General features: G+C 71.2%; 54 protein-coding genes and 1 tRNA gene (2 of these 55 only partly in view). 28 read left to right on the forward strand and 27 right to left on the reverse strand.

Annotation, left to right across the window (positions count from 1 at the left end; translation table 11 throughout):
• Window positions 1-312: the 5' portion of a TlpA family protein disulfide reductase gene (locus ACLJPY_RS37900; RefSeq protein WP_410595814.1), read on the reverse strand. It extends 114 nt beyond the left edge of the window; only the first 312 of its 426 coding nucleotides appear in the window; it begins with the start codon at window positions 310-312; its stop codon lies beyond the left edge, outside the window.
• Between the two features lie 11 nt (window positions 313-323).
• Window positions 324-1,223 carry a DUF2993 domain-containing protein gene (locus ACLJPY_RS37905; protein WP_410595815.1) on the reverse strand — a complete coding sequence of 300 codons (900 nt, stop codon included), beginning with the start codon at window positions 1,221-1,223 and terminating at the stop codon, window positions 324-326.
• Window positions 1,224-1,375: 152 nt separating this feature from the next.
• Between ACLJPY_RS37905 and ACLJPY_RS37910 the strand changes: the two genes are divergently transcribed.
• From ACLJPY_RS37910 to pstB, 6 genes are all read left to right on the forward strand, one after another.
• Window positions 1,376-2,125, forward strand: coding sequence for a winged-helix domain-containing protein (locus tag ACLJPY_RS37910; RefSeq protein ID WP_410595816.1), 750 nt, complete (start codon window positions 1,376-1,378; stop codon window positions 2,123-2,125).
• Between the two features lie 68 nt (window positions 2,126-2,193).
• Window positions 2,194-3,093, forward strand: coding sequence for a mycothiol synthase (gene mshD, locus ACLJPY_RS37915; RefSeq protein ID WP_410595817.1), 900 nt, complete (start codon window positions 2,194-2,196; stop codon window positions 3,091-3,093).
• Window positions 3,094-3,319: 226 nt separating this feature from the next.
• Entirely contained in the window at window positions 3,320-4,450 is a 1,131-nt protein-coding gene (gene pstS / locus ACLJPY_RS37920; RefSeq protein ID WP_410595818.1) for a phosphate ABC transporter substrate-binding protein PstS, read from the forward strand.
• A 197-nt stretch (window positions 4,451-4,647) separates the two neighbouring features.
• Complete coding sequence (gene pstC, locus ACLJPY_RS37925; RefSeq protein WP_410595904.1) at window positions 4,648-5,568, forward strand: phosphate ABC transporter permease subunit PstC; 921 nt, start codon at window positions 4,648-4,650, stop codon at window positions 5,566-5,568.
• 2 nt (window positions 5,569-5,570) lie between these two features.
• A complete protein-coding gene (pstA, locus tag ACLJPY_RS37930; protein WP_410595819.1) occupies window positions 5,571-6,488 on the forward strand; it encodes a phosphate ABC transporter permease PstA in 918 nt (305 codons plus the stop codon).
• A 10-nt stretch (window positions 6,489-6,498) separates the two neighbouring features.
• Entirely contained in the window at window positions 6,499-7,275 is a 777-nt protein-coding gene (pstB, locus tag ACLJPY_RS37935; RefSeq protein WP_003057001.1) for a phosphate ABC transporter ATP-binding protein PstB, read from the forward strand.
• 126 nt (window positions 7,276-7,401) lie between these two features.
• On the opposite strand, the gene phoU is transcribed toward pstB, so the two are convergent.
• From phoU to ACLJPY_RS38000, 13 genes are all read right to left on the reverse strand, one after another.
• Window positions 7,402-8,067, reverse strand: coding sequence for a phosphate signaling complex protein PhoU (gene phoU / locus ACLJPY_RS37940; RefSeq protein ID WP_410595820.1), 666 nt, complete (start codon window positions 8,065-8,067; stop codon window positions 7,402-7,404).
• An 83-nt stretch (window positions 8,068-8,150) separates the two neighbouring features.
• Window positions 8,151-9,548 (reverse strand): LCP family protein, encoded by a 1,398-nt coding sequence (locus ACLJPY_RS37945; RefSeq protein WP_410595821.1) that lies wholly within the window; start codon window positions 9,546-9,548, stop codon window positions 8,151-8,153.
• A gap of 1,529 nt (window positions 9,549-11,077) precedes the next feature.
• A complete protein-coding gene (locus ACLJPY_RS37950) occupies window positions 11,078-11,752 on the reverse strand; it encodes a GGDEF domain-containing protein (protein ID WP_410595905.1) in 675 nt (224 codons plus the stop codon).
• A gap of 120 nt (window positions 11,753-11,872) precedes the next feature.
• Window positions 11,873-12,436: an isopentenyl-diphosphate Delta-isomerase gene (gene idi, locus ACLJPY_RS37955; protein ID WP_410595822.1), complete on the reverse strand. Its 564-nt coding sequence runs from the start codon at window positions 12,434-12,436 to the stop codon at window positions 11,873-11,875.
• A gap of 86 nt (window positions 12,437-12,522) precedes the next feature.
• Window positions 12,523-13,356: an alpha/beta fold hydrolase gene (locus tag ACLJPY_RS37960; RefSeq protein WP_410595823.1), complete on the reverse strand. Its 834-nt coding sequence runs from the start codon at window positions 13,354-13,356 to the stop codon at window positions 12,523-12,525.
• 10 nt (window positions 13,357-13,366) lie between these two features.
• Window positions 13,367-13,897, reverse strand: a complete 531-nt coding sequence (locus tag ACLJPY_RS37965; RefSeq protein ID WP_410595824.1) for a cysteine hydrolase family protein — start codon at window positions 13,895-13,897, stop codon at window positions 13,367-13,369.
• A complete protein-coding gene (locus ACLJPY_RS37970) occupies window positions 13,894-15,327 on the reverse strand; it encodes a purine-cytosine permease family protein (RefSeq protein WP_410595825.1) in 1,434 nt (477 codons plus the stop codon). Before ACLJPY_RS37970 ends, ACLJPY_RS37965 begins: the two co-directional genes overlap by 4 nt.
• Complete coding sequence (locus ACLJPY_RS37975) at window positions 15,324-16,211, reverse strand: PfkB family carbohydrate kinase (protein WP_410595826.1); 888 nt, start codon at window positions 16,209-16,211, stop codon at window positions 15,324-15,326. Before ACLJPY_RS37975 ends, ACLJPY_RS37970 begins: the two co-directional genes overlap by 4 nt.
• Window positions 16,208-17,203, reverse strand: coding sequence for an ADP-ribosylglycohydrolase family protein (locus tag ACLJPY_RS37980; protein ID WP_410595827.1), 996 nt, complete (start codon window positions 17,201-17,203; stop codon window positions 16,208-16,210). The genes ACLJPY_RS37975 and ACLJPY_RS37980 overlap by 4 nt, the downstream gene beginning before the upstream one ends.
• Window positions 17,200-17,892, reverse strand: coding sequence for a GntR family transcriptional regulator (locus ACLJPY_RS37985; protein ID WP_410595828.1), 693 nt, complete (start codon window positions 17,890-17,892; stop codon window positions 17,200-17,202). The genes ACLJPY_RS37980 and ACLJPY_RS37985 overlap by 4 nt, the downstream gene beginning before the upstream one ends.
• A 32-nt stretch (window positions 17,893-17,924) precedes the next feature.
• Window positions 17,925-18,572, reverse strand: coding sequence for a VC0807 family protein (locus ACLJPY_RS37990; RefSeq protein WP_410595829.1), 648 nt, complete (start codon window positions 18,570-18,572; stop codon window positions 17,925-17,927).
• Window positions 18,573-18,663: 91 nt separating this feature from the next.
• Window positions 18,664-19,803 (reverse strand): tRNA dihydrouridine synthase DusB, encoded by a 1,140-nt coding sequence (gene dusB, locus ACLJPY_RS37995; protein ID WP_410595830.1) that lies wholly within the window; start codon window positions 19,801-19,803, stop codon window positions 18,664-18,666.
• A 34-nt stretch (window positions 19,804-19,837) separates the two neighbouring features.
• Complete coding sequence (locus ACLJPY_RS38000) at window positions 19,838-20,395, reverse strand: hypothetical protein (RefSeq protein WP_410595831.1); 558 nt, start codon at window positions 20,393-20,395, stop codon at window positions 19,838-19,840.
• A 63-nt stretch (window positions 20,396-20,458) separates the two neighbouring features.
• Here ACLJPY_RS38000 and ACLJPY_RS38005 point away from each other — a divergent pair, with 63 nt between their 5' ends.
• Entirely contained in the window at window positions 20,459-21,424 is a 966-nt protein-coding gene (locus ACLJPY_RS38005; RefSeq protein WP_410595832.1) for a Gfo/Idh/MocA family protein, read from the forward strand.
• A 60-nt stretch (window positions 21,425-21,484) separates the two neighbouring features.
• Window positions 21,485-23,308: a DUF2339 domain-containing protein gene (locus ACLJPY_RS38010; protein WP_410595833.1), complete on the forward strand. Its 1,824-nt coding sequence runs from the start codon at window positions 21,485-21,487 to the stop codon at window positions 23,306-23,308.
• Window positions 23,309-23,453: 145 nt separating this feature from the next.
• On the opposite strand, the gene ACLJPY_RS38015 is transcribed toward ACLJPY_RS38010, so the two are convergent.
• Window positions 23,454-24,286, reverse strand: a protein-coding gene (locus ACLJPY_RS38015; RefSeq protein ID WP_410595834.1) for an IS5 family transposase whose coding sequence is annotated in 2 segments (ribosomal slippage) — window positions 23,454-23,950 and window positions 23,950-24,286 — 834 coding nt in all. Because the reading frame shifts where the segments join, the coding sequence is not laid out codon by codon here.
• Between the two features lie 43 nt (window positions 24,287-24,329).
• On the opposite strand from ACLJPY_RS38015, the gene ACLJPY_RS38020 reads away from it, so the two are divergent.
• Together ACLJPY_RS38020 and ACLJPY_RS38025 are read left to right on the forward strand one after the other, a co-directional pair.
• Window positions 24,330-24,662 (forward strand): pyridoxamine 5'-phosphate oxidase family protein, encoded by a 333-nt coding sequence (locus ACLJPY_RS38020; RefSeq protein WP_410595835.1) that lies wholly within the window; start codon window positions 24,330-24,332, stop codon window positions 24,660-24,662.
• A gap of 88 nt (window positions 24,663-24,750) precedes the next feature.
• Window positions 24,751-25,239: a DUF6328 family protein gene (locus ACLJPY_RS38025; RefSeq protein ID WP_410595836.1), complete on the forward strand. Its 489-nt coding sequence runs from the start codon at window positions 24,751-24,753 to the stop codon at window positions 25,237-25,239.
• On the opposite strand, the gene ACLJPY_RS38030 is transcribed toward ACLJPY_RS38025, so the two are convergent.
• Window positions 25,215-25,607 carry a VOC family protein gene (locus ACLJPY_RS38030; RefSeq protein ID WP_410595837.1) on the reverse strand — a complete coding sequence of 131 codons (393 nt, stop codon included), beginning with the start codon at window positions 25,605-25,607 and terminating at the stop codon, window positions 25,215-25,217. The genes ACLJPY_RS38025 and ACLJPY_RS38030 overlap by 25 nt on opposite strands.
• Before the next feature lie 79 nt (window positions 25,608-25,686).
• Here ACLJPY_RS38030 and ACLJPY_RS38035 point away from each other — a divergent pair, with 79 nt between their 5' ends.
• Together ACLJPY_RS38035 and helR are read left to right on the forward strand one after the other, a co-directional pair.
• Entirely contained in the window at window positions 25,687-27,504 is a 1,818-nt protein-coding gene (locus ACLJPY_RS38035) for a LamG-like jellyroll fold domain-containing protein (RefSeq protein ID WP_410595838.1), read from the forward strand.
• A 112-nt stretch (window positions 27,505-27,616) separates the two neighbouring features.
• The gene (helR, locus tag ACLJPY_RS38040) at window positions 27,617-29,866 is read left to right on the forward strand and encodes an RNA polymerase recycling motor ATPase HelR (RefSeq protein WP_410595839.1); all 2,250 of its coding nucleotides are present in this window, start codon (window positions 27,617-27,619) and stop codon (window positions 29,864-29,866) included.
• Between the two features lie 45 nt (window positions 29,867-29,911).
• On the opposite strand, the gene ACLJPY_RS38045 is transcribed toward helR, so the two are convergent.
• On the reverse strand, window positions 29,912-30,388 hold the full coding sequence (locus ACLJPY_RS38045) for an Lrp/AsnC family transcriptional regulator (protein WP_410563482.1): 477 nt from the start codon (window positions 30,386-30,388) through the stop codon (window positions 29,912-29,914).
• Between the two features lie 263 nt (window positions 30,389-30,651).
• On the opposite strand from ACLJPY_RS38045, the gene ACLJPY_RS38050 reads away from it, so the two are divergent.
• Entirely contained in the window at window positions 30,652-32,199 is a 1,548-nt protein-coding gene (locus ACLJPY_RS38050) for an APC family permease (RefSeq protein ID WP_410595840.1), read from the forward strand.
• On the opposite strand, the gene lysA is transcribed toward ACLJPY_RS38050, so the two are convergent.
• The 3 genes from lysA to ACLJPY_RS38065 form a co-directional block, all read right to left on the reverse strand.
• The gene (lysA, locus tag ACLJPY_RS38055) at window positions 32,177-33,520 is read right to left on the reverse strand and encodes a diaminopimelate decarboxylase (RefSeq protein ID WP_410595841.1); all 1,344 of its coding nucleotides are present in this window, start codon (window positions 33,518-33,520) and stop codon (window positions 32,177-32,179) included. The genes ACLJPY_RS38050 and lysA overlap by 23 nt on opposite strands.
• A gap of 106 nt (window positions 33,521-33,626) precedes the next feature.
• Entirely contained in the window at window positions 33,627-34,562 is a 936-nt protein-coding gene (locus tag ACLJPY_RS38060; RefSeq protein WP_410595842.1) for a dihydrodipicolinate synthase family protein, read from the reverse strand.
• A complete protein-coding gene (locus tag ACLJPY_RS38065; protein ID WP_410595843.1) occupies window positions 34,559-35,101 on the reverse strand; it encodes a GntR family transcriptional regulator in 543 nt (180 codons plus the stop codon). Before ACLJPY_RS38065 ends, ACLJPY_RS38060 begins: the two co-directional genes overlap by 4 nt.
• A gap of 133 nt (window positions 35,102-35,234) precedes the next feature.
• On the opposite strand from ACLJPY_RS38065, the gene ACLJPY_RS38070 reads away from it, so the two are divergent.
• The 5 genes from ACLJPY_RS38070 to ACLJPY_RS38090 all read left to right on the forward strand — a co-directional run bounded on the left by ACLJPY_RS38070 (window position 35,235) and on the right by ACLJPY_RS38090 (window position 40,171).
• Window positions 35,235-36,461, forward strand: a complete 1,227-nt coding sequence (locus tag ACLJPY_RS38070) for an extracellular solute-binding protein (RefSeq protein ID WP_410595844.1) — start codon at window positions 35,235-35,237, stop codon at window positions 36,459-36,461.
• Window positions 36,458-37,501 (forward strand): ABC transporter ATP-binding protein, encoded by a 1,044-nt coding sequence (locus ACLJPY_RS38075; protein ID WP_410595845.1) that lies wholly within the window; start codon window positions 36,458-36,460, stop codon window positions 37,499-37,501. Before ACLJPY_RS38070 ends, ACLJPY_RS38075 begins: the two co-directional genes overlap by 4 nt.
• Window positions 37,498-38,391 carry an ABC transporter permease gene (locus tag ACLJPY_RS38080; protein WP_410595846.1) on the forward strand — a complete coding sequence of 298 codons (894 nt, stop codon included), beginning with the start codon at window positions 37,498-37,500 and terminating at the stop codon, window positions 38,389-38,391. Before ACLJPY_RS38075 ends, ACLJPY_RS38080 begins: the two co-directional genes overlap by 4 nt.
• Complete coding sequence (locus ACLJPY_RS38085) at window positions 38,388-39,215, forward strand: ABC transporter permease (protein WP_410595847.1); 828 nt, start codon at window positions 38,388-38,390, stop codon at window positions 39,213-39,215. Before ACLJPY_RS38080 ends, ACLJPY_RS38085 begins: the two co-directional genes overlap by 4 nt.
• Window positions 39,216-39,328: 113 nt before the next feature.
• On the forward strand, window positions 39,329-40,171 hold the full coding sequence (locus ACLJPY_RS38090) for a MerR family transcriptional regulator (RefSeq protein ID WP_410595848.1): 843 nt from the start codon (window positions 39,329-39,331) through the stop codon (window positions 40,169-40,171).
• On the opposite strand, the gene thrS is transcribed toward ACLJPY_RS38090, so the two are convergent.
• Window positions 40,158-41,366, reverse strand: coding sequence for a threonine--tRNA ligase (thrS, locus tag ACLJPY_RS38095; RefSeq protein ID WP_410595849.1), 1,209 nt, complete (start codon window positions 41,364-41,366; stop codon window positions 40,158-40,160). The two genes, ACLJPY_RS38090 and thrS, sit on opposite strands and share 14 nt — an antisense overlap.
• Before the next feature lie 126 nt (window positions 41,367-41,492).
• Window positions 41,493-41,960 (reverse strand): heme-degrading domain-containing protein, encoded by a 468-nt coding sequence (locus ACLJPY_RS38100; RefSeq protein WP_410595850.1) that lies wholly within the window; start codon window positions 41,958-41,960, stop codon window positions 41,493-41,495.
• 86 nt (window positions 41,961-42,046) lie between these two features.
• On the opposite strand from ACLJPY_RS38100, the gene ACLJPY_RS38105 reads away from it, so the two are divergent.
• Window positions 42,047-43,996, forward strand: coding sequence for a phosphocholine-specific phospholipase C (locus ACLJPY_RS38105; protein ID WP_410595851.1), 1,950 nt, complete (start codon window positions 42,047-42,049; stop codon window positions 43,994-43,996).
• Here ACLJPY_RS38105 and ACLJPY_RS38110 read toward each other — a convergent pair.
• A complete protein-coding gene (locus tag ACLJPY_RS38110) occupies window positions 43,957-45,222 on the reverse strand; it encodes a M20 metallopeptidase family protein (RefSeq protein ID WP_410595852.1) in 1,266 nt (421 codons plus the stop codon). The two genes, ACLJPY_RS38105 and ACLJPY_RS38110, sit on opposite strands and share 40 nt — an antisense overlap.
• A 77-nt stretch (window positions 45,223-45,299) precedes the next feature.
• On the opposite strand from ACLJPY_RS38110, the gene ACLJPY_RS38115 reads away from it, so the two are divergent.
• From ACLJPY_RS38115 to ACLJPY_RS38130, 4 genes are all read left to right on the forward strand, one after another.
• On the forward strand, window positions 45,300-45,782 hold the full coding sequence (locus ACLJPY_RS38115; protein WP_410563516.1) for a tRNA adenosine deaminase-associated protein: 483 nt from the start codon (window positions 45,300-45,302) through the stop codon (window positions 45,780-45,782).
• 23 nt (window positions 45,783-45,805) lie between these two features.
• The gene (locus ACLJPY_RS38120; protein ID WP_410595853.1) at window positions 45,806-46,234 is read left to right on the forward strand and encodes a nucleoside deaminase; all 429 of its coding nucleotides are present in this window, start codon (window positions 45,806-45,808) and stop codon (window positions 46,232-46,234) included.
• A 66-nt stretch (window positions 46,235-46,300) separates the two neighbouring features.
• Window positions 46,301-46,388: transfer RNA gene (locus ACLJPY_RS38125), tRNA-Ser, on the forward strand.
• A gap of 289 nt (window positions 46,389-46,677) precedes the next feature.
• Window positions 46,678-47,460, forward strand: coding sequence for an NAD(P)H-binding protein (locus tag ACLJPY_RS38130; protein WP_410595854.1), 783 nt, complete (start codon window positions 46,678-46,680; stop codon window positions 47,458-47,460).
• On the opposite strand, the gene ACLJPY_RS38135 is transcribed toward ACLJPY_RS38130, so the two are convergent.
• On the reverse strand, window positions 47,453-48,025 hold the full coding sequence (locus tag ACLJPY_RS38135) for a hypothetical protein (protein WP_410595855.1): 573 nt from the start codon (window positions 48,023-48,025) through the stop codon (window positions 47,453-47,455). The two genes, ACLJPY_RS38130 and ACLJPY_RS38135, sit on opposite strands and share 8 nt — an antisense overlap.
• Window positions 48,022-48,396, reverse strand: a complete 375-nt coding sequence (locus tag ACLJPY_RS38140) for a hypothetical protein (protein WP_410595856.1) — start codon at window positions 48,394-48,396, stop codon at window positions 48,022-48,024. The genes ACLJPY_RS38135 and ACLJPY_RS38140 overlap by 4 nt, the downstream gene beginning before the upstream one ends.
• 309 nt (window positions 48,397-48,705) lie before the next feature.
• Between ACLJPY_RS38140 and ACLJPY_RS38145 the strand changes: the two genes are divergently transcribed.
• The gene (locus tag ACLJPY_RS38145; RefSeq protein WP_410595857.1) at window positions 48,706-49,626 is read left to right on the forward strand and encodes a TauD/TfdA dioxygenase family protein; all 921 of its coding nucleotides are present in this window, start codon (window positions 48,706-48,708) and stop codon (window positions 49,624-49,626) included.
• A 16-nt stretch (window positions 49,627-49,642) separates the two neighbouring features.
• Window positions 49,643-50,089: a limonene-1,2-epoxide hydrolase family protein gene (locus tag ACLJPY_RS38150; RefSeq protein WP_410595858.1), complete on the forward strand. Its 447-nt coding sequence runs from the start codon at window positions 49,643-49,645 to the stop codon at window positions 50,087-50,089.
• A 291-nt stretch (window positions 50,090-50,380) separates the two neighbouring features.
• Here the strand turns inward: ACLJPY_RS38150 and ACLJPY_RS38155 are convergent, their stop codons facing one another.
• Window positions 50,381-51,319, reverse strand: a complete 939-nt coding sequence (locus ACLJPY_RS38155; RefSeq protein WP_410595859.1) for a CapA family protein — start codon at window positions 51,317-51,319, stop codon at window positions 50,381-50,383.
• A gap of 126 nt (window positions 51,320-51,445) precedes the next feature.
• Between ACLJPY_RS38155 and ACLJPY_RS38160 the strand changes: the two genes are divergently transcribed.
• The 3 genes from ACLJPY_RS38160 to ACLJPY_RS38170 all read left to right on the forward strand — a co-directional run.
• Window positions 51,446-53,905 carry an endonuclease/exonuclease/phosphatase family protein gene (locus tag ACLJPY_RS38160; RefSeq protein WP_410595860.1) on the forward strand — a complete coding sequence of 820 codons (2,460 nt, stop codon included), beginning with the start codon at window positions 51,446-51,448 and terminating at the stop codon, window positions 53,903-53,905.
• A gap of 137 nt (window positions 53,906-54,042) precedes the next feature.
• Window positions 54,043-54,696, forward strand: a complete 654-nt coding sequence (locus tag ACLJPY_RS38165; RefSeq protein ID WP_410595861.1) for a hypothetical protein — start codon at window positions 54,043-54,045, stop codon at window positions 54,694-54,696.
• Window positions 54,693-55,853, forward strand: partial view of a hypothetical protein gene (locus ACLJPY_RS38170; protein ID WP_410595862.1) — the 5' portion only. Its footprint extends 42 nt past the window's final position; the window shows 1,161 of its 1,203 coding nt (coding positions 1-1,161); the start codon lies at window positions 54,693-54,695; its stop codon lies beyond the right edge, outside the window. The genes ACLJPY_RS38165 and ACLJPY_RS38170 overlap by 4 nt, the downstream gene beginning before the upstream one ends.

The following is a 55,853-nucleotide window of genomic DNA, read 5'->3' on the forward strand; positions in this document are numbered from 1 at the left end:
CGGTGTCCGCAGCACGGACAGCGACTGCGCGACCTCCGGCTGGTCCGTGACGTCGAGTTCGACGTGGTGCAGGCCGTCGGTGCGCTCGGCCAGCGGCGCGAGCACGGCCTTCGCGTGCCGGCAGGGCGCGCAGAAGGTGGTGGAGATCTGGACCAGCGTCACCGCGGACGCCGGGTCGAGCACGGCGGTGACGGGCGCGGGCAGCTCGCGCGCCGGCTTGGCGTCGCGCACCCGGCCGTTGCGGGCCTTGAGCAGCGCGCCGACGGCGCCGGCGACCACCAGCGTCGCCACGAGCACCCACACTCCCGTCACCGCACCGCTCCCTACTTGCTCAGGTCCGCGAAGGACACGTTCGCGGCCTTGCCCTTGATCGTGATCGATCCGCTCTGCACCCGCACGCCGGTCGGGGTGACCGACAGCGGCAGGTCCTTCGTGCTGATCGAGGCGTTGAAGTTCGGCATCAGCACCTTCTGCACCGCCTGCGGGACGACCGTCGTCTCCTTGTCGTTGCCGAACTGCAGCCGCTTGGGCAGGAAGTTGATCGTGCCCTTGGCCGCGTCGGCCTCGATCATCGCGAAGCAGAAGATTTCCAGATCCTTGCCCGCGAACTGAAGGTGTCCCGAAATGCGGACACCGGTGCTCGACTCGTCCTGGTCGGGCTGGCCCTCGGTGGTCTTCGTCGTGGTCGGCGCCGGCTCGCTCTGCCCGCTGTCGCCGTTCTGGACGTACTCGGTGGTCGACGGCTCGATCCGCAGTTCCTTGATCTTGTCCAGCGGCGAGAGGCGGGCGAGGTCGGCGGCCTTGATGGTGACCGAGCCGGTCAGCTGCCCGATGGTGATCGCCTTCGTGTTGCCGTTCGTGATGTCGGACAGCGGCGCCTTGACGTCCTCGAGCTCGGCGTTCACGGCGACGTCCTGGAGCTTGTCCGCGACCGGGACACCGGCGGCGGCGACGCTGATGTGACTGTAGTCACCGCCCAGCGCCTGCGTGAGGAACGGGAAACCGTGGATCGTCACCGACGGGTCGTCGTTCAGCTGCAGCTGCGTGCGGGCCTTCTGCGAAATCAGGTGCTCGGCGTACGCGGCGGCTCCGAAATCGGCGCCGACCAGCAGCAGCACCAGGACGATCAGCGCGATCACCCAGCGCCGGGCCCGGCGGCCGCGGCGTCGCGCGTCGGGCCTCGGTGCGGGTCGGTCGTCCCGGGTCACGGGCCTGCTCACCATCGCGTCCGTACTCCTGTTCGTCGGGGACACCCGGATTCCTCCAGGTGTGATCGATCCAGCAAGGGTTAGGTGCCCGGCCGTTCAGCCGCTATTCTCACTTAGCACCGACCAACGCCGCTGTGCGGCGACGACTCGAGAGGGCGGTGCGGCTGATGAGCCTGGACCTTCTGGTACTCACTGCGGAGGCCGACGCCACCGCGGTGCTTCCCGCGCTGGACCTGCTGCCGCACACCGTACGCGTCCGCGCTCCCGAGGTGACGGCCCTGCTCGACGCGGGCCACCGTGACGTGATCCTCCTCGACGCCCGCAGCGACCTGGCCTCGGCGAAGAGCCTCTGCCGCCTGCTCAAGGGCACGGGCGAGGACGAGGCGGCCACCCCGATCATCGCCGTCGTCGGCGAAGGCGGGCTCGTCGCCGTGAGCGCCGAATGGCGTACCGACGACATCCTGCTGCCCACCGCCGGCCCGGCCGAGGTCGACGCCCGGCTGCGGCTGGTGACGACCCGCGACGGCGGTTCCGCGCAGGTCGACGCCGAGCTGCGGGTCGGCGAGCTGGTCATCGACGAGGCGACCTACACCGCGCGCCTGCGCAAGCGCACCCTCGAGCTCACCTACAAGGAGTTCGAGCTGCTCAAGTACCTCGCGCAGCACGCGGGCCGGGTGTTCACCCGCGCCCAGCTGCTGCAGGAGGTCTGGGGCTACGACTTCTTCGGTGGCACCCGCACGGTCGACGTGCACGTCCGGCGGCTGCGCGCCAAGCTCGGCCCCGAGCACGAGCAGATGATCGGCACCGTGCGCAACGTCGGCTACAAGTTCGAGCGGCCGGCCAAGAGCGGCGGCCCGCGGCCGGGCGTGCCCGCCCAGGCCGAGGCGCCGGCCGAGACTCCCGAACTCGCCCACTGACGTCCCCACGTTCACCTGGACGCGGTGACATCCATCGCGTTGCCTCCCCGCGCGGGTACGGTCGCAGGGTGACCGGAGAGTGGCGCCAGGAACTGGACGAGAAGCAGCTGGAGCACGTGCGGCGGCTGCTGCTGGCCGTGCGCGAAGCGGACGGGCGGCCCGAGGTCGAGCCCGAAGGCGCGCTGCCCGGCGAGTTCGACGGCGGTGAGCACCTCGTCGCGTGCATCGAGGGCGAAGTCGTCGGCTACGCCCACCTCGACACCACCGGCGACTCCTTCGGCCACCAGGTCGCCGAGCTGTTCGTGCACCCCGCCCACCGCGACCGCGGTTACGGCGCGAAGCTGCTCCAGGCGCTCGACGAGCGGGCCGCCGTCGGGTTCCGCGTCTGGGCCCACGGCGACCACCCGGCCGCGCGGAAACTGGCGGTGAAGACCGGCCTGGAGCGCAAGCGCGAGCTGCTGATCCTGCAGGTCGACGTCGAAGGCGCGGACTGGCCGGAGCCGGTCCTGCGCGAGGGCGTCTCGCTGCGGACGTTCGTGCCGGGACAGGACGAGGACGCCGTCGTGCGGGTCAACGCGCGGGCCTTCGACTGGCACCCCGAACAAGGCGCCATGACCGCCGACGACGTCCGCGCCGACGAGGCCCGGCCGTGGTTCGACGCCGACGGCTTCTTCCTCGCCGAAGAACGCGGCGAGGTCATCGGCTTCCACTGGACGAAGGTGCACGAGCCGACCCCCGGCCGGTTCGGCGGCGAGCGCGTCGGCGAGGTCTACGTCGTCGGCGTCGACCCGGCCGCGCAGGGTGGCGGGCTCGGGCGGGCGCTCACGCTCGCCGGCCTGCGGTACCTCGCGAGCCGGGGGCTGCGGCAGATCATCCTGTACGTCGAGGGCGACAACGCACCGGCGCTGGCGGTCTACACCAAGCTCGGGTTCACCCGTCACGAAACCGACGTCCAGTACGGTCGGTGACCACGGTCGACACCCTGCGAGCACGTCGTCACGGACGGCAAACGCGCAGGTCACGGCCCGGACACGGCGGCCTCTCAGGCTAGTAGCACTGCTCACACCGGCGGCCTTGTTCACTTTGCGTTCACCTGGACAGGGGCGACCGTCCACCAGGGCTGCCTAATGTCCGGATCCGGCGCGGCAGCACAGCCGCGACGACCCGGTCAAGCTCCTGATGGAGGAAACAGCAGTGAAGATCATGCGGCCCCTGAGCGCGGTGGGCATCGTCGCGAGCGCCGCCCTCGTGCTCGCCGCCTGTGGTTCCGACCCCGCGGCGACCAACAGCAGCAGCTCGAACTCGGCTTCGGCGCCCGCTGCGACCGGCACCGCCGACGTGGAGTGCGGTGGCAAGAGCCCGCTCTCCGCCGAAGGTTCGTCGGCCCAGAAGAACGCCATCGACATCTTCACGCAGCAGTACGGCAAGAAGTGCTCCGGCCAGCAGGTCAACTACAACCCGAGCGGTTCGGGCGCGGGCGTCAAGCAGTTCAACGCCAACCAGATCGACTTCGGCGGCTCGGACTCCCCGATCAAGGACGCCGACGCCGCGGCCGCCAAGGCCCGCTGCGCCAGCGACGCCTGGAACATCCCGCTGGTCGTCGGCCCGATCGCGGTCGCCTACAAGCTGTCCGGCGTGGACAAGCTGGTGCTGACCCCGTCGGTGACCGCCAAGATCTTCAGCGGCGCCGTCACCAAGTGGAACGACCCGGCCATCAAGGGCATCAAGGGCAACGAGAGCCTGAACCTGCCGGACAAGGCCATCCAGGTCGTCTCCCGCTCCGACGAGTCGGGCACCACCGACAACTTCCAGAAGTACCTGGGCGCGGCGGCGAAGACCGACTGGACCAAGGGCGCCGGCAAGAAGTTCAACGGTGGCGTCGGCAACGGTGCGCAGGGCTCCAACGGCGTCGCGACCGCGGTGAAGGCCTCCGACGGCGGCATCACCTACGTCGAGGGCGCGTTCGCCAAGGACGGCCTGACCCCGGCCCTGATCGACAGCGGCTCCGGCGGTGTCGAGCTCAACTCGGCGAACGTGGCCAAGTCCCTGGACGCGGCGAAGTTCCTCCACGAGGGCTCGAACGACCTCGCGCTCGACCTCAACGGCATCTACGCCAGCAACACCCCGGGTGCCTACCCGCTGCTGCTGACGACCTACGAGATCGTCTGCTCGAAGTACGCGAACCCGGACGTCGCGAAGGCCGTCAAGGCGTTCCTGACGGTGGCCGCGACCGACGGCCAGCAGCCGCTGTCCGCCAAGGGTTACGTGCCGATCCCGCAGTCGCTGCAGACCAAGGTCCTGACCGCGGTCAAGGCGATCTCCTGACCGGCGTTGCGACTGACTAACGAGTGATAGAGGCTGGTCAGAAGTAGCTGATGAGCGAGTCATCCTCGACGCGAACGCCCACCGGCGACCCCGGTGGGCGTTCGTCGTCCGCCACGACGCCCCCGGAGGTCCCGATTTCGGAGCAAGCAGCCCCGCCGGCGGCGCCGCAGCCGCCCGCGGGCGAGAAAGCGAAGAAGGTGCGGCCCGGTGACCGCATCTTCCAGAACCTGACCACCGGGGCCGGGATCTTCGTCGTCGCCCTGATCGGCCTGATCGGGCTCTTCCTGCTCATCCAGGCGATCCCGGCGTTGAAGGCCAACAAGGTCAACTTCCTGACCAACCACGGCTGGACGACCAGCGACCCGGCGAACATGTCGTTCGGCATCCTCGACCTGCTCGAGGTGACCGTGGCGACGTCGCTCGTGGCGCTGGTCATCGCGATGCCGGTCTCGCTGGGCATCGCGCTGTTCCTGACGCAGTACGCGCCGCCGCGGCTCGCCCGGCCGTTCGCCTACATCATCGACCTGCTCGCCGCGGTGCCGTCGATCATCTTCGGCCTCTGGGGCATCCTGGTCTTCGCGCCGGCGATCGAGCCGTTCTCCCAGTGGGTCAACGACACCTTCTCGTGGTTCCCGCTGCTGGCGCCGGGCAACGTCGCGCCGAGCGTGCGCGGCACGATCTTCACCGCCGGCATCGTGCTGGCCGTGATGATCCTGCCGATCATCACCTCGCTCTCGCGCGAGGTGTTCGAGCGGACGCCGACCCCGCACATCGAGGGCGCGCTGGCCCTGGGCGCCACCCGGTGGGAGGTCATCCGCACCACGGTGCTGCCGTTCGGCAAGGCCGGGTACGTCGGCGCGTCCATGCTCGGCCTCGGCCGCGCGCTGGGCGAGACGATCGCGCTGGCCGTCATCCTGCTGATCCCGCAGGGCAAGAACTTCGACTGGAGCCTCTTCGACGGTGGCGCGACCTTCGCGTCGAAGATCGCCGCCAACTACAGCGAGTTCAACAACGAGGTCTCGGCCGGCGCGTACATCGCGGCCGGCCTGGTGCTGTTCGTGCTCACCTTCGTCGTGAACCTCGCCGCGCGGTCCGTCATCGGCAAGAAGGGGGACTGAGCATGTCCGTCACCTCGCTCGAAGCGCCCGCGTCGACCCCGGCGTTCCAGCAGGTCAGCCTGGGGCGCAAGGTCAAGAACGGCCTCGCCACCACGCTGGTCTGGCTCTCGTTCCTGGTCGCCGTCGTCCCGCTGGTGTGGGTGCTCTACACGGTGGTCGCGAACGGCATCAAGCGCATCCCGTACAGCAACTGGTGGACCGAGGACTTCGGGGACGTGCTGTCCGACGAGGTCGGCGGCGGCGTGCTGCACGCCATCATCGGCAGCCTGCTGCAGGGCCTCGTCTGCGCGATCATCGCGGTGCCGATCGGCATGCTCGTCGCGATCTACCTCGTCGAGTACGGCCGCGGCAAGCTCGCGCGGGCGACCACGTTCATGGTGGACATCCTCTCCGGTGTCCCGTCGATCGTGGCCGCGCTGTTCATCTACGCGCTGTGGATCACGACGCTCGGCCTGCCGCGCAGCGGGTTCGCCGTCTCGCTGTCGCTGGTGCTGCTGATGATCCCGGTCGTCGTCCGCTCGTCGGAGGAGATGCTGCGGATCGTCCCGGACGACCTGCGCGAGGCGTCGTACGCGCTGGGCGTGCCGAAGTGGAAGACGATCATGAAGATCGTGCTCCCGACGGCGTTGTCCGGCATCGTCGGCGGCGTCATGATGGCGCTCGCCCGCGTGATGGGCGAAACCGCGCCGCTGCTGGTCCTCGTCGGCTACTCGGCCTACACGAACTGGGACATCTTCCACGGCGAACAGGCCGCGCTGCCGCTGCTGATGAACAACGAGCGCGTCAGCAACCCGATGGATCCGGGTTCGGTCGGCTTCGACCGGATCTGGGGCGCGGCGCTGACCCTGGTGCTCATCATCGCGCTGATCAACCTCCTCGCCACCGTGTTCGCGCGCCTCGTCGCCCCGAAGAAGAAGTGAGCTGTTCCTGATGGCCAAGCGAATCGATGTCAAGGACGTCGACATCTACTACGGCAAGTTCCACGCCGTGGACGGCGTCACCCTGTCCGTGCCGCCGCGCAACGTCACCGCGTTCATCGGCCCGTCGGGCTGTGGCAAGTCGACGGTGCTGCGCACGCTCAACCGCATGCACGAAGTGATCCCCGGCGCCCGCGTGGACGGCCAGGTGCTGCTCGACGGCGAGGACATCTACGCGTCGGCGGTCGACCCGGTCCAGGTGCGCCGCACGATCGGCATGGTGTTCCAGCGCCCCAACCCGTTCCCGACGATGTCCATCAAGGACAACGTCGTCGCGGGCCTGAAGCTGGGCGGCACCAAGGGCAAGAAGACCCTCGACGAGATCGCCGAGCGCGCCCTGCGCGGCGCGAACCTGTGGAACGAGGTCAAGGACCGCCTGAACAAGCCGGGTGGCGGCCTTTCGGGTGGTCAGCAGCAGCGGCTGTGCATCGCCCGCGCGATCGCGGTCCAGCCGGACGTCCTGCTGATGGACGAGCCGTGCTCGGCCCTGGACCCGATTTCGACGCTGGCGATCGAGGACCTGATCGGCGAGCTGAAGAAGGACTACACGATCGTCATCGTGACGCACAACATGCAGCAGGCCGCCCGGGTTTCCGACCAGACGGCGTTCTTCAACCTCGCCGGCGTCGGCCAGCCGGGCCGGCTGGTGGAGCTGAACGACACGGAGAAGATCTTCTCGAACCCGGACGAAAAAGCCACGGAAGACTACATTTCCGGCCGCTTCGGCTGAGTTGCCGTTGCTGCGGAAGGCCTTTCTCGCCGGCGCTCGGGGTCGGCGAGGAAGGCCTTTCGTTTGTCCTCTGTGGAGCAACGAAAAAGCCCCCGGCGTCGACCGGGGGCTTTTGCCTGGGGCGGCTCAGATGTCGTCGTCGGAACCGTAGCCCGGCATCTTGCCGGTGACCACGAAGATCATCCGCTTCGCCACCGACACCGCGTGGTCGGCGTAGCGCTCGTAGAAGCGGCCCAGCAGCGTCACGTCGACGGCCGCGGCCACGCCGTGCGGCCACTCGCGGTCCATCAGGACCGTGAACAGGTGGCGGTGGATGTCGTCGACCTGGTCGTCGTCGGACTCGATCGTCTTCGCCGCTTCGATGTCCTTGGAGTGGATGACGTGCTCGACCTGGCGGGCCAGCTTGACGCCGAGCTCGCCCATCTCGGCGAAGTACGGCCGCACGGCCTCCGGCAGCACCGGATCGGGGTGGCGGCGGCGCGCGGCCTTCGCCACGTGCAGCGCCAGGTCGCCCATCCGCTCCAGGCTTTCGGCGGCGTGGATCGCCGCGAGCACCGTGCGCAGGTCGGTCGCCACCGGCGCCTGCAGGGCCAGCAGGGCGTACGCCTGTTCCTCGCACTGGGCGCGGGCGTCGTCGACCTTGGCGTCGTCGCTGATGACCTGCTCGGCGAGGCTCAGATCGGCCTCCAGCAGTGCCCGCGTGGCGCGCTCCATCGCTTCGGCGACCTGCACCGACATGGCGGCCAGGTGATCGGCGAGCTGTTCGAGTTCGACATGGTAAGCCTCACGCATGGCCCAACCCTACGGCCAACCGGGACCAAATACCGCATCGCCGGGTGAACCGCACGTGAACCCGCACTAACGATCGTCGCGGATCAGCCCGTGCTGGTGCTCTTGCGGGTGGTGGTGGTCGACTTCGAGCTGCCGCTGCTCTTCGGCTTGGCCGTGCTGCTGGACGGCGGAGCCTGTTCGCTCACCGGAACCGGCGCGTTCGGGTCCGGCAGCGGCTCGTTGGTGCGCAGCGCGTCGAAGAGGGCCTTCGTCTTGCTGAGCACGAGCACCTCGTTGCCGCGGTTGTTGGCCATACCGACCGTCGGGACGGTGAGGAACGTGATCTTCGACGGGTCGAGGCCCTTCATCGACTGCGCCAGCGTCATCATCTGCTTGACGCCGAGGTTGTCGCCGAAGGTCGCCTTCGCGAAGGCGGTGATGAAGTCGCTGAGCTTGCCGGGGTCGAGCACGACGTCGGAGGACATGACCTTCTTCAGCAGCGCTCCGATGAACTCCTGCTGCCGCTTGATCCGGCCGTAGTCGGACGTCGGGTCGCCCTTGACGTGCCGCGCGCGGACGAAGTTCAGCGCCTGGTCGCCGGAGATGGTGACGTCGCCGGTCTGCAGCAGCACCTTGCCGAGGATGCCGTCGTCGATCGGGATCTCGTTGTGGATGGTGACACCGTGCACGGCGTCGACCATCTCCTTGAAGCCGTTGAAGTCGATGCCGACGAAGTGGTTGATCCGCAGGCCGGTGATCTGCTGGATCACCTTGGTGACGCACGCCGGGCCGCCGACCGCGTAGGCGGTGTTGAGCTTGGCGAACTTCGCGCCCTTGTAGACCTCGTCGGTCGTCTTGTTCTGCGCCGGGTCCCACTTCTGGCAGTCCGGGCGGTTGACTTCGAGGTCGCGCGGGAACGACGTGACGACGACCCGCTTCCGGTCGGCCGGGACGTGCGCGACCATCACGGTGTCGCTGCGGGCACCGGGAGTGCTGTCGGCGGTGCCGACGCCTTCCTCGGCGGACGCGCCGTCCCGCGTGTCGGAGCCGACCATGAGGAAGTTCTCGTCGTTGGCCTGCGCGTCGGCGTCCTGGATGTCGGCGGAGTTCTCGTCGAGCGCGGAGACCTGGGTGAACTTGGCGTCGAAGTAGGTCTGCGCACCCCAGGCACCCCCGATCCCGAGGAAGACGAGCCCGGCCACGACGGCGGCGGCGACCCGCCCGAACTGCGCCGAGCGCCGCTTGGTGTCCTTGAGCGGACTCGGCTCGGCTTCGACCAGCGCTTCTTCGGCCTGCGGCTCTTGCGCGGGCGCGACGACGCGCTGGAGTGCGGTGCGGGTGCTTTCGATCAGGGAGGTGGGCGAGAGGCGTTCACGGCGTTCCCGCCGCTTGGCTTCTTCGGCTTCCATCTCGTCGTGCGCGGCGGAGAACCGGGCGAGGGTGTGGTCGATCTTGCGCCGGTACTGGGTGGCCTCGTCGATCGCTTCCATTTCATCGGTCATGGTGAGCGGATCAAGCGCGGCCCGAGGAGGAACAGCGGCGGAGCTGTCGGCGCCGGCACGCGGGGGCGCAGCGGTGGCGCCGCGGACGGCCGGGCTTTCGGCGGCGCGGCGGGCGGCGGGGCCGTCTGCGGCGGGGCGTGGGGCTTCGTCGGGTGAGGCTGTGGTGCGGCGTCCGGTGGGGCTTTCGGCGGCGCGGCGGGCGGTGGGGCCGTCTGCGACGGGGCGGGGGGCTTCGTCGGGTGAGGCTGCGGTGCGGCGTCCGGCGGGGCCTTCGGCGGCGCGGCGGGCGGTGGGGCCGTCTGCGGCGGGGCGCGCGGGTTCCTCGGGTGAGGCTGCGGCGCGGCGGCCGGCGAGCCCTTCGGCAGCGCCGCGACCCGCGGGAGTGTCAGGTCCCGGGCGCTGGGATGCGGCTTCCTCGGCGGAAGTTGCGGCGCGGCGCCCTGCCGGGCCTTCGGCGCCGCGACGACCGGCAGGACCGTCTGCGACGGGGCGGGGGGCTTCGTCGGGCGAGACCGCGGTGCGGCGTCCGGCGGGCCCTTCGGCGGCGCGGCGCGGTGCGGCTTCGGCGGGGGAAGCCGCGCGGCGGACGGCGGGGCCATCACCGGCGGGTCGCTGAGCTGCGGTGCGACGGGGCGCCGGGCTGTCCGGCACAGCGCCCTCGGCCGGTGCCGATGGGCGCCGGCCCGCGGAACCCTCCGCGGTGCGACGGGGCGCCGGGCTGTCCGGCGTGGCGCGCACAGGCGCACCAGCCTCTCCCGCAGGCGCCGGGCGCCGGCCTGCCGGACCCTCCGCGGTGTGGCGGGGTGCGGGTCCATCGGCGCGGCGGGGCGCCGGGCTGTCCGGTGTCGGGCGCTGGGGTGCGCGGTGGGCTGGGTCGGGCTGGGGGTTCTCCGGCGCCGGGCGGCGGAGGCGGCGGGGCGGCTGAGGTGCCGCCGACGTCTGCTGCGGGCCCGGGTTCGCCACCGGGGGGCGGCGCTGGGTCGGGGCTTCCGGCAGCGGGGCCGCCGCCGTCGTGCGGCGGGGCTGGCGCGGGCGCGGAGTGCGCGATTGACGGTTGGCGTCCGTGGGTACTTGGTCTTCCGCGGCACCCTGCCTCGAGGCACGCGGCGCCGGTTCGGCGTCCCTGGCTGCGCGCCGTCCCGGCTGGTCCTCGCGGGACGGCACAGGCCGGACGCCGGTGGTCTTGGCCACGACGTCGGAGACGCTGATGCCGCCCTGGTCCTCCATCGACCGGCGCCGTCCGGGCCGGGGGCGCGCGGGACCGTCGGAGTGGCGACCGGTTCCCGGGCTGTCGAGCTCGTCCGGCACTCGGTCTCCTTTCGCGCGATCGAAGGGGGTGGCTTCGACTTGGCCGTCTTCCCCCGCAGGAGGTGATCGTTCCCGCGGTGGTTTTCGTTATCGTACGGATACCCCCCGTTCGTGACGACACCCTCCCGGAATTTTCTTCACCTTGAGTCGACGAGCGGCCGGTGAGCGTCGACAAACGGGTGATGCCCCTTGTCGACAGACGGAGTAATGCCGCCTTTGTGTTACTCAGAGTGGGTTATTAACTGTGTCGTTTTCGCGTCGTGATAGGCCACCTTGTTGCGGCCCGCGCGTTTCGCCGCATAAAGGAGGGCGTCCGCGCGACGCAACTGGCGCTCCGGGGACGCCGGCGTCCCCGGCTCGTGCGCCAGGCCGGCGCTGATGGTCACCCGCAGTCCCGGATGCAGCTCTGACCAGGGATGACGCTCCACGCGCAGCCGGGCGGCCTCGACGACGCGGACGGCCCGCGCGGCGTCGACTCCCGGCAGCCACAGCACGAATTCTTCGCCGCCGTAACGGGCGCAGAAGCCCTCCGGCGGCAGGTTTTCCTGGAGGAGATCGGCGACCCGGCGCAGGACGCGGTCGCCGACGAGGTGACCGTACGTGTCGTTGACGCTCTTGAAGCGGTCGAGGTCGATCAGCGCGAGGCCCAACGGCGGACGGTCGGTGAACGGTCCGTACAACCGCTCGTCGAAGTAGCGGCGGTTGTAGCTCGACGTCAGCGCGTCGCGGAGACTTCCGTCACGCGCGATGTCCAGCGCGGACCGCAGGTGCTGGTAGGCGCGCCGCCAGTCGCCTTGGGTGGCGAAGAGGCCGGCGACGGCCTCGTGCAGGCGGAGCAGGTCGGGCGGCCGCGGTCCGGCCGTCCGGCCCGGCGTCCCTTCGCCCTCGGCGACCATCCCGACCTCGACCACTCCTTGGTTGTCGTCGTGGGGACGGCCGCGCTTGAGGTGCCGGTGGGGAGGAAGGTGAATTTCGCTCAAACGGGACTGCGGTGGTGACTCAGCGGAGTCGCGGAGTCAGAGTCCGGAGAACGGCTCGATGCCCTTGAGCTGCGCGTACTGGTCTTTGGCCCAGTAACTCACATTAGCCGTCGTGTCGTTCAGTAACTCCGTGTATTCGCCCCATGGCACCCAGCGCCAGCCGCCGACCTCTTCCGGGTTCGGTGCCGGCTCGGCGTCGGCCCAGGCGGCGAACACCGGGCAGAACTCGTTCTCGACGATCCCTTGGAACGGCGGCGTCCGGTACCGGTAGTTCGGCAGCACGCAGTGCAGCCCGGACAGCGACGGCAGCCCGAGTTCGTAGCCCGCGCGGCGCCGGACGGCGTCCTCCAGCGCTTCGCCGGGTGCCGGGTGGCCGCAGACGCTATTGGTCCAGACCCCGGGCCAGACCTTCTTGTGCAGGGCGCGCTGGGTGATCAGCAGGGCGTTGTCGCTGCGGCGCAGGACGTAGCACGAAAAGGCCAGGTGCAGCCGGGTGTGTTCGTGGTGACTGGCCAGCTTGGGGCCGGTCTCGCCGGTGGGCACGCCGTCCTCGGTGACGAAGACGACCTGTTCGGTCTCGGGTTCGATCGCGGTGTCCACGTCCCCAGTGAACACGACGGCCCACGGGGTGCCGTACCGCGAGGCGGGTGGGTTACGGCCGGTCCGCCCGGCGGGGTGACGGGCGATCACCGTGCGTTGAGGTGCTCAACGAGCAACGTGGTGACGGCTTCGGGGGCCTCCTCGGGCACCCAGTGCGAGACGTCTTCGAGCATTTCGAACCGGTACGGCCCGGTGACCCGGTTGGCGGTGTCAAGCGCGGCGGTGGAGCCGAACGCGACGTCCTCGGTGCTCCAGATGTACAGCGTCGGCACGGTGATCTTGCCGATCTTCCCGCCCGGCCGTCCGGCCCGGTACCAGTTGAGGGCGGCGGTGAGGGCACCCGGCTCGGACAGCCGCTGGACGTAGTCGTCGACCTTCGACGGCGACACGCGCCGCTCGAACATCTCGCGCAGCGCGTGGCCGTCGTTCTCCAGCATCCGCCGCTCGGTGACGCGGGTCTGGCGCCACTCGGTCATGTAGCGGGTCCGCAAGTGCTGGTCTTCATCGGTCTTCATGGCGTCGGCGAGCGCGCCGGGGTGCGGCGTCGAGACGACGGTGAGACTGCGCAGCCGCTCGGGGTGCGCGTCGGCGGTCCACCAGGCGACGGCGCCACCCCAGTCGTGCCCGACGAGGTCGAACTTCGGCCAGCCCAGCGCTTCGGTGATTGCTATCACGTCCCCGACCAGGTGGTCGATCGAGTAGTCACCGGCCTCCTCCGGTCGCACGCCGGGCGAGTACCCGCGCTGGTCCGGCGCGACGGCCCGGAACCCGAGCACGCCGAGGGTGGCGACCTGGTGCTCCCACTCGGTCGCGGCTTCGGGGAAGCCGTGCAGCAGCAGCACGGGCCGCCCGTCCTCGGGCCCGGCGGCGATGGCGTCGAAGGAACCGGCCTCGGTGGGGATGCTGATGTGGTCGATCACGCAGGCGAATCTACTTCGCGAGCACCTCCTCCGTCGTGGCCACCTGCACGAGCGGGGCGTACAGCCGCATGATGTCCAGCGCCTTTGCGTGGCTCTCGTCGTCCGCGCCCGCGCAAGCGTCGGAGACCACCGTTACCGCGACACCTGCGTCGGCGGCTGCGAGGGCCGTCGACAGCACGCAGCAGTCCGTTGAGACGCCCGCCAGTACCAAGCCTGCGCCGCCCACTCGGGTGGCCATGCGGGGGTTCCACTTGCCGAACGTGGTTGCGTCCACTGTGGACGTCGGTTGGAAGGCGTCGACCACCTGGTAGAGCGGTGCGTCCGGTGGTTGGCGGGCGAACGGCCACTGCTCGTAGTAGCGGCGCCAGGCTCCTTCCGGGTGCGCCGGTGCGACGAACCGCGTGAACACCACGTCGGTGCCGAACGCCGTCACCAGGCGGTGGATCGGGGCGACCACCTCGGCGAAGCGGGGGGTGAACCACGGGCTCGCCGGGTCGGCGAACACGTTCTGCAGGTCGATGACCGCCAGGATGCTCCTCACACCGCCTCCTGCTCGCGGACCCGCCGCCGCGTCAGCAACGTCACCAGGAAACCCAGGGCCAGCGCCAGCAGCACGCCGAGGTTCGCGAACGCCCACGCGCCTTCGCGGCCGCCCAGCCCGAGCGGTTCCAGCAGGTAACCCTGCCACTTCAGCCACTCCGCGGACGTGTTCGTCACCAGGCCCCAGCCGAGCGCCGTCGCCAGCAGCACCAGCGCGATCGGGCCGACGCGGATGTCGCCGTAGCGGCCGGCCGGATCGAACAGCTCTCGCTCGGCGTAGTCGCGTCGGCGCAGCAGGACGTCCGCGAGCATCACCCCGCACCAGGCCGCGACCGGCACGCCCAGCGTCACCAGGAAGCCCTGGAACTGACCGAGGAACTCGCCGCCGAAGAAGACGATGTAGATCGTGCCGAGGATCATGAGCCCGCCGTCGACCAGCGCCGCCGCGGGGCGCGGGATGCGCACGCCCGCCGAGAGCAGGGCCAGCCCCGACGAGTAGATGTCCAGTACCGCGCCGCCGACCAGGCCGAGTACCGCGACGATCGCGAACGGCACCAGGAACCACAGCGGCAGCAACGTCGTCAGCGCGCCGATCGGGTCGGCCGCGATGGCCTTGTTCAGGTCCGGTGACGAGCCGGCCAGCAGCAGCCCGAACACCAGCAGCACCACCGGCGCCACCGACGCGCCGAACGTCGTCCAGCCGACCACGCCCCGGCTCGACGACGTCCGCGGCAGGTAGCGCGAGTAGTCCGCGGCCGCGTTGACCCAGCCGAGGCCGAAGCCGGTCATCAGGAACACCAGCGCCCCGACCCACTGCTGCGCCGAGCCGGACGGCAGTCCGCGCACGGCCTCCCAGTGCACGTCCTTGGCCACGAGGACCACATAGACGACGGTGAGCACACCGGTGATCCAGGTGATCCACGTCTGCAGCTTCATGATGGCGTCGAAGCCGAGCACGCCGGCGGCCACGGTCAGCGCCGCCACCACGACCAGCGCGACCACCTTCGTCGGGGTGCCGCCGCCCCAGCCGAGGCGCTCGAAGACGGTCGCCGTGGCCAGCGTCGCCAGCGCGGCGAGCACGGTCTCCCAGCCGACCGTCAGCAGCCACGAGATCGCCGACGGCAGCCGGTTGCCGCGCACGCCGAACGCCGCCCGCGAGAGCAGCATCGTCGGTGCCGAGCCGCGTTTGCCCGCGATGGCGATGAACCCGCACAGCAGGAACGAGAACAGGATGCCGACGACGCCGGCGACCAGCGCCTGCCCGAACGAGATGCCGAAGCCGAGGGTGAACGAGCCGTAGCTCAGCCCCAGCACCGACACGTTCGCGCCGAACCACGGCCAGAACAGCTGCAGCGGTCGTCCGCGCCGCTCGGCGTCGTCGATCACGTCGAGGCCGTTGGTCTCCACCTCGAGCCTGCGGGAACCGGTCATCGCGTCGCCTCCACCAGCTTGTCGATCTCTGCCCGGCCGGGCGCGGTCGCCGGCCCGCGCCGGGTCACCGAAAGCGCGGCCGCCGCGTTCGCGCGCACCGCGGCGTCGAGGACGGTACTGCCGCGCAACAGCTCCGCGGCCAGCACGCCGCAGTGCGTGTCGCCGGCGCCGGTGGTGTCCACGACGTCGACCGGGAAACCCGGGACGTCGGTGATCCGGCCGTTTTCGTGGACACGACAGCCTTTTCCGCCTTCGCGGACGACGGCGACCGGCGGCAGCACACCCAGCGCCTCGCCCAGCACCTCGGCTTCACGGGCATTGCAGCTCAGTATGTCTATTGTGGACAGCAAATCACGCAGGCCTCCAGGGTTGATGTCGCCGATGAGCGGGCCGGGATCGAACAGGATCCTCGAGCCGGGAAGACGGGGCAGCCACTCGACGAGGGCCCCGCGATTGATCTCGTGCAACCAACTGTATCCGCTCACGTACACCACGTCGTCAGTCTTTGGGGTGATCCGGTCGAGCAGTTCCGCGCGCAGCCATCCTTCGGCGCCGGTGCCGGTCGCGAAGGTGCGTTCGCCGGTCGCGTCGACGAGCACGACGACGACACCGGTGTCCACTTCGGACGTTGGGGCGTGCGCCAGTTCCACCCCTTCGGCGGCGAGCGCGGCGCGGGCGAGATCGCCGAAGGCGCCTGTGCCGTGGCTGCCCGCGTAAAGCACCTGGGCGCCGGAGCGCGCGGCGGCGGCCATGACGTTGAAACCGCCGCCCGGCAACAGTTTCGTCGACGAAGCCAGGACGTCGCCGCCTGCCGGCGGCAGCGCCGGCACCGCCATGACCAGGTCGACGACGACCTGCCCGGTGTGCACCAGCCGCCCGGTCATCGGCGGCGCAGCTTGAGGAGTTCGTCCACGAGCGGCCCGAATTCGAGGCGGTTGACGGCGAGCACGGTCTCGACGACGTCCGGGCGGAAGGCGCCGACACCGTGCGCGGCGCCGAGCATCGCCCCGCAGATCGCGGCGACGGTGTCGGTGTCGCCGCCCAGCCCGGCGGCCAGGCGCAGGGCCGACGGCGGGTCGTCACCCATGGCTTCGGCCAGCGCGAACGCGGCCACGACGGACTCCTGCGACAACACGGACGTGCCGATGACCTGCGCGACCGCGTCGGCGACGGCGGACGGTGCCATGCCCCGCACCCAGTCGCGCGCCCAGCGGATCCGCGCGGCGATCTCCCCGCCGGGCGCCCAGTGCCCGCGTTCCCCGCCGACGACCGCCGCCCGCTCGCCCGCGTCGAGCGCTTCGGCGAGGCTCGCGCCGTCGACCCCGGCGGAGACCGCGGCCGCGACCGCGGCGGCCGACGCGATGCCGAGGCTCGTGTTGTGCGTGACCCGAGCGGTCGCGACGACGGCGTCGACCAGGCGGTGCAGGTCGTCCGACGGCGTCGCGATGCCGACCGGCGTGACGCGCATGGCGGCGCCGTTGGTGGTGCCGGTGCGGCCGGCTTCGTCGGCCGGGACGCCGTCCTGCAGCCGGGCGAGCGCGCGTTTGGTGGACGGCCCGAGCAGGTCCGCGGAACCGCGGCGGACCATGTCGGCCTCCCAGATCAGCAGCGCGTCGGCGAAGACGTGCGGCTCGACGGTGCCGCGGCCGTCGATGAGGAGGCGAGCCAGCAGGACGGCCTGCTCGGTGTCGTCGGTGACCGAGCCGGCGGGCATCGAGGGCGCGACCGGCTGGTCGGCGACGGCGGTCAACAGGCCGGTGACCGGCCCGTAGGTGGCGGCGATGGCGGCGCGGGACATCGACTGCGTCGGCATGCCGAGCGCGTCGCCGACGGCCAGCCCGGTGAAGGCGCCGAGCGCCCGGTCCCGCGCGGTCACCGGTGTCCGAACGTGAGGTGGAACTGGAACCGGTCCGGGTCCAGCAGGCTGACGACCCGCTCGACGAGCCGGCCTTCGGCGTCGACCGAGGTGCGCTCGGCGCGGAGGAAGAGCTCGCCGATGCTCCGGCCGAGCAGTTCGGCCGCGCAGGCGTCGAGGCGTTCGGTGCTGATCCACTGGTCGCCGCCGACGGAGATCCGCCCGGCGGCTTCTAGGGTCTTGGTGAGGGAGCCGTCCCGCAGTCCGGTGCCGGGCAGGTCGGCGAGCGGCCCGACGGCGGGCACGGTGGCCGTCTCGAGCGAAATCCCGCGGTCGTGTTCCCGGCGCAGCCGCCGCACGGCGACGTAGCTGTGCTCGCCGAATTCTTCGTGCAGCGCAACGTCTTCGACGGTTTCGATGCCGAGCAGTTCGGTGGTGACCGGCGCACCGGCGTCGGCGAGCGCGCGGGCCCAGCCGATGCGCTGGTCGAGCTGCACGCCGTCGAAGGTGACGAACGATCCGACGCCGGCCTGGGTGGAGATGAGCTCGAGCTGCTGGAGTTCGGAGAGGGCGCTGCGGACGGTGCCGCGGCTGACCTGGTACTGCAGGGCGAGCTGGTTTTCGCCGGGCAGGCGCTCGCCGTGGGCGAGGCGCCCGGAGCGGATCAGGTCGGTGAGGTCGCCGACCAGCTGCTCCCGCTTGCTGTACATGTCCACACCTGTACACCCGGCGTTGCCGCAGGTCAAGCGGCTACGAGGACCTTCGCCTCGCCGGCGAGCATCTTGCCCGCCTTCTCGGCGACCTTGCCCGAGACGACCATCATCACCGCGAAGACGACCGCGAAGATGGTGGTGCTCAGCCAGACCATGGTCGACACCGGCAGCGTGAACGCGCCGACGATGCGAGCCGCGCTCTCCAGCGCGAAGCCGATACCCCAGATCACGCTGCAGCGCCGCAGGACGGCGTTGAAGGTTTCGTTGTCACTGAGCCGTTCCCACGCGGCTTCCCGTGCGGCCTGGCCGCGCGTGAGGAAGGGCCGCATGGTCTTGGTCATGATCGGGGCCGCGGTGAAGGTGGAGGCGAGGAGGACGAGCCCGGTGATCCCGCTGCCGAGCGAATCCTTGGCGATCATCATCCGGGCGTCACCGGTGACGAAGGTGAGCAGCATGCCGACGATGTTCGTGGTCAGCACGACGAGGGCGAGGCCGTTGAGGGTCCGGTCCTTGGCGAACTGGAAGAGGGTCCGGGCCAGCGGGAAGACGCCGGAGGCGGCGAGGGCGGTGAAGTCGCTCGCCCCGAGCGAGTGGAGCGCGTAGTAGACGCCGGTGGGGACGGCGATCTCGATCGCGAGGGTCTTGAGGAGGGCGTTTCCGGGCTGGTTCGTCGTCATGGGAAAAGCTTGTCGCGGCGGCGGGCTTCGGAAGGATGCCGTCCGCCACGACTTCGGGCTGACAGATGTCACGGCTCCCGGCTGAGCCGCCTCAGCCGCCGGAGTGCATGTCTTCCGCCTCCGGGACGCAGTCGTCGTCCGGGTCGTCGAGCCAGCCGTGGGGCAGCGTTACCTTGCCCGGGGAGCCCTGGCGGCCACGCGGGCCCGTGGCCGCTTCCGGGAACGGGGCTGAATGGTCGAGCTGGGCGATCAGGTCGTCGAGCTGGTCCATCGACGACAGCATCGCGAAGCCGCGGCGGAGTTCGGAACCCACCGGGAAGCCCATCAGGTACCAGGCCATGTGCTTGCGGATGTCGCGCATGGCCTTGTCGTGGCCGTCGTGCTCGATGAGCAGTTCGGTGTGGCGGCGGAGCACGGCAGCGACCTCGCCGAGGTTCGGCGGGGTGGGCAGCGAGCGGCCCTGGAAAGCGGCTTCCAGCTCGCCGAACAGCCACGGGCGGCCGAGGCAGCCGCGGCCGACCACGACGCCGTCGCAGCCCGTTTCGTCGACCATGCGCAGGGCGTCGGCCGCGGAAAAGATGTCGCCGTTGCCGAGCACCGGGATGCTGGTGACGGCTTCCTTGAGGGCGGCGATCTTGGTCCAGTCGGCCTGGCCGGAGTAGCGCTGGGCCGCGGTCCGGGCGTGCAGGCTGACGGCCGCGGCGCCCTCGGCTTCGGCGATGCGGCCGGCGTCGAGGAAGGTGTGGTGGTCGTCGTCGATGCCGATGCGGAACTTCACCGTGAACGGCGTGTCCCCGGCCGCCTTGACCGACTCGCGGACGATGGCTTCGAACAGCTTCCGCTTGAACGGCAGCGCGGCCCCGCCGCCCTTGCGGGTCACCTTCGCGACCGGGCAGCCGAAGTTGGAGTCGACGTGGTCGGCCAGCCCCTCGCCGACGATGATCCGGACCGCTTCGGCCATCGTCTTCGGGTCGACGCCGTAGAGCTGCATGGACCGGGGCTTCTCGTTCGCCCCGAAGGTCATCATGTGCATGGTCCCGGGGTGCCGTTCGACGACGGCTCGCGCGGTGATCATCTCGCACACGTAGATGCCGGCGCCGTACTCGGCGCACAGCTGCCGGAAGGCGACGTTGGTGATTCCGGCCATGGGCGCGAGCACGACCGGCGGATAGACCTCGTAGGGGCCGATCTTCAGGGCGGGCTTGCTCAGGGTCGCGGTCACGTCCTCCATTGTCGCCTGTGGTGTCGGTCACGCCCAGCCGGGCTCACTTGTTCCAGACGATGACCTGCGTGCGGACGGTGTTGCCCGTCGAGGTGACGTCCAGGCGGAAGATCCGCCCTTCGGCGGTGCGCCCGCAGATGTGGTTGTCCTTCGTGAAGCGGGTCTGGTTGAAGCCGTCGGCGTCGACCGCCGACGCGCAGTCGGCTTTGCCGGGCGAGCCGCCCTTCTTCCAGGAGGCCAGCTGGGCTTTGCCGTCGACGTAGAACAGGTCGCCGAGGGCCTGGGTGTACTCGCCGTCGGTGTAGTTCGGGGGATTGAGGTCGAGGTTGAACTTGCCCCACTCGAGTTCGCCCGACCAGTAGACGGCCGGGTCCGCGTTCACCGGCACCGCACCCGTCGTGCCGGTGCCGGCCGGCGGGGCGGCTCCGGGCGCCGTCACGGTGACCGTCGCCGGCGCGACCGGCCGGGCGTCCGGAGCGCTGCTCCGGCCGATGAAGAAACCGGCGCCGGTGAGCGCGGTGACCAGTGCCGCGATCGCGGTGATCCACTTGTGGCCGAGTTCGCCCCAGCCGGACTTCTTCGGCTGGCCTTCGTAACTCATCGTGTCCCCCTCGACGTGATCGCGGCAACACTTTACGGGTCCCGCTCGGCATAGGGTGCGGATATGACGAACAAGCCCCTGCGCTGGGGAATCATGGGTACCGGCAGCATTGCCGGCGCCTTCGCCCAGGACCTGAAGCTCACCGGGTCCGGAGTGGTCGCCGCGGTCGGGTCGCGCAGCGAGGCCAGTGCCGGGCGGTTCGCCGACGAACACCGGATCGGAACGCGCCACAGCAGCTACGAGGCCCTCGCGCACGATCCGGACGTCGACGTCGTCTACATCGCCACCCCGCACCCGATGCACCACGCCAACGCCCGGCTCGCGCTCGAGGCCGGGAAGCCCGTGCTCGTCGAGAAGCCGTTCACGATGAACGCCGGCGAAGCTCGCGAGCTCGTCGAGCTCGCGCGGAGCAAGGGCCTCTTCCTCATGGAAGCCATGTGGACGCGCTTCCTGCCGCACATCCGGCACGTCCGCGAGCTCCTGCCGCAGCTCGGGACGGTCGTCACCGTCACAGCCGACCACGGGCAGTGGTTCGCCGAAGACCCCGCCTTCCGGCTCTTCGCTCCCGAGCTCGGCGGCGGTGCCCTGCTCGACCTGGGGATCTACCCCGTCTCGTTCGCTTCGATGGTGCTCGGACGGCCGGAGCGCGTGGCCGCCGTGGCCACGCCCGCCTTCACCGGGGTCGACGCGCAGACGTCGATGCTGTTCGGCTACGCCGGCGGCGCGCAAGCCGTCCTGACCTGCACCTTGAGCGCGGTTTCGCCGACCACCGCGGTGATCGTCGGCACCGACGCGCGGATCGAGATCGACGGCCCCTTCTACGCTCCCGCCTCCTTCACCTTCGTCCCGCGCGAAGGCGAGCGAAGCCGCTTCGACTACGTCGACGAGGGCCGTGGCCTGCGACACCAGGCCGACGAGGTGGCCCTCCGGCTGGCCGCCGGGGACACCGAGAGCCCGCTCATGCCGCTGGACGAGACCGTCTCGATCATGACCACCATGGACGAGGTGCTCGCCGCGACCAGGACGTGACCCCGGATTGAGTAGTGCTACGGATCCGCAGGTGGACGCCGGTGCGTGACCCTGTCCGGTATGACCACCGATGCAGATGTGCTCCTCCGGCTCGCCGGCGAGATCGACGACCTGGGGCGTCGTCTCGCCCTGGTGGGCTCCGAACTGCGGACCGTCCGGGACGGGCAGCCGGAGCAAGCCGAGCAGGCTGAGCAGGCTGAGCAGACCCAGCGGCCCGAACAGCCGGCACCGCCGCCGCCGCCCCGCCCGGCGCCGCCTGAGCCGGTCCCGTGGCCGCAGTACCAGTGGCAGCCACCGCCGCCGCCGTACGTCCCGACGCAGCCGTTCCCGCCGGCGCCCCACCCGCCCGTTCCGCGGCAGACGCTGGGCGAAAAGCTCGGCAAGGAAGGCGCCGGCAGCCGCGTGCTCGCCTGGGTCGGCGGGGCCGTGACGCTGCTCGGCGTCGTCCTGCTGCTCGTGCTGGCCGTGCAGCGGGGCTGGCTGGGGCCGGTGCCGCGGGTGCTCGTCGGCGCCGGGTTCGGGCTGGCGCTCACCGGCACCGGCGTGTGGCTGCACCGCAAGCCCGCCGGCCGCACCGGGGCGTTCGCGCTGGCCGCCACCGGCATCGCGACGCTCTACCTGGACGTCGTCGCCGCGACGTCGCTGTACGAGTTCCTGCCGGTGCTCGCCGGGCTCGCGGCCGGGCTGGCGGTCGCCGTCGGCGGGCTGCTCGTGGCCGTGCGCTGGGACTCGCCGCTGCTGGCCGCCGCCGTCGTCGTCGGCTGTGTCGTGTGCGCGCCGATGATCGTCGGCGGGTTCACCCCCGAACTCGTCACCTTTCTGTTGATGGTCCAGCTCGCGACGGTGCCGGTGCAGCTGCGCCGCGACTGGTCGTCGCTGACGCTCGCCGCCGGTGTCCCGCCGCTGCTCGCCTCGGTGATCAGCACGGCGTGGCTCGCCGCGGGCGGCAGCTGGGCCAACACCGCCGCGGCCGGCGGCGCCGGGCTCGTCGGTGTCGCGCTCGCGCTGATCGTGCTGCGCCGCCGCGAGAACGACCCCGCGGCGCTCTCGCTGCTGGCGACCGCGGTGCTGCCGACGCTGATCGCGGCGGTGCTGCTGCCGAAGGGGCAGGCGGTGCCGATCACGGCGGGCGCCGGGGCCGTGCTGCTCGCCGTCTGGGCGGGGCGCCGCTGGTGGCCCGGGTTCGCCGGGCAGGTGGCCGGGCTGGCCGGCCTGCTGGCGGTCCTGCAGGCGACGGTCACCCAGTTCGACGGCCCGGCACGTTCCGGCGTGCTGCTCGGCGAGGCACTGCTGCTCGTCGCGGCCGCGGTGGGCGGCCGCAGCCGGGGCGCGCTCGCCGCCGCGCTCGGGTTCGCGTCGATCGGCGGCCTGCTCGGCGTGGTCTTCGACGTCACGCCCGCGCTGCTGATCGTGCCGCGCAGCCACCCGGTCGCGGAGCTCGCCGGGGCGCTCGCGGTCGCCGCCCTGATCCTCGCCGTCTCGGTCGCCCTGCCGTGGGCCGCGGCGCGCCTGGCCGTGTTCCGCGGACCGGCCGACGACCTGCCGATCTGGCTGCTCGCCGGTGCTTCGGCGCTCTACGGCGCCGCCGGGGTCGTGCTGTGCGGCGCGCTGCTCGCCGCGCCCGGCCGGACGGGGTTCCTGCTGGGCCACGCGCTGATCACGGTGTCCTGGACGGTCGCGGCGCTCGTGCTGCTCCTGCGCGGCATCGACGTCGTCGCGCTGCGGGTGACCGGGCTGATCCTGGTCGGGGCCGCGGTGCTCAAGCTGGTCCTGTTCGACCTGTCGGCGCTGGACGGGCTGGCCAGGGTCGGCGCGTTCCTCGGCGCCGGCCTGGTGCTGCTGGCGGCGGGAACGCGGTACGCGCGGCGGGTCGCGGCGCGTTAGCCGGGAAGAAACTGTCGGTGCCCCGTGGTTACCTGGGTCACGAAACCCGACGACCAGGGGGTACCGACATGGCCACACCGAAGCTCGCCGACCGGGCAGGCGAATCGATCGCCTGGCTGACCACCGTCACGCCTAAGACCGCATCTCATTTGGGGTTGTTGTGGGCTAGAAGATCCAGCTTGATCGCCCGGCGGTAGCAGATCATCGCGCAGGCCAGCTGGGCGAAGCTGAGGAAGTGGGCGGCCTTGCGTTCGTAGCGGCGTGCCAGCCGGCGGAACCGGGAAACCCACTCCAAGGTCCGCTCGATGACGTACCGGTAACGTCCCAGCCGCTTGGCCGACTCGATACCCCGGCGGGCGATCCGGGCCACGATGCCCCGCGCACGCAGCACCTTCCAGCAGGCCGGATAGTCGTAGCCCTTGTCCGCGTGCAGCTTGTGCGGCCGGCGCCGCGGCCGTCCGAGCGGCCCGGCGACCGGTGCGACCGCATCGACCACCGCCTCGAAACTCAGGTGGTCGTTGCGGTTGGCCGCGGAGATGACCACCGCCAAGGGGAGGCCATCACGCTCGCTCATCGCGTGGATCTTCGAGCCCGGCTTGCCCCGGTCAACCGGGCTGGGGCCGGTCAGATCCCCCCTTTTACCGCCCTGACCTGCATGGCGTCCACCGACGCCGGGGACCAGTCGATCGCTCCGGCAGAACCGAGCAGGTCCAGCACCTGCTGGTGCAGCCGGGCGAACACCTCCGCCTCGACCCACTCGCTGAACCGGCGATGCGCGGTCGCGGCACTGACCCCGAACGAGGCCGGCAGCGCTGACCAGGCACAACCGGTCTGCAGCACGTACAAGATCGCGGCCAGCACCGCCCGGTCATCCAGCCGGCGCCGGCCTCCGCCCTGGTGGCGTTGCGGCGCATCGGGCAACAGCGGGTACGCCAGCAGCCACAACGGCTCCGGGCACCACTTCTCCACATCGGTCATCGCTGATCAAGATATCGCCCACCCAGCAACACAACCAAATGAGATGCGGTCTAAGGGGCGGCCCGCGCCCCGGCCCGTGTGGTTCGTCCTCGACGGCGAAGACATCGTGCTGTTCAGCGAGCCGGGCACCGCGAAGCTCCGGCACATCGAGGCCCACCCCGACGTGAGCTTCCACTTCAACAGCGACGACCACGGCGGCTCGATCCTCGTCGTGACCGGGAAAGCGCACGTGGAGGCGGGAAAGGCGTCCGAGGCACCCGGCTACCTCGACAAGTACGGCGCGCACTACGCGGCGCTCGGCCTGACCGCGGACGGGTTCGACGCCAAGTACTCCGTCCGCATCCGCGTGGTGCCCGAGCGCTCCTGGGGGTTCTGAACCAGTCCACATCGGACGGTGAGGCACCGGGTGTTCGTCGGAAAGTCACGGATTTCCCGACGTGTGGACACCCGGGTGTCCGGATATCGTGCAGTGCGTGCCCGAACACACCGGCGAAACCCGCAACGAGAAGCTGCAGCGCAACCTCGGCGAGCTGCTTCAGGAACTGCGGGTCGCCCAGGCCGGGGTGCAGATCCTCTTCGGCTTCCTGCTGTCGGTCGTGTTCACCGACCGGTTCCACGACGCCAGCGGGTTCGAAAAGGCGCTGCACCTGTCCGCGGTCACGCTCGCCGTGGCGGCCACGGCGCTGCTGACCGCGCCCGCGGCGTGGCACCGGCTGCTGTTCCGCACCGGCAGCCGCGAGCGGATCCTGACGGTCGGCAACCGGCTGGTGCTGGTCGGGCTGGTCTGCCTGGCCCTGGCGATCACGTCCACGGTCGCGCTGATCGCCAAGGTGGTCTACGGCGGGGTCGCCATGGTGATCATGGCCGCGCTGTGCTTGCTGATCTTCGGGATCCTGTGGTTCGTGATGCCGTTCCAGGTACACCGGAATCAGCCGACCGGGCCGCCCAAGTAGCGCGTGTCCTCCTGGACGAAGCAGAGCGGGTTGCCGAACGGGTCGTCGGCGTAGAAGGAGCGTTCGCCCCAGAACTGCGTTTCGATGGCGTCGTCGCACCAGCGCGGGCCGGCGGCGCGCACCCGCTCGAACGTCTCCTCGACGTCGTCGACCGCCAGGTAGACGATCCGCGGGTCCCGCTGCGGCCGCGGCTCCCGGTGTCCGAGCGGCGCCTTGACGCAGGCCAGCACCACGCCGCCGCAGGTGAAGTAGTGCCGGTTGACCGCGATGCGCTCACCGGCGTCGCCGAAGACGGCGGCGTAGAAGGCGACGGCGACCTCGATGTCGTCGACGGGCTGGATCAACCGGAACACCCGTGCGCCGCTCATGCGGGCACAGTACCGCTGTTCATCCCGTGTTCGGCAGCAGTTGCCGGGGTGGTCGGAAGCCGCCCGTAGCTTCCCGCCCGTGACTGACACTTCTCGCCGGACCTTCCTCCTCGGCGCCCCGGCGGTCGCCGCCGCGGCGACCCTGCCGAACGTCCTCGGCGCCCCGGCCGCCGAAGCCACCGGCCGGCACCGCCCGGACACCGAAGATCCGCGCTTCACGCTCGTGGTCATGCCGGACACGCAGTACCTGTTCGACGAGGACCGCGGGGACGCGGCCCCGCTCGACGCCTCGCTGCGCTATGTCCTCGACGAAGCCGACGACAACGTTGTCTTCCTCGCTCACCTCGGCGATCTCACCCAGAACGGCCGGGTGGACGAGTTCTCCCGCATCAGCCGGTCGTTCCAGGCGCTCGACCGCCGCCGGTTCCCGTACAGCACCCTCGCGGGCAACCACGACATCGACGGCTCGAAGGACGACCAGCGCGGCCCGTCGCCGTACCTCGACGCCTTCGGCCCGCAGCGCCAGCGCAACTCGCCGACGTTCCGCGGCGCGTCCAAGGACGGCTACAACACCTTCCACATCTTCCGCGGCGGCGGTCGCGAGTGGCTGCTGCTCGCCCTCGACTGGCGGCCATCGGCGGGCGGGTTGAACTGGGCGAAGCAGGTCCTCGCGCAGCACCCGACGCTGCCGGCCATCCTGACCGTCCACGAGCTGGTCTGGGCCGACGACGACCACCAGGCCCAGTTCTCGACGTTCGGCGAGCACGTCTGGCAGGAGCTCGTCCAGGGCAACGACCAGATCTTCCTCACGCTCAACGGCCACTACTGGCCGACCGGGCGCACCGTGCGGAAGAACGCCGCCGGGCACGACGTGCACGTCCACCTCGCCAACTACCAGGACCGCTACTACGGCGGCAGCGCGATGGTGCGGCTCTACCAGTTCGACCTGGCCCGTGGCGTGATCGACGTCCGGACGTTCTCGCCGTGGCTCGCCGCGCAGGACCACCTGAGCGAGATGCAGCAGGTCGAGGTCGAGCGCAGCGGCGCGGCCGACTACTTCAGCCTGGAGATCGACTTCGCCGAGCGCTTCCAGGGCTTCGCGCCGGTGCCGGTCCCGCCCGGACGGCCGGCGAAGCAGCTCCTGATCCCCGGAACCGTCGCGTATTGGCGGTTCGAGGGCGGCCAGGACGGCAAGGTGGTGCCGGACGACGTCGTCGTGCGCGACCAGACCGGCCGCGGCAACGACCTCAGGCGCGTCACCGCGCCCGGGAGCGGTCCGGACGCGCTGAAGTACTCGAGCGAGTTCTCGCCGCGGCAGCCGTCGCGGGCGAGCCTGCGGTTCGACGGCGGGCGCGATCCGAGCCGGGGTGCCTACCTGCGCACGGTCGACGCGGCGCCGATCAACAAGCTGACCTTCGAGCGTGGCTACACCGTCGAAGCGTTCTTCCGGCTGCCCGCGAACTTCAAGGACGGCCACCACGGCTGGTGCGGGCTGTTCGCCCGGCAGGGCAGCGGCGCGGCCGCGGGCAAGACCGGCGACGACCCGCAGGAATCGGCGGCCACGTTGTCCCTTTCGGACAGTGGCGAGCTGCAGTGGGCGGTGTACCCGCTGAACCAGAACCGGACGTCGACGAACTGGGGGCACGAGCTGGCGGTGGAGAAGTGGTGGCACGTCGCCGTGGTCAACGACGGACGGCGCACGACGGTGTTCGTCGACGGCTGCCCGGTGGTCCGCAACCCGGCCACGCCCGCCGTCGGGCTCGCCGACCCGGGCGGCCCGTGGCTGGTCGGGGCGTCGTCCTACGGGGGCAAGGTCGACCGCAGTTTCGCGGGGCTGCTGGGTGACGTGCGGGTGGTCGACCGGCCGCTGAACCCGCGTGAATTCATGCTGGGCTGACACTCCACAGCGGGCCCTTGACAGCGGGTGGACAATAAAAAATCGGCGTGCTCTTCAAAACACCAGAAGAACTCGCCGAACCTGTTATCAGTCTAACCGCTGTGAGGGGATCTTGTCAAACCAGGGGTACGACGAGGAATTGCGGGAAGAACGGGCCTACGTCGCCGCGCTGTACGAGCGGCTCGACCGCGAACGCGCGGCGGCGCAGGCCCGGTACCACGGCGCCCTCGGGCAAACCGAGGTGACGCCGGGGGAACGGGAGACCGACGTCCGGTGCCGGTCGCGGGAGGCGGCCCGGCTGGACGTCGCCGACAACGGCCTTTGTTTCGGCCGGTTGGACGCCCTTTCGGGCGAAACCAGCTACATCGGCCGGGTCGGGCTGTTCGACGCGGAAAACGACTACGAACCGTTCCTGCTGGATTGGCGGGCGCCGGCGGCGCGGCCGTTCTACGTCGCCACGGCGGCGCGGCCGGAAAACATGCGCCGCCGCCGTCAGTTCCACACGATGGGCCGCCGCGTCCTCGATTTCACCGATGAGGTGCTCGGCCGCCCGGGCTCGGAAGACTTCGGGGGGTCTGGGGGGTCGTCCCCCCTGCGATGTCTCAGCGACCGCGGGGACGCGGCGCTGCTCGCGGCCGTCAACGCGCCCCGCGGCGAGGGCATGCGGGACATCGTCGCGACGATCCAGGCCGAGCAGGACGAGATCATCCGCCTCGACCACCCGGGCGTGCTGGTCGTCGAAGGCGGCCCCGGCACCGGGAAGACGGCCGTCGCCCTGCACCGGGTGGCGTACCTGCTCTACACCCGGCGGGAGCGGCTGTCGCGCAGCGGCGTGCTCGTGGTCGGGCCGAGCCCGCTGTTCCTCGACCACATCGGCCGCGTGCTGCCGTCGCTCGGCGAGTCGGACGTCGTCTTCACGACCACCGGCGGGCTCTTCCCCGGCCTGCGCACCACCGCCGAGGACGCGCCGGAGGTGGCGCGGTGCAAGGGATCGCTGCAGATCCTGGACGTGCTGGCCGCGGCGGTCGCCGACCGGCAGCAGGTGCCGGAAGAGCCGGTGCCGGTCGAGCTGTCCGACGTCACCGTGCCCCTCGACGCCGGGCTCGCGGCCGAGGCCCGGCTCGAAGCGCGCCGGACCTCGTTGCCGCACAACGAGGCTCGTGCGGTCTTCCGCGAGCGTGTCCTGGCCCTGCTCGCCGAGCGCGCGGCGGCGAAGATCGGCGAGGGCTGGCTGACCGCGGAAGACCGCGGGGCGTGGGCCGGCCTCCGCGACGACGTCCTGGCCGAGCTGCGGGAGCACGAAGAGCTCGAAGCCGCGCTCGAGGGACTGTGGCCGTACCTGACGCCGGAGACGCTGCTCGCGCCGCTGTACTCGTCGCCGCGCCGGCTCGAGGCCGCCGGGGCCGATCCGGCGTTGTTCCGCGCGGACGGCGCGGCGTGGACCGTGTCCGACGTGCCGTTGCTCGACGAACTGGCCGACCTGCTCGGCCGGGACGACACGGCCGAACGCGCCGCCGCGCGCCGGCGGGCGGAAGCGGAAGCCGAGTACGCCTCCGGGGTCATGGAACTGCTGAAACTGGACGCCGAGGAGCTCGACGAGGACGTCCAGCTCCTCGCCGAGGACCTGCTCGGCGCCGAAGACCTGGCCGAGCGGTTCACCGAACGCGACCCGCGCGACCTCGCCGAGCGGGCGGCCGCCGACCGGGACTGGACGTACGGGCACGTCGTCGTCGACGAGGCCCAGGAACTGTCCGAAATGGACTGGCGGGTGCTGGCGCGGCGGTGCCCCGGCCGGTCGTTCACGATCGTCGGCGACCTCGCCCAGCGCCGCTCCGCAGCCGGAGCGAGCGACTGGGCGACGATGCTCACGCCGTACGTCGGCGACCGCTGGCAGTACCGCGAGCTGACGGTCAACTACCGGACGCCGGCGGAGATCATGGCGATCGCCGGCGCGTTGCTGACGCAGTTCGCGCCCAGCGCGCGGCCGCCGGAATCCGTGCGCGCGTCCGGGGTCCGGCCGTGGTCCAGACGAGTGAACGGCGACGAGCTGGCGGAGGCCATCGACGACTTCGTCCGCGACGAGGCCGGTCGCGCCGGCACCAGCGTCGTCATCGGTCCGCCGGGCGTGCCGGGAACGATCCCGGCTGCGGCCGCCAAGGGACTGGAGTTCGACGCCGTGCTCGTGGTCGAGCCGGAGCGGATCCTGGCCGCGGGCCCCCGCGGCGCGGCCGAGCTCTACGTCGCGCTCACGCGCGCCACGCAGCGCCTCGGGGTGCTGCACCGGGATCCGCTCCCGGCGGCGCTGACCGGCCTCGCCGAGGCCGGGGTGCCCGCGAGGTCCGGGCACCGGCGGTTCCTGTAGCGAACGGGGGGTGGCGGGCGGTGCGCGCCCGTCATCCCCGCACCGCTAGGCCGTGAGCCGGCCCCAGGAGTAGTTCTGCTTGGCCAGCTTCAGGTACACGAACAGCTCGGTCCCGGACACCCCCGGGATCTTGCGCACCTCTTCGCCGAGCACCTCGAGCATGTGGTCGTCGTCCCGGCAGACCAGCTCGGCCAGCAGGTCGTACCGCCCGGCGCACAGCACGACGTAGTGCACGTTCGTCAGCTCAGACAGCTTGTCGGCGACGTCCCGGGGATCGACGCCGTCGACGTTGATGCCGACCATGGCCTGGCGGGTCAGATCGACGTTGACCGGGTCGGTCACCGCGACGATCTGCATCAGGTCGTCACGCAGCAGCCGCTGCACGCGCTGGCGGACCGCTCCCTCCGAAAGCCCGACCGCCTTGGCGAGTGCGGTGAACGAGGCCCGGCCGTCCTTCTGGAGCAGGTCGATCAGCGATCTGTCCGTGTTGTCCAGCGCGCGCGCACGTGTTTCGTCACCCATGCCGTCCCTCCCTGTGTTTCGGCATGTGATTTGTCAAGTGCGCAGCGTATCGAGACCAGCGGAGAAAGCGAGCCCTCCGCGACAGCTTCGCGCGATTCGACGTGCACGCCGGGCTCAGCCGAGGAATCGGTGGCCGGAGGTGAGGCTCACGAGGCTTTCCGAGGCGGTTTTGTGCGCCCGCGCACAGCGGGACGCGCGTACCGCTGTGCGGCAGGTACCGTCTGGCGGCTCTGTCGTACCGATGCCCCCAGGAGGACCCGCGCATGTCCGAGGCCGTGGCGCTCGGCGTCGCTCCCGCCGTTCCCGCGAAGGGACTGCGCGGCGGCGCGCTGGGCATGGTGTCGTCGATGGTCATCGGGATGTCGTCGACGGCCCCGGCGTACTCGATCGCGGCCACGCTCGGGCTGATCGTGCTGGCGGGGACCGGGTTCCAGGCGGCCGCGTTCGTGCTGCTCTCGTTCGTGCCGGTGCTGTTCGTCGCCTTCGCCTTCCGCGAGCTCAACACCGCGGAACCCGACTGCGGCACCAACTTCACCTGGGCGACGCGGGCGTTCGGCCCGCACGCCGGGTGGTTCACCGGCTGGGTCGTCACGGTCGCGCAGCTGCTGGTGATGAGCAGCCAGTCCGCGCTCACCGGCCGGTACACGCTGCTGCTGTTCGGCGCGTCCGGCGCGGCGGGCAACCGGTGGGTGACGACGGCGATCGGGGCCGCCTGGCTGCTGGCGCTGTGCTGGCTCTGCCACCGCGGGATCGAGGTGTCCGCGCGGGCGCAGTGGATCCTGCTGGGCGTGGAGCTGGCGGTCCTGGTGCTCTTTTCGGTCGTGGCGCTGGTCCGCGTCTTCGACGGCACGGCCGGGCCGCAGGCGTCCGTGCCGCGGCTCGACTGGCTGTGGCCGGGCGGGGTCTCCGCCGGTACTGCGGTTTCGGCGGTGCTGCTGGCCGTGTTCATCTACTGGGGCTGGGAAAGCTCGCTGTCGGTCAACGAGGAGTCCGCCGACCCGCGCCACGCGCCGGGGCGCGCCGCGGTGCTTTCGACGGTGCTGCTCGTGCTGAACTACCTGCTCGTCACGGTCGCCGCGCTGGCCTTCGCCGGGATCGGCAGCGAGGGGATCGGCCTGGGCAACGAGGCCAACTCCGAGGACGTCCTGGCCGGTCTCGGTGGCGCGGTGTTCGGGGACGGCACCACGGGCAAGGTCCTCGGCGTGCTGCTGATCGTTTCGGTGCTGACCAGCGGCGCGGCCACCAGCCAGGCGACGATCATGCCGGCGGCGCGCACGACGTTGTCGATGGCCAGCCACGGCGCTCTGCCGCGCGTCTTCGGCCGCGTGCACCCGCGGTTCCGGACGCCGACCGTCGCGACCTGGGCCTTCGGGCTGGTCTCGCTGGCCGTGTACGTCCTCTTGGCGCTGATCAGCGACAACGTCCTGGCCGACTCGGTCGACGCGGTGGGCCTGACCATCGCCATCGAGTACACGATGACCGCGCTGGCCTGCGTCTGGGTGTTCCGCCGGACGCTGTTCGCGAGCGTGCGCAACTTCGTGCTGCGCGGGCTGCTGCCGTTCGCCGGCGGCGTGTTCTTCCTGGCCGTGCTGGTGTTCGCGCTGATCGAGTACGCGCGGCCGGACGCGGGCGAGACGACGGTGTTCGGCATCGGCGGCGTCGCGGTGATCGGCGTGGTGTCGATTGTGCTCGGGGTGCCGCTGATGTTCGCCGTCCACCGCGCCTGCCGCGACTTCTTCGCCGGCCGCCGGCTGCCGCGCGGGGTCGTGCCGCGCGGCGGCGACACGATCAGCCCAGGTCACGCCGGCTGAGGTCCTCCTCGGTTTCGCGGCGCACCAGCAGCGTCGCGACGCCGCCCCGCACGCCGACCAGCGGCGGGCGGCCGACCTGGTTGTAGTTCGACGCCAGCGAGTGGTGGTACGCGCCGGTGCACGGCACGGCCAGGAGGTCACCGGCGTGCAGGTCGGCGGGCAGGTTGATGCCCTCGGCGAGGACGTCACCGGCTTCGCAGTGCCTGCCGACCACGGTCATCGGGACGCGCTGCGCCTTCGACCGGCGGCCGACCAGGCGCGTGGTGTAGCGGGCGCCGTAGAGCGACGGGCGCGCGTTGTCGCTCATGCCGCCGTCGACCGCCACGAACGTGCGGCTGCCGCGCTTGACCGCGCACACGCGGTAGACGGTGATCCCGGCGGGCCCGACGATCGCCCGGCCGGGCTCGATCGTCAAGCGGGGCACCGGGAAGCCGTGCGCCGCGCATTCGTAGGCGAGCGCCACGCGCAGGCGCCGCGAGTAGCCACCGAGGTCGAACGCGGGCTCGCCGCCGACGTACGGCACCGCGTGCCCGCCGCCGAGGTCGAGCTCCCGCAGCGTGACGCCGTGGGTGTCGCGGATCCGCACGAGGACTTCGGCCATCCGCCGGGCGGCGGCTTCGTACCGGTCGACCCGCGACACTTGCGAGCCGATGTGGCAGTGCAGCCCCTGAAGGCGCAACCCGGGTTGTTTCTTCACGGCTTCGACGGCGGCGTCGACGTTGTCGGGTACGCCGTCGAGGAGCGAGAAGCCGAACTTCTGGCCTTCGGTGCCGGTGCTGATGGCCGTGTGCGCCCCGGCGGCCACCCCGGGCGTCACCCGGATCATCACCTGCTGGGCGCCGTGGGCGAGCGCGCCCAGCTGCTCGATCTCGTCGAGCGAGTCGACCACGATCCGCCGGACGCCGTAGCCGAGCGCGGCCTTCAGGTCTTCGGGCGTCTTCGCGTTGCCGTGCAGCAGCATCCGCTCCGCGGGGAAGCCGACCGAGCGCGCGACGGCGATCTCGCCCGCGGAGCAGGTGTCGAGCGACAACCCCTCTTCGGCGACCCAGCGCAGTACGGCCCGCGTACACAGCGCCTTGCTCGCGTACGCGACTTCGACGTCCGGCAGCGCTTCGCGGTACTCGCGTGCGGTGTCGCGGACCTGCTGTTCGTCGAGGAGGTAGGACGGCGTCCCGAAGCGGGCGGCGAGGTGGCTGACGGGCGCGCCGGCGAAGAGGAGTTCGCCGTCTTCGCCGAGTCGGGTGCTTCGCGGCCAGACTCCTGGCTCGAGGTGATCGGCGGCTTCCCAGCCGAGGCTGGGAAGAAGCTCGCTGAGCGTCACGGGTGCCTCCGGGCATCACGGCGGATCGGACTGCCGCCAGAACACCCCTGCTCGCCCGCCCGGAGGTCGCCTGTGAACGCCGTCCTGACGCCTTCGGTATGTCCGCTTACTCCTTATTAACGCGCGAGTAACTTGCGTCACCGCCGGCCCAGGCCGCCAGCAGCGTGGCGAGTTGTTCGTCTTCGGTGGCCGTGAGCAGCCGGCTCGGCGGCCGGACGTCGGGGCGGCACAGGCCGAGCCGGCCGAGCGCGGCCTTGACCACGCTGACGTTGTTGGCGTTCCCGTCCGCCGCCCGGAGCTCCTCGAACGGCCGGATCTTCTCCCAGACGGTCATCGCCGCCGGGTAGTCCCCTGTGGACAGTGCGCGGAACATCGCCAGCGAGATCGCCGGGTCGACGTTCACCAGCCCGGACGTGAAGCCGGTGGCACCGACGGCGAAGTAGCCGGGCGCCGAGAGCTCCGCCAGTCCGGCGATCCAGACGAACCGGTCGAAGCCCGCGTCGCGGGCGACCGAGCCGAACCGCACCGGGTCCGGCACCGCGTACTTGACGCCGATGACGTTCGGCGCCGCTTCCCCGAGCGCGCGCAGCTGCTCGCCGGTGATCGCCGGGTTGCGGACGTAGAGCACGACGCCGAGTTCCGGCACCTCGGCGGCGATCGCGGCGTGGTAGTCGACCCAGCCGTCGCCGGAGACGTACGGGTGCACCGGCTGGTGGATCATGATCATGTCGGCACCGGCCTCCCGCGCGTGCCCGGCGGCCCGCCTCGCCGACGCGACGTCGTGCCCGACGCCGGCGAGCACGCTCGCCCGGCCGGCGGCGGCCTCGACCGTGACCTCCAGGCACCGGCGTGCTTCGCCCGCGTCGAGCGCGTAGAACTCGCCCGTGTTGCCGTTCGGCGTCACGACCTCGATGCCGCCGGTGATCAGCCGGTCCACCAGCTTCGCGTACGTCTGGGTGTCGACGGCGCCCTCGGCGTCGAACGGCGTGACGGGGATGGCCACCACCCCGGAAAGCCGCCGCCTCTGCTCCTCGAACGTCATCGGGCCCCCTTCGGATCGCCGGTATCGGTCGTGCGTTCGCCGGGCAGCCCGAAGGCGACCCGGTCGAGGAAATCGGTGATGTGCTTGCGCAGCAGGTGTTCGGCCTGCCGGGCGTTGCCGCTCTCGGCGGCGTTCAGGATCGCCCGGTGTTCGGCGGCTTCGCCCGGCCAGGTGGGGCTGATGCCCCAGCCGGTGACGGTGATGAGCGCGGCCTGGTCGCGCAGCCCGTCCAGGACCTCGACCAGCAGCGGGTTGCCGCACCCGGCGTAGAGCGCGCGGTGGAACAGCCGGTTGGCCAGGCTGGCCTTCGCGCGGTCGGTCGCCGCCGTGCCGGTCTCGACGGCGGCCAGCACCTGCCGCGCTGCTGCGAAGTCCACGCCCCGCTCGACCGCACGCCGGACGGCTTCGGGTTCGAGCAGCGCGCGCAGGTCGTACACCGCGGACGCGCTCTCGGCGTCCATGACCCGGACCGCGGCCCCCTTGTACGTGCTCATCGTGACCAAACCGGAACCGGCGAGGATCCGCAGTGCCTCGCGCACCGGCGTCTTCGAGACCCCGAGCAGCGCGCCGACCGCGGCGGCGGCCTCCGGGCCGACGAAGTGCTCGCCACTGGAATGTCCGATCTGATATACGATGCGACATACAACATTAGCACGGACCTAGGGAGCAGCCATGCAGCGTTGCACCGGCTTCCGATTCCGAAGACTGTTGCTGGCGGCGGCCCTCGCCACCGGTGTGGCGGCCTGCGGCGCGCCCGGCGGCGACGGCGGCCAGGCGGCGGATCCCCAGGCCGTGCCCGAGAAGCCGGGCAAGCCGGTCGAGCTCAACATCCTCGACGTCGCCGGCAACCTGCAGCTCACCAAGCAGATGATCGAGAACTTCAAGGCCGCCCACCCGGAAGTGCTCGCGAAGGTCACCTATTCGACGGCACCCGCGCCGAGCATGGCGGGCAAGCTCAAGGCCGAGCAGGACGGCGGCGTTGCCCAGACCCACCTGGTGCTCAGCGGCACCGACGGCCTCTCCGCCGGCATCGCGAACGGCACCCTGGCGAAGGTGCTGCCGGACTTCTCGAGCCGGTTCCCGAACCTGATGCAGAACTACCTCGAACCCGCGGCGAAGATGCAGGAGCTGGCCAACGGCTACGGCGTCGAGGTCGTGTACTACCCGTCGGGTCCGCTGCTGGAGTTCAACCCCGGCGCGGTGCCCGCCGCCCCGGCGTCCCCGCAGGAGCTGCTCGACTGGGCGAAGGCGCACCCGGACAAGTTCCAGTACGCCCAGCCGTCGAACTCCGGCCCGGGCCGGACGTTCCTGATGGGCCTGCCGTACCTGCTCGGCGACAAGGACCCGAAGGACCCTGACAAGGGCTGGGACAAGACCTGGGCGTTCCTGCAGGAGCTCGGCAAGTACGTGAAGTACTACCCGTCCGGCACCACGGAGACGATGAAGAACCTGGCGTCGGGGTCGGTGGACATGATCATGTCCACCACGGGCTGGGACATCAACCCCCGCAAGCTCGGCACCGTGCCGAACACGGTCAAGACGGCGATCATGCAGCCGATGCACTGGGTCACCGACGCCCAGTACGCCCTGATCCCCAAGGGCCTCTCGCCCGACCAGGAGTCGGCGATCCTGCAGCTGGTCGCGTGGATGCTCAAGCCGGACCAGCAGGCGATCGCCTACGACGACGGGTACTTCTACCCCGGCCCGGCGGTCAAGGACGTCACCCTGCCGATGGCCCCGCAGAAGAGCCAGGACACCCTTCGGCAGTTCGGGCGCCCGGAGTACGACCAGTGGATCGCGCAGTACCCCAAGGAGACCTCGCTGCCTGCCGAGCAGCAGGTCAAGGCGTTCGACAAGTGGAACCAGCTGGTCGGCGGCTCGAAGGTCGGCAAGAAGTGACGTTCGAGCGGCTGCGGCTGGAAGGCGTCTCCCGCAGCTTCGGCACGGCGAACGCCCTGCGCGGCCTCGACCTCACCATCGCCCGCGGTGAGTTCGTGGCCCTGCTCGGCCCGTCCGGCTGCGGCAAGTCGACGGCGCTGAACTGCCTGGCCGGCCTGCTCCCCCTGACGGCGGGCAGCATCCGGCTCGACGACACCCGCATCGACGGCCGGCCGCCGGAGCAGCGCGGGTTCGGGATGGTGTTCCAGAACTACGCGCTGTTCCCGCACATGTCCGTCCGCGCCAACGTCGGCTTCGGCCTCAAGATGCACAAGGTGGCCCGCGCCGAGGCCCGCCGGCGCGTCGACGAGGCGCTCCGGCTGGTCCAGCTCACCGAGCACGCGGCGAAGTTCCCCGCGCAGCTTTCCGGCGGCCAGCAACAGCGCGTCGCCATCGCCCGCGCGGTCGTGCTTGAACCGCCGGTGGTGCTGATGGACGAGCCCTTGTCCAATTTGGACGCCAAGCTCCGCCTCGAGATGCGGATGGAGATCCGCCGCCTCCACCAGACGCTCGGCCTGACGACGGTGTACGTGACGCACGACCAGGAGGAGGCGTTGTCGCTGGCGGACCGCCTGGTGGTGCTGCGCGAGGGCGCGGTCCAGCAGATCGGTACGCCGGAGGAGGTGTACGCCCAGCCGGTGAACAGTTATGTGGCCTCCTTCATGGGGTATCGCAACCTCCTGGACGTGACGGTGACCTCGGCGGCGGCCTCGTCGGTCACCGTGGAGGCCGCGGGAGTTCGCCTCACCGGCCGTGGTTCCCTCACGGAGGGTCCGGCGAAGGCGGCGATCCGCCCGGAGGACTTCGTGGTCGGCGACGGCGCGGAGAACGCCCTCGAGGTGACGGTCGAGATCGTCGAGTACCACGGCCGCGAGCTCTCGGTCTCGGCCCGGCTGGCGACCGGTCTGCCGGTGTACTTCCGGACGGACAAGCGCCTCGCCCCGGGCGACACGGTGCAGATCGGCGTCCCGGCCGAGCGGGTCCTGGTGTTCGCGCCATGACGGCCGTCGCGACCGCTCGCCCGGCGTTGCGGCACCGGCTGGCCGAACGCGGCATCGACCGCACCCTGCTGCTCCTGGTGCCCGGCCTGCTGGTCACCTCCTGCCTGTTCCTGTACCCCTTCCTCTACGGCCTCCAACTGTCCTTCGCGCCCCGCAAGGGCAGCGTCTTCGCCAACTACGCGCGGTTCTTCGGCGACCCCTACCTGCGCGACACCATCTGGACGACGCTCGGCATCGCGCTGCCCGCCACCCTGATCAACGTGCTCGCCAGCATCCCGATCGCCTACGTCATGCGCGGCCGCGTGCACGGCAAGCGCCTCCTGACGACGATCCTCGTCGTGCCGATCACGCTCGGCACGGTGCTCACCGCGCAGGGCCTGATCATGTACGGCGGGCCGGCGGGCTGGCTGAACAAGGTGCTCACCGTCCTCGGCGTCACCGACCAGCCGCTCCCGCTGATCCACAACTACACGGGCGTGCTGCTCTCCCTGGTGATCACCGGCTTCCCGTTCTCCTTCCTGCTGACGTTGTCCTACCTCTCGGGCATCGACCCCTCCCTGGAGAAGGCGGCCGCGACGCTCGGCGCCAACGGCGTCCAGCGCTTCCGGCGGATCACCTTGCCCCTGCTGGCGCCCGGCCTGGCGATCACCTTCTGCCTCTCCTTCGTCATGGCGTTCTCGGTCTTCCCGAGCGCGCAGCTCGTCGGCGACCCGGCGAACGAGACCCGCGTCGTCTCGATCGCCGCTTACCACGCCGCCTTCGAGGAGTACGACTACTCGATGGGCTCGGCCGTCGCGATGCTCATGGCAGTGGTCATGCTCATCGTGATCGGCCTGGTCATGGCGTGGCGGGGCACCCTGTACCGCGGAGCGACCGGAGGCAAGGGATGACCGGTTGGGTCGCGCGTCCCGGACGTTGGGTCGTCTGGGCCGTCGTCGTGTTCTTCTTCGTCAACCTCGCGGGCGTGGTGCTCTCGGTGGTCGTCGACTCGTTCGGCACCCAGTGGTTCGGCACCTGGCTCCCGGACGGCTTCACCACCCACTGGTACGCCGACGCCTGGCGCGAGTTCGGCCTTTCGGACGTCCTCCTGACGACGGCGGTCGTCGCGCTGGTCGTCATCGCCGTCTCGGTGGCGGTCGGCGTCCCGGCCGCCTACGCGCTGGCCCGCCGCGCCTTTCCCGGCAAGCTCCTGGTGATGCTCCTGTTCGTGCTGCCGATCCTGATCCCTCCCATCACCTACGGCATCCCGCTCGCCACCGTGCTCTACAAGTTCCACCTGGCCGGCACGACCACCGGCGTCATCCTGGCCAACCTCGTGCCGTCGGTGCCGTTCGTCGTGCTGACGATGACGCCGTTCATCGAGCAGATCGACCCGAAGATCGAGGCCGCGGCCCGCATGTCCGGCGCGCGGACCGGCTCCGTGTTCACCCGCATCCTCGGCCCGCTGCTGCTGCCGGGCATCCTGGCCGCGTCGATCCTCGTGCTGGTGCGCACGGTGGGCATGTTCGAGCTGACGTTCCTCACCGCCGGCCCGGACTCGACGACCCTCGTGGTGGCGCTCTACAACTCCGTGTTCGCCGCCGGCATCCGCGCCAACCAGTCCGTCGACGCCATGGCGACCATCTACACCGCTTCCATGCTCGCGCTCCTCCTCATCGCGTTGCGGTTCGTGAACCCGACCCAGCTGGTGACCCGGATCCGCGAAGAGACCTGACCGGCTCGCTCACGTGTTCGACTCTACCGCGAAAAGTCGAACGCATGATCGACACGATCGAGCGAAACCGCAGGTCTTGCGCCTCCCCCGAGGGGAGCTGCCAAGCTGGCGGCATGCGGTATTCGATCGGCGAACTCGCCCACCGGACCGGGCTGACGGTCAAGGCTGTCCGTTTCTACTCGGATCGCGGCCTCGTGCCGCCGTCCGGGCGCAACACCGCGGGCCAGCGCCGTTACGACGACGCCGCGCTCGCCCGGCTCGACGTCATCCGGGTCCTCCGCGACCTCGGCGTCGACCTCGCCACGATCCGGCGCGTGATCGACGGCGAGACCACCGTCGCCGAGGTCGCGGCCGAGCACGCGGCGGCGGTGCAGGTGCAGATCGGCGTGCTGCGCCGGCGCAGTGCAGTGCTGAACGCCGTGGCGGACCGAGGCGCACGCCCCGAGGAGGCCGGCCTCGCGCACCAGCGGGCCCTGCTGTCCGAAGTGGAACGGCAGTGCCTGGTCGGCGACTTCCTCGCCGACGCCTTGGGTGATCGTCCCGAGCTGGCCGGGCTCGCCCGCACCCTGACCCCGGAGCTGCCCGAGGACCCCAGCCCCGAGCAGGCCGAGGCGTGGATCGAGCTGGCCGCCCTGATGCGGGACGCGGACTTCCGCGCCAACCTGCGCCGGCTCGCGGACGGTCACGAAGCCGGTTTGCGTCGAGACCTGGCGGCCGAGGTGCGGGACGCCGTCACCCCGGCCGTCGTGGCCGGGATCCTGCCGAAGTCGCCGGCGGCGAAGGCGATCGTCGACGGCCTGGGGCGTGATCCCGGAGAACTCCGGGACTGGCTCCACGCCGTCAACGACCCGCGTCGCGAGCGCTATCTGGAGCTATTGGGGGTGATCAACGGCTGGGCGGCACCGGAAAGCCTGGCTCCCACCTTCGACTGGCTGGCCGAGGTCATGGCAGCTTGACCGCCTCCCGGATCGAGGCCAGCGCGTCCTCTGCCGGTTGGGCGTCGAGACGGCGGCCGTCGCGCAACCGCACGGAGAGCTGACCCGCGGCGACCTCCTGCGGCCCGAGGACGGCCTGGTACGGCACCAGCCGCCCGTCCCGGATCCGCGCGCCGAGGCTGCCTTCCGAGGCGATCTCGGCTCGCAGACCGCCGCACCGGTCCAGGACTTCCCGCGCGTACGGCAACTGCGCGGCGGACACCGGCAGCAGCCGGAGCTGCACCGGCGCCAGCCAGGCCGGGAACGCGCCGCCGTGGACCTCGATCAGCTGGGCCACCGCGCGCTCGACGCTGCCGATGATGCTCCGGTGCACCATGACCGGCCGGTGCTTCGCGCCGTCGGCGCCGACGTACTCGAGGCCGAACTGCGCGGGCTGGTGGAAGTCGACCTGGACGGTGGACAGGGTCGATTCGCGGCCGGCGCCGTCGGCGATCTGGACGTCGATCTTCGGCCCGTAGAACGCCGCTTCGCCCTCGACGGCGTCGTACGGGAGGTCGCCGAGGACCGACCGGAGGATGGCCACGGCGGCGTCCCAGTTCCCGGACACGTACTTCCCGCCGGGACCGGGCAGGGAGAGCCGGTAGCGCGCCGGGTGGATGCCGAGCGCGTCGTAGGTCCGGCGGATCAGCGCCAGCGCGGCGGCGGCCTCGGCTTCGACCTGGTCGAGGGTGCAGAACACGTGCGCGTCGTTGAGCTGGATCGCCCGCACGCGGCTCAGGCCGCCGAGGACCCCGGACAGCTCACTGCGGTACATCCCGCCGATTTCGGCGAGCCGCAGCGGCAGCTCGCGGTAACTGCGGCCGCTCGAGCGGTAGATCAGCGCGTGGTGCGGGCACAGGCTGGGCCGCAGCACGAGCTGCTCGCCGCCGACGTCCATCGGCGGGTACATGTCGTCGCGGTAGAGCGACCAGTGGCCGGAAATCTCGTACAGCTCGCGTTTGCCCAGCACCGGCGAATGGACGTGCCGGTACCCGGCCCGCCGTTCGAGGTCCCGGACGTACTCCTCCAGGCCGTGGCGGACGATCGCGCCGTCGGGCAGCCAGTAGGGCAGGCCGGCGCCGATCAGCGGGTCGGTGCCGAACAGGCCGAGTTCGCGGCCGAGCTTGCGGTGGTCGTGCATGGTGGACTCCCTGTGGACGGCGGAGCGGGAGGCCACAAGACGAAGCCCGGGGCACCCGCCCCGGGCTCGAAACGTCGTTCAGCGCGCCGGGACACTCTCCGGCGTCGTCGTCTGTCCAGCGCGCTTCATGGAACCGACGGTAGCAGCGCCCGCCAGCCGTTTTCAGGCGTTGAGGAACAGCTCCAGCTGCTCGACGACGAACGCGTGGTCGTCGGCCTGCGGCAGCCCGGACACCCCGACCGTGCCGACCGGACCGACGCCGCGCACCAGCACCGGGAAGACGCCGCCGTGGGCCGCGTACAGGTCCAGGTCGAGGCGGGAGTGCTCCTCGAACGAGCCGCCCTTCGCGCGGAACCGCGTTCCGATCAGGAAGGAGCTGTGCCCGTAGCGGTCGACGACGCGGCTCTTGCGGTCGATCCAGGCGTCGTTGTCGGCCGACGTCCCGGGCAACGCGGCGTGGAAGAGCCGCTGGCCGTTGCGCCGGACCGAGATCGTCACCGGCAGCCCGCGTTCCCGGGCCGCCGTCAGCAGCTGCTGGCCGAGGGCGAGGGCGGTCTCGTTGTCGAACTTCGTGAACTGGAGGCGTTCCTCCTGCTCGGCGAGCTGGGCGAGGCGGTCGGTTTCGGTCATGGAAGTATTAAATCAACACTGTTGTGTAATCACCAGTGGTGAACTGGAGGTCCACCGCGTCCGTAGAACAGACGAGGAGGTGGGGCATGGGCCGGATCCGTCGTCGCACGGTGCTCGGCGGCGCGGCCGCGGCCACCGTCGCCGGCACGCTGCCGGTGGCCTGCGCCCCCGTGCCGCGGAAGGGCACGATCGACGACGTCCGCCACGTCGTCGTCCTCATGCAGGAAAACCGGTCGTTCGACCACTACTACGGCACGATGGCGGGCGTCCGCGGCTTCGGCGACCGCGCGGCCCTGCGGGACGTCTTCCGCCAGCGCGGCGACAAGGGCGGCCCGGTGCTGCCGTTCCGGATCGACACGTCCGTTGTGGACGGGCAGGACCTCGGCGAGCTGCCGCACGACTGGAACAGCACCCACCGCGCGTGGAACGGCGGCGCGTACGACCGCTGGATCGCGGCGAAAAGCCCCATGACGATGGGGTACTTCACGCGCGAAGACATCCCGTTCCAGCACGCGCTGGCGAGCGCGTTCACCCTGTGCGACAACTACTTCTGCTCCATCCAGGGCCCGACGCACCCGAACCGGCTCTACCACTGGACCGGCACGATCGACCCCGACGGCCTCGCCGGCGGCCCCGCGACGCACAACGCGCCGGACTACCAGCCCTCGTTCCGCTGGACGACGTACCCGGAGCGGCTCGAAGCGGCGGGCATCTCGTGGCGGGTCTACGCGAACGACGAGGAGCGCGGCGTCCCCGAGCACTTCGTCGGCGACTACGGCGACAACCCGCTCTGGCTGTTCCAGAACTTCCACGACGCGCTGTACTCGATGGACCCGCTGAAACGCCGGCTGGCCGAGCGCGCGAACCTCCGCAAGCAGTTCGCGCCCGACTCGGGCAAGGGCAAGGACCTCGACCACGTGCTGGCCGGCTTCCTCGCCGACTGCGCGGCCGGCACGCTGCCCGCCGTCTCGTGGGTCGTGGCGCCGTACGGCTACTGCGAGCACCCGGCGGCGCGGCCGGTCGACGGCGCCGCCTACGTCCAGCGCATGCTGAAGGCCCTGTGGGACGAGCCGGACCTGTGGGAATCGACCGTCGTCTTCGTCAACTACGACGAAAACGACGGGTTCTTCGACCACGTCGTCCCGCCGACCCCGCCGCCCGGCACGCCCGGCGAGTACCTGCCGGGCCACCGCCCGGAAAAGGGCAACGCATCAGGGCCGCCCGTCCCGATCGGACTGGGGCCGCGCGTGCCGATGACCGTCGTTTCGCCGTGGAGCCGCGGCGGCTGGGTGAACTCGCAGGTCTTCGACCACACGTCGGTGCTGCGGTTCCTCGAGACCTGGACCGGCGTGCGCGAGCCGAACATCTCGGCCTGGCGCCGGGCCATCTGCGGCGACCTGACCAGCTGTTTCGACTTCCGCGCCCCCGACACGACCATCCCGCTGCTGCCGGACGCCAACGCGTTGCGCGCCGAAGCCGACCGGACGCAGAGACGGCTGCCGAAGCCGGGGCTGGGGCCGGACGCGCTGGTGCAGGACCCCGGCACGGCGAAGGCGCGGCCGCTGCCGTACCAGCCGGTCGCGTGGGTCGCCGCCGAGCCGAACGTGCTGAAGCTGCACCTGGCCAACCACGGAACGCAAGCGCTGCAGCTGGCCGCGTACGCCTACCACGCAGGCGGGACGTCGCAGCGCTTCGACGTCGGCCCGAAGAGCGAGCTGACCGGCGAAGTCGCGCACGGCGGGACCTACGACGTCGCCATCCACGGCCCGAACGGGTTCGTCGTCGAGGCCTCCGGCGGCCTGGGGCTCGACGCCGTCGTCACGTTCGCCGGAACGCCCGCCCTGAGCGTCGAGGTGACCAACAGCGGGCCGTCACCGGTCACGCTGAACGACGTCACGCTCCCGCCGGGCAGCGCGCACGACTTCCCGGTGCCGACGCGCAACGGCTGGTACGACGTCACGTTCGAGGCGCCGGGGTGGCGTCGCCGCTTCGCCGGTCACCTCGAGGACGGGCGCCCGTCGCGGACCGGCCCCTGACGCAGGGCGTCGAGCGCGAAGGCCGCGAGCATCGCGACGCCGTGGGGCATCGCGCCCTCGTCGAAGAGCACCCGGTTGGAGTGGTTCGCGGCCGCTTCGGCCGGGTCCACCCCGGGCGGGCACGCGCCGAGGAACGCGTAGGCGCCGGGAACGCGTTGCAGCACGTACGAAAAGTCCTCGGCGCCCATCAGCGGGTCGGCGAGCAGCTCGACGTTGTCCGGCCCGAGCACCTCCGCGCCCAGCCGCAGCACCTCGGCCGCGATCCGGTCGTCGTTGACCGTCACCGGGTAGCCCGGTTCGACGTCGGCGACCACGCGGCAGCCGTAGGCCGCGCCGACCTGCTCGCACACCTTGGGCAGCTCGGCGCGGACCAGCGCGCGCGTGTGCTCCGACAGCGTGCGGATCGTGCCTTCGAGCTCGGCGGTCTCCGGGATGATGTTGGACGTCGTGCCGGCCTGGATCCGGGTCACCGAGAGCACCGCGGGGTCGAACACGCTGACCCGGCGCGTGATCATCGTGTGCAGCGCCCCGACCATGGCCGCGGCGGCCGGCACCGGGTCGATCGTGTGCTGCGGCGCCGAGCCGTGGCCGCCCTTGCCGGTGACGCGCACGTGGAACGAATCCGCCGACGCCATCAGCGGGCCGGGCCGCAGCTGCAGCAGCCCGCTGGGTGCGTTGGCGAGGATGTGCACGCCGAACGCGCGCTCGACCCGCGTGCCCGCCGCGTCGAGGACGCCCTCGTGGATCATGAACCGGGCACCGTGGTGCCCCTCCTCGCCGGGCTGGAACATGAACACGACCGACCCTGCCAGCCGGTCCCGGCGCTCGGCGAGCAGCCGCGCGGCCGAAGCCAGCATCGCCACGTGCGTGTCGTGCCCGCACGCGTGCATCGACTCCGGGTCCTCCGACGCGAAGTCGAGGCCGGTCTCCTCGGTCAGCGGCAGCGCGTCCATGTCGCCGCGCAGCAGCACCGCGGGGCCGGGCTGCCCGCCACGCAGGACGGCCGTCAGCGACGTCGTGGCCTTGCCTTCGGTGATCTCCAGCGGCAGGCCGTCGAGGGCCTCCCGGATCGCCGCCTGCGTGCGCGGCAGGTGGAGGCCCTGTTCCGGGTGGCGGTGCACCGCCCGCCGGAGGGCGACCGTGCGGCCTTGCAGCGCCCGCGCGTCGTCGAGGAGCCCGGCGAACGGCGTGCCGGGCAAGGTGGGCAGGTCAGTGGGGCCGGTCATGGTCCCGATAGTGCCCCATGCGGCGGTTCGGGCGCACCGTGCGTGCGCCGGATCGACGGGCGGAATACGGTGTGCGCATGGCGGTGGATGAGCCGGTCACGGGCTTCGCGGTGGCTGTGGTCCGGGAAGACGGTCGGTGGCGGTGCAGTGCGCTCGACCCGGGGGCGCTGACCGAGCTGGACGCAGCGATCACTGAACTGGGCAAACTACGCTCCACCGGCGCGAGCTTCGGGCTGCTGGCGGTCGACGACGAGTTCTTCGTCATCGTCCGGCCGAGCCCGCGGGGGCCGTCGTTGCTGCTCTCGGACGCGGCGGCGGCGCTGGACTACGACATCGCCGCGGACGTCCTCGACGTCCTGCGCGTCGACCCGCCGGACGAGGAGGACGACGCCGTCTGGCCCGAAGGCGACCTGGAGATCCTGGCGGATCTCGGGCTGCCCGGGCCGGAGCTGGAGGTCATCGTCGGCGAGGTCGACCTGTACCCGGACGAGCAGCTGCAGATGGTGGCGCAGCGCTGCGGGTTCGGCAGCGAGTTCGCCAAGCTCCTGGACGAGCTCTGAGACGCCCGTCCGACACCGAGGCCGTGGAGGCGGCGCTGGAGGCGGCGCGCGCGCCCGGCGCGGACGTGCCGATCGGCGCGGTGGTGTTCGGCCCGGACGGCGTCCCGCTGGCCGCGGCCCGCAACGCCCGCACGGAACTGGGCGACCCGACAGCGCACGCGGAGATCCTCGCCCTGCGCGCGGCGGCCCGCGTGGTGGGCGACGGCTGGCGGCTCGAAGGCTGCACGCTGGCGGTGACGCTGGAGCCGTGCACGATGTGCGCGGGCGCGCTGGTCCTGGCCCGCATCGCGCGGCTGGTGTTCGGCGCGTGGGAGCCGAAGACGGGCGCGGTGGGGTCCCTGTGGGACGTGGTCCGCGACCGGCGGCTCAACCACCGCCCGGAGGTCCACGGCGGCGTCCTGGTGGACGACTGCGCGGCGGTCCTGGAGACGTACTTCGCCACCCGCCGCTGACCTGCTCGAAGCAGTGACGGCGACCCCTGCTTCGGGGCGCCGGAGGGTTCCGGTATTGTTCTTCGCGGTGGCGTGTCCGAGCGGCCGAAGGAGCACGACTCGAAATCGTGTGACGGCTAATCCCCGTCCGTGGGTTCAAATCCCACCGCCACCGCTCGCGAGTGGGCGAGGTATGTCGACGGAAAGCGTCGACGTACCTCGCTCGCCGTGTTTCTGGGGGTGCAACCCCCAGACCCCGCCCGGAGGGCTTCGCCCCCGGACCCCCGACAGTGGTCACCTCGGCGGGGTGCCGGGTTCGAAGGCATTCCCGTACTTCCGCTCATCCGGAAACCCCCGGTCAGCCCAGCTGGCCGGGGTTTCCGGCGTTGGACGCCGTTCGCTTGACTTGAAGGGCTCTTGAGGTGTGAGCGTGGTCGGCACAAGCTGATCACCAGGAGTGCACCATGACCGTTCTCGTCACCGGGGCCACCGGCCACACCGGACGGCACGTCGTCGCCGGCCTGCAGGCGGCCGGCGTCCGCCCGAGAGTCCTCGTCCGGGACCGGGCCAAAGCGCCGGACGGCGTCGACGTCGTCCAGGGCGATATCACCGACACCGCTGAAGCCGCCGGAGGGGTCGATGCCGTCTACCTCCTCTGGCCCTTCGTCACCTCCGACGGTATCGAGAAGGCTCTGAAACCCTTCGAAGGCAAGAAGATCGTCTACCTCTCCGCCATGTCGGCCGAACACGGCGGCGTCTGGGGAGACGTCGAAGCCGCCGTGCGGAAGGTCACCGGCGACTGGACCTTCCTCCGCGTCACCGGCCTCGCCACCAACGCCCTCGCCTGGGCGGAGAAAGCCCGGACCGGCGTCGTCCGGGCACCCTACGGGCAGGCGAAGCGGTCGGTCGTCCACGAGCGTGACGTCGCCGACGTGGCCGTCAAGGCGCTCACCGGAGACCACAAAGGACAGAGCTACCTCGTCACCGGTCCGGAACCCGTGGCGCAGGCGGAACAAGCGCGGCTCATCGGGGACGCGCTCGGCAGGCCCGTCACGTGGGAAGAACAGCCGCCGGAAGAGGCGAAAGCGCAGATGAGCGCCTACCTGGGTGCGGAATTCGCGGCCGCGGCCGTGGATTATTGGGCGTCGCTCGTCGAGGCGCCGGAACCCGTGTCACCGGACGTCGCCCGCGTCACCGGGCATCCCGCGCGGCCCTTCGCGGAGTGGGCCCGCGAGCACTTCAGCTAAGTTCGACCGCGGGGGTCGTCAACGGTTCCAGTTCGGCCACCAGCGACGACAGGGAGGCGGTCTTCGCGGACACGGCCCGGACCACCGCCGTGCACGCGGCGCCGACCTCGCTCACCACCTCGGCCGAGCGGTCGCCCGCCAGCACCGCCGACACCGGGTCCGCCGCGGCCGCGGCGAGGGCGCAGACCTCCGCGGCCGCGGCTTCCGCCAGTTCGTCCAGCCGGTCGGCGATGCGGGCTCCCAGCGCCGCCGTCGCCGCGGCCGCGCGGGCCGCCGCGGCGTACTGACTGTCCACTGTGTCCGCCCAGGTGCCGAAAGTCTCCGCGCTGCCGCCGTTTTCGGCGCGCTCGACGCCGGCGCGGAACTCCGTCTGCGCCGAAGTCACCCCGAGCGCTCCGGTGTCGACCGCTGAGGCGGACGTGCGGATCGACGCCGGGGAGCAGTCGAGGTGCCGCAGGGCCGCCACCGGGTCGGGGACGCCGAGCCGGCCGGCCGCCGCGCGCAACGAGGACAGCTGCGCCGCGGCCGACGACAGTGCCGGGTGCTCGAAGACCTCAGCGGTCACGGTGCCACCGCTAACCGCCCCCGGAACCCGGTGCTCCGGGTGCTCACCGCGGCCATGCGCAGCCGGCCCGCCAGGTCGGACGTCGCGTCGCCGAGGACGCGCGCGTCCGCCTCGCGCGCCGCCAGCGCCGCCGTCCAGCGCGCCGCGAGTTCGCGTGCCTGCGGCGAGATGCCGAACGGCGTCGAGTCGACGCGGGCTTCCGCGAACCGCCCCGCCGCTTTGTCATCGGCGGCGGCCGCCTGGTCAAGCAGGTCGGCTCCGGCACGGAGCCGGTCGGAACTCTTCGGGGGGTTCCGGGTGGCGAAGCCCCCGGCCCCGGGGCGAAGCTCCGGGTTGTCACTGCCGATCCGCGAGCCTCTGCCTTCCGGCATGGGGGACCTCCGTCGTCAAGGGCGCTCACCCGATCGGGGAAGATCTTGCCTCATGCTCCCGAACCGCCCGCATCGCGGTGACCTGCGGCGTTGGCGGCGTTCCACCAAGTGGACGGCTTGACCGCGCATCGGGAAGAAAGCGACCATGGACACATGCCCGCCACCTCGGAAAGCACGCCGATCCGGGCCTTCGCGCGGTCGATCGGGGAGGGCGTCGTGGAGCTCCTGCTGCGCCGCGGCCGCCTGGGTTCGCCGCCCGCCTGAGGCGAACCCGGCGTCCCGATTCCCGAAAACCCTTGGAGCACAACCATGTCCGTAGATCTGCCTGCCCGGATTCAGCTGCGCGAGGCCGTTGCGCCCGCGGATGGCATCGTCGAAGGCCCCCGGATCCTCCGGGAACCGCAGCGGAAGCAGCACGAGCTGTTCACCCTCCGCCCGCTGGGCCGGGTGATCGGCGCGGAGGTCGACGGCGTCGACCTGGGCGCGCCGGTGGGCGCTGACCTGCGCGAAGAGCTCAACCACGCCCTGCTCGAGTGGAAGGTCCTCTTCTTCCGCGACCAGCGGATCACCTCGGCGCAGCAGCGGGCCTTCGCCGCGAACTGGGGCGAGCTGGAGACGAACCCGTTCATCCCGAAGGGCGACGACGACGCCGTCACGCGCTTCGAGCGCACCGCGGCCATGCCCGGTTACGAGAACATCTGGCACACCGACGTCACGTGGCGGCCCGACCCGGCGCTCGGCTCGGTGCTGCGGCTGATCGAGGTGCCGCCCGTCGGCGGCGACACGATATGGGCCGACATGGCCGCCGCCTACGACAACCTGCCCGAAGACGTCCGCGCCCGCATCGACGGGCTCACCGCGGTGCACGACTACCTCCCCGGCTTCGACCGGTTCTCCGATCCCGCGCTGCTGGCGCGCTGGCAGGACCGCTTCCCGCCGGTGGTGCACCCGGTGGTCCGGACGCACCCGGAGACCGGACGGCGCACCCTCTTCGTCAACCAGGCGTTCACCACGCACGTCGTCGGACTGGACCGGGCCGAGAGCGACCGGCTGCTGCGGTACCTGTTCCTGCAGGCTCACACGCCCGAATTCCAGGTCCGGTTCAGCTGGCGGCCGGATTCGGTCGCGTTCTGGGACAACCGCGCGACCCAGCACTACGCGGTCAACGACTACCACCCGCACGTCCGGATCGCCGAGCGCGTCGCCATCGCGGGCGACCGGCCGTTCTGAGCTCTAGCCTGGGGTCATGACCGATGAACCCCGGGCAGTGGTGACCGGTTTCCTCCAGGCCCTCGAAGCCCTCGACGTCGACCGCGCGCTGACGTTCGTGGCGAGCGACATCGTGTACCAGAACGTGCCGTTGCCGCCCGCCCGCGGCGTCGCGGCGGTCGAGAAGCAGCTGCGCGTCATGGCCAAGTACGGCTCCGGGTTCGAGGCGCGGACCCACCACATCGCCGTGGACGGCAACGTCGTGCTCACCGAACGCACCGACGTGCTGCGCCGCGGCGCGTGGGAAGCGGAGTTCTGGGTGTGCGGCACGTTCGAGGTCGAGGCGGGCCGCATCGTGCTCTGGCGCGACTACTTCGACTGGACGACGGTGCTGGCGGCGAGCGCGAAGGGCGCCGGGCGGGTGGCGCTGGCCGGCGCGCGGACGCTGCTCGGCCGGTACAGGTCGCGGCAGGCGGTGCGCTAGACCCGGTGCTCGCCGCGGTCGTGGTCCCGAAGGTCCACGACCGCGGCTATCCCCAGCACCAGCACGAACACGCAGCTGAGAACAATCAGCCCCCACATGATCGTTCTCCCTCCCCCCGTGTCGTGCCGACAGCGAGCTGTCGGGGAGTGGTCTCTGCCACTTTTCCGGCGGCTCACGCAGACCGTACCGCCGCTTCACGCAGGTTGTTCCGGCCCTTGACCTTCATTTAAGGCAGATGCGCCGGATGGGTGACAGGGTCGTGTCCGGCTGTCACAGAACCGGCGCGATCCGTTACGCGCCAACGGCTATCGATGCGATTCCGCTCTGGACGGTCACCTTCGCCGACCGCGCGGCGGAGACCTCCGCGACGTAGCGCAGCACCACGTCGGCCTCGTCCCCGGCGAGGGGCTCGCACTCGCCGTCCGCGTTCCGCCGCACCGGGATGAGCTCGAGCCGCGGCTCGTCGCCGAGCATGCACCCGGCCAGGAGGCCGTCCGGGCGGTCGGAGACGAGGTTGCCGAGCCCGTAGAGGATCGGACGGCCGCGGTACACCTCGACGGCCTGGATGGTGTGCGACCCGTGCCCGGCGACCAGGTCGGCGCCGGCGTCGATCGCCGCGCGGCCGTAGGTGACCTGGTACTCGGTGAGCTCGGCCCCCGGCAGGCCCCAGTGCATCGAGACGACGACGTGGTCATGGGCGCCCTTGGCCCGCTGGATGTCGGCGACGAGCCGGTCGAGGTGCTCGGGAACCGGCGCCGTCCGGACGAGCGGCGGACGGCCCGGGATCTCCCCGACGCGGGGATCGGGCTGGTAAGCCGTAGTCGCAAACGCTTGCGCGACGCCCGGAGCGTCCGGCTGCGCGACCTGGGCGGGCGAGCGGAGCGAGGTGTACGCGAGGAAGGCGACCTGCCCGCCGGACCGCTCGAGGACCGCTGGCGCGTGCGCGGCGTCGAGGTCGGCACCCGCGCCGCAGTGCGCGATCCCGGCGTGGTCGAGCACGCCGAGGGTCGCCATCGCGGCGGCCGGGGGCTGGGGCGCGTCGTTGGCGATCGCGACGACGTCGATGCCGGTCGACTGCAGTGCTCCGGCCGCCGCCGCGTCGATCGGTCCCTCGAGGTTCGCGAAGCGGACGTCGGCGCCTTCGAGCAGCGGGTTCAGCCGGGCGAACGCGGCCGGGAGGAGGGTGCGGGCGGGCACGGTGACGTCTCCGCCGAGGACGAGCGTGATCACGAAACCTGCTCTGCCGAGTGAGTGACGACGAAAGTAGTTGTTACGAATCGTTGCACCTTTGTCTTCCTCCTCCTCACTTCTTCGGGGGACTATGCCACGACTGTTCAAGCACAAAGGGGACTCAGGGTGACCAAGACCCACAGATCCAAGGCCGCCTTCACGGTGGCCGTCGCCTCGGGCCTGGTGCTCGGCGGTGTGGCCGCACCGGCCGCGCTCGCGACACCCAGCGCCGACGCGGTCATCGCCGAGGTCTACGGCGGCGGTGGCAACTCCGGGGCGACGCTCACCAACGACTTCGTCGAGCTCGCCAACCGCGGCGCGGCCGCCGAGAGCCTGGCCGGCTTCAGCGTCCAGTACCTGCCCGGCTCGGCGAGCCCGTCGAGCACCTGGCAGGTGACGCCGCTGGCCGGCAGCGTCGCGCCGGGCGGCCGCTACCTCGTCGCCGAGGGCAAGGGCGCCGGCGGCACCGTCGCGCTGCCCACGCCGGACGCGACCGGCGCGATCGCGATGTCGGCCACCGCCGGCACGGTCGCCCTCGTCTCCGGCACCACCGCGCTGACCTGCAAAACCGCCGCCGACTGTGCGGCCGACGCGCGGATCAAGGACCTCGTCGGCTTCGGCGCGGCGACCGTGCGCGAGGGCAACCCGGCCGCGACGCCGTCGAACACGACGTCCGTCGCCCGCGGCACGGCACTGGCCGACACCGACGACAACGCCGCCGACTTCACCGCCGGCGAGCCGACCCCGACCAACACCGCGGGCGAGTCGACCGGCGGGGACACCGGCCCGGCGCCGACCCCGGCGAAGGTCCACGACATCCAGGGCACCACGCGCATTTCGCCCTTCAAGGACCAGAAGGTCTCCGGCGTCACCGGAGTCGTCACCGCGACCCGGACGTTCGGCTCTTCGCGCGGTTTCTGGATCACCGACCCGAATCCGGACAACGACCCGCGCACCAGCGAGGGTCTGTTCGTCTTCACCGGTTCGACGAGCCCGGCCGTCGCGGTCGGCGACGCGGTGACCGCGACCGGCACCGTCCGCGAGTTCTACCCGGACGCGCCGGCGACGTCGAACTACCAGTCGCTCACCGAGCTGAGCAGTGCGAAGTGGACGGTCGATTCGCAGGGGAACGCGCTGCCGGCGCCGACTGTGCTCAACCCGGACACCGTGCCGACGACGTACGCGCCTTCGCCCGGCGGGAACATCGAGCCGCTCACCCTCGAGCCGTCGAAGTACGCGCTCGACTTCTGGGAGGCGCACGAGAGCGAGATCGTCTCGATCAGCGATGCGCGCGTCGTCGGCCCGACGAACACGTTCAACGAGCTGTACGTGACGTCGAAGCCGGACCAGCACCGGTCCGTGCGCGGCGGCAGCGTCTACCTGGGGTACGACCAGCTCAACAGCGGCGTCATGAAGGTTTCGTCGCTGATCCCGTTCGCCGAGCGGCCGTTCCCGAAGCTCAACGTCGGTGACGTGCTGACCGGCACCACCTCCGGGCCGGTCGAGTACAGCAACTTCGGCGGCTACACGCTGTTCGCCAGCGTGCTCGGGACCGAAAAGGACAACGGGCTGCAGGGCGAAACCACGCGCAAGCAGCGGACCGGCGAGCTCGCGGTGGCGACGTACAACGTCGAAAACCTGGCGCCGAGCGACCCGCAGGCGAAGTACGACCGGCTCGGCGAGGCGATCGTGACGCACCTGGCGACGCCGGACATCGTGAACCTGGAAGAGATCCAGGACAACACGGGCGCGACCGACGACGGCACCGTCGCGGCCGACCAGACGCTGCAGAAGTTCACCGACGCCATCGTCGCCAAGGGCGGCCCGCGCTACCAGTGGCGCGAGATCGACCCGGTGAACGACGCCGACGGCGGCCAGCCGGGCGGCAACATCCGCGTGGCGTTCCTGTTCAACCCGGCGCGCGTGTCCTTTGTGGATCGTCCGGGTGGGACGTCGACGGCCGCGGTCGGCGTCGTCCGCGAGCACGGCAAGGCGCACCTGACGGCGTCGCCGGGCCGGGTCGACCCGACGAACGAAGCCTGGACGACGAGCCGCAAGCCGCTGGCGGGCGAGTTCGTCTTCAAGGGCCGCACGGTGTTCGTCATCGCCAACCACTTCAACTCCAAGGGCGGCGACCAGCCGACGCACGGCCGGTTCCAGCCGCCGGCGCGCAGTTCCGAGGTGCAGCGGGCGAAGCAGGCGACGGTGCTGCGCGGGTTCGTGGATTCGGTGCTGGCGGCCGACCGCAGCGCGAACATCATCGTGGCCGGTGACCTCAACGACTACCCGTTCTCGCCGGCGGTCCAGACGCTCACCGCGGGTGGCGCGCTGAAGGACCTGATTGCGTCGGTGCCCGAAGCCGAGCGGTACAGCTACGTCTTCGAGGGCCAGTCCCAGGTGCTGGACCACATCCTGGCGTCGAAGGCGCCGCGCGGGGTCGACTACGACGTCGTCCACATCAACGCGGAGTTCGCCGACCAGGCCAGCGACCACGACCCGCAGGTGATCCGGTTCCGGCCGGGCGCGGGCAACCCGATCGAGGACGCGCTCTACGACTTCCTCGATTGGCTGGACCAGATCTTCTAAAGCTTATTGCTGTCGAGCCACCTCCGGGCATCTCGCCCGGAGGTGGCTTTTTTGGTGGTGACACCTTCGGGTGACGACGAAACCGCGGAGCGTCGACGGCCGTCTTACGGTGTGATGGGACCACAAGGGGAGGGTGTGTGGACGGGTACGCGGTGAAGGTCGACGAGCTGGGCAAGCTCATCGGCGACCTCGACACGGCGGCGGCCAGGATGACCGAGGCCAACAAGAAACTCGGCGGCGGTGGGGCGTTCGGTTCGCTGGGGACGGCGGAGCTGGGCAAGGCGGGCGTCGAGTTCGAGGAGGCCTGGGGCTACGGGATCGGCCGGCTCGGTGACGCGGCTTCGGAGGTGACGGAGCGGCTGAAGGCGGCGAAGGCGAAGTACGAGCAGATCGAGGCGCAGTTCAGTGACGAACTGGGGAGGTACGGGTCGGCTGTGCTGGGGGCCGGAGAGGAGCCAGTCGGCGGTGGGTACACCGGCGGGGTGCCGGGGATCGGTGGGCTGGGGTCGGCTGGGCCTCCTGGTGGGGGCTACACCGGTGGAGTTCCGGGGATCGGTGAGCCGACGGGCGCCGGGTCGGCCGGTGGTGGGCTGGCCGGTGGTGGGCTGGCCGGTGGTGGGTCGGCCGGTGGTGAGCCGGCGGACGCCGGGTCGGCCGGTGGTGGGCCGGGCGGTGGTGGGCCGGCTGGTGATGGGCCGGGCGGTGTCGACCGATCGGCTGAACCTCGCGGGTCCGTCGGCGGTGGCCCCGCCGGGGGCATCACCGACCTCCTGAACGGCCTCGGCCGGTGAGCGCCCGCGACTTCCCCGCACTGGGCTTCGATCCCGCGCCCGGCGATCTCGACGGCGTCACCGACCTGGGCGGCAAGTACCGCGCCGTGGGCGGCGATCTCGCCGCGGCCGACGATTCGCTCCGGCGGATCGTCCGGAAGCAGGGCGTCTGGCAGGGCGAGGCCAGTGAAGCCTTCGCCCGCCGGATCGGTCCCCTGCCGGACTACCTCGACGGTGCCGCCAAGTCGATGAGCCGGGCCGCCGATGCGCTCGAAGGCTGGGCGCACCGCCTCGGTGATCTGCAGAAGCGCGCAGCCGAACTGGAAGCCCGCGCGGCCGCCGCGGCCAAGGCGGCCGAACAGGCCCGTGCGAACCCGGATCTCGCGCTGGCCGACCGGACGTTCCCGGACCAGCCGTCCCTGCAGCTCGCCCAGCGCCTCCTGGACAACGCCGGCCGGCAGCTCCAGGCCGCCATCGACGGCTGCCAGAACGTCCAAGACGCGGCGAAACAGCTCCAGCAGGAGCACACGGACGCCGCGGCCGGGGTCGCCGACCAGCTGCGGAAGGCGAAGGAACTGGCGCCGGACCAGCCGGACCTGCTCGATCAGCTGGGCGATGCCGTCGGGGGTGCCCTTGCCGACTTGTCGAACACCCTCGCCGACGGGGTCGACTCCGCCTGGAACTTCGTGCAGGACCACGCCGAGCTGATCTCGAAACTCTCCGACGTGACCGGGGACGTCGGGAACGCCCTCGGCGTGGTGGGCGACTTCCTGCCGGAACCGGCCGGGCTGATCGTCGGCGCGGTCGGCGGCGAGCTCGGGGTCGCCGCGTTGTCCGGGCACGCGGTGGCCGCCGCCGCGGGAGCCGATGTGGCGCCCGAAACCCTGGTCTTCGACGCGGCCGGGGTGGCGACCACGCTGGTCGGCCTCGTACCGGGCGTCCCCGACTGGGCGGTCAAAGGAGCGACCTACGGCCTGCTCCGCGAGCAGGAACTCGGCGAAGTCCTCGGCGGCGACACCTTCGAGAGCCCGCTGGACGACTTCAAGAACTACTGGGTGCCGAAGGACGCCGGCCAGTGGGCGGTCTCCGGTTCGTCGATCGTGGCCGGACCCTTGCCGTGGATGGGGGTGGCGGTGAGCAACGCGGCCGACGCCGGGATACAGGCCGACAACGCGCCC

This window comes from Amycolatopsis sp. lyj-23 (assembly GCF_046549135.1).
Taxonomy (GTDB): Bacteria; Actinomycetota; Actinomycetes; order Mycobacteriales; family Pseudonocardiaceae; genus Amycolatopsis.

Coding starts and splice junctions, on each gene's coding strand:
- ACLJPY_RS38010 (WP_410595833.1), top strand. CDS start 21,485: ATGACCACCGATGCAGATGTGCTCCTCCGGCTCGCCGGCGAGATCGAC.
- ACLJPY_RS38085 (WP_410595847.1), top strand. CDS start 38,388: ATGACCGGTTGGGTCGCGCGTCCCGGACGTTGGGTCGTCTGGGCCGTC.
- ACLJPY_RS38105 (WP_410595851.1), top strand. CDS start 42,047: ATGGGCCGGATCCGTCGTCGCACGGTGCTCGGCGGCGCGGCCGCGGCC.
- ACLJPY_RS37945 (WP_410595821.1), bottom strand. CDS start 9,548: ATGACCGATGAAATGGAAGCGATCGACGAGGCCACCCAGTACCGGCGC.
- pstA (WP_410595819.1), top strand. CDS start 5,571: ATGTCCGTCACCTCGCTCGAAGCGCCCGCGTCGACCCCGGCGTTCCAG.
- ACLJPY_RS38090 (WP_410595848.1), top strand. CDS start 39,329: ATGCGGTATTCGATCGGCGAACTCGCCCACCGGACCGGGCTGACGGTC.
- pstB (WP_003057001.1), top strand. CDS start 6,499: ATGGCCAAGCGAATCGATGTCAAGGACGTCGACATCTACTACGGCAAG.
- ACLJPY_RS37975 (WP_410595826.1), bottom strand. CDS start 16,211: ATGACCGGGCGGCTGGTGCACACCGGGCAGGTCGTCGTCGACCTGGTC.
- ACLJPY_RS37910 (WP_410595816.1), top strand. CDS start 1,376: ATGAGCCTGGACCTTCTGGTACTCACTGCGGAGGCCGACGCCACCGCG.
- ACLJPY_RS38050 (WP_410595840.1), top strand. CDS start 30,652: ATGTCCGAGGCCGTGGCGCTCGGCGTCGCTCCCGCCGTTCCCGCGAAG.
- ACLJPY_RS38150 (WP_410595858.1), top strand. CDS start 49,643: ATGACCGATGAACCCCGGGCAGTGGTGACCGGTTTCCTCCAGGCCCTC.
- ACLJPY_RS38005 (WP_410595832.1), top strand. CDS start 20,459: ATGACGAACAAGCCCCTGCGCTGGGGAATCATGGGTACCGGCAGCATT.
- ACLJPY_RS38140 (WP_410595856.1), bottom strand. CDS start 48,396: ATGCCGGAAGGCAGAGGCTCGCGGATCGGCAGTGACAACCCGGAGCTT.
- ACLJPY_RS38080 (WP_410595846.1), top strand. CDS start 37,498: ATGACGGCCGTCGCGACCGCTCGCCCGGCGTTGCGGCACCGGCTGGCC.
- ACLJPY_RS38060 (WP_410595842.1), bottom strand. CDS start 34,562: ATGACGTTCGAGGAGCAGAGGCGGCGGCTTTCCGGGGTGGTGGCCATC.
- ACLJPY_RS38030 (WP_410595837.1), bottom strand. CDS start 25,607: ATGAGCGGCGCACGGGTGTTCCGGTTGATCCAGCCCGTCGACGACATC.
- ACLJPY_RS38020 (WP_410595835.1), top strand. CDS start 24,330: ATGCGGTCTAAGGGGCGGCCCGCGCCCCGGCCCGTGTGGTTCGTCCTC.
- ACLJPY_RS37905 (WP_410595815.1), bottom strand. CDS start 1,223: ATGGTGAGCAGGCCCGTGACCCGGGACGACCGACCCGCACCGAGGCCC.
- ACLJPY_RS38070 (WP_410595844.1), top strand. CDS start 35,235: ATGCAGCGTTGCACCGGCTTCCGATTCCGAAGACTGTTGCTGGCGGCG.
- ACLJPY_RS37950 (WP_410595905.1), bottom strand. CDS start 11,752: ATGGTCGCCGAGGGCGAAGGGACGCCGGGCCGGACGGCCGGACCGCGG.
- dusB (WP_410595830.1), bottom strand. CDS start 19,803: ATGGAGGACGTGACCGCGACCCTGAGCAAGCCCGCCCTGAAGATCGGC.
- ACLJPY_RS38045 (WP_410563482.1), bottom strand. CDS start 30,388: ATGGGTGACGAAACACGTGCGCGCGCGCTGGACAACACGGACAGATCG.
- phoU (WP_410595820.1), bottom strand. CDS start 8,067: ATGCGTGAGGCTTACCATGTCGAACTCGAACAGCTCGCCGATCACCTG.
- ACLJPY_RS38145 (WP_410595857.1), top strand. CDS start 48,706: ATGTCCGTAGATCTGCCTGCCCGGATTCAGCTGCGCGAGGCCGTTGCG.
- ACLJPY_RS38110 (WP_410595852.1), bottom strand. CDS start 45,222: ATGACCGGCCCCACTGACCTGCCCACCTTGCCCGGCACGCCGTTCGCC.
- ACLJPY_RS38000 (WP_410595831.1), bottom strand. CDS start 20,395: ATGAGTTACGAAGGCCAGCCGAAGAAGTCCGGCTGGGGCGAACTCGGC.
- ACLJPY_RS37970 (WP_410595825.1), bottom strand. CDS start 15,327: ATGACCGGTTCCCGCAGGCTCGAGGTGGAGACCAACGGCCTCGACGTG.
- ACLJPY_RS38100 (WP_410595850.1), bottom strand. CDS start 41,960: ATGACCGAAACCGACCGCCTCGCCCAGCTCGCCGAGCAGGAGGAACGC.
- ACLJPY_RS38115 (WP_410563516.1), top strand. CDS start 45,300: ATGGCGGTGGATGAGCCGGTCACGGGCTTCGCGGTGGCTGTGGTCCGG.
- ACLJPY_RS37990 (WP_410595829.1), bottom strand. CDS start 18,572: ATGACGACGAACCAGCCCGGAAACGCCCTCCTCAAGACCCTCGCGATC.
- ACLJPY_RS38130 (WP_410595854.1), top strand. CDS start 46,678: ATGACCGTTCTCGTCACCGGGGCCACCGGCCACACCGGACGGCACGTC.
- ACLJPY_RS37985 (WP_410595828.1), bottom strand. CDS start 17,892: ATGTACAGCAAGCGGGAGCAGCTGGTCGGCGACCTCACCGACCTGATC.